Raw genomic sequence first — 57,671 nt, 5'->3', positions numbered from 1 at the left:
TCCAATACCACTTTTCTAAACTCCACTTCAGAGCCCTCTGCCTGCAATGCAATATTGCCGCTACTTACCGTGCAATTGGTTCCATGGTTTACAAAAACGTCGTTAACCCATACTTTCACCTGATCACCCAAACATTCGATAACCATTTTATTCCATTCGCCTACAGGTTTCTCAACATCCTGAACCAATCTTTTTATTCTTCTAAGCTTATCGCCATTAACGCCCCAGTTTTCTTTGGGACCACGTCTTGTTTCCATATCAGGAACAGTAATGTCTTCCTGGATACACCAAAAATCACCGGCCATAGTATGCTGCATTTGTACTTCTATTGATTTTGGGAACATATCGTAAAGTGCCCTCGGTGTAGAAGCATGTACAAGTACACCACAATTGCCTGGTTTGGCGGCAAAACGATATTGTACTTCCAAACGGTAATTTTTATAAGTAGCATCGGTAATCAGGTGACCTCCTGGAGTTCCCAAACTTACCAATAAACCGTTACGAATGATAAAAGGCATCCGGGCGTTTGAATCTTTATCCATTTCAGGAACATCTGCATGCCATCCGGTTAGGTCTTTGCCATTAAACAAGCTCTTTGATTGAGCAAATGAGGCAGCTGAGCTTAAAATTAAAGCTAGTGCCAGAAGTGATTTGGTTAGGTTTCTTTTCATCTTTATTGTAATACTAATATAGAAATACTTTTAGCAACTCGCTTTTTTTTCTATTTTGTGTTTTCCAAATAAAATAAGAAAGTATGACCATCCTAATCGTCCTATTGTGTATCCTATTTCTGATTGTTTTAGTTTCAGCATTTAAGGTCAATGCATTTGTTGCATTTCTAATTGTATCTATACTTGCCGGTATTTTACTGGGCATTCCACTTAATAAAGTTACAGCCTCCGTAGAAAAGGGAATTGGAGATGTTTTAGGCTCTTTGGTAGTAATCATTACTGTGGGGGCTATGTTGGGTAAACTTGTGGCCCAAAGTGGCGCAGCGCAAAGAATTGCATCCTCTATGATGAATTTTTGCGGAGAGAAATATATACAATGGGGAGTAGTTACTACGGGGTTCCTAATCGGTATTCCATTGTTTTACGGGATAGGTTTTGTGTTAATGGTTCCGTTGATTTTTTCTATTGTTTACAAGTATAAGTTGCCTGTTATTTACATCGGTTTGCCTATGCTTGCTGCTTTATCTGTTACTCACGGATTTTTACCACCGCATCCTTCGCCTTCTGCACTTGTTATTCAGTTTAAGGCCAATATGGGTTTAACGTTGTTGTACGGATTAATTGTAGCTGTGCCTGCCATTATTATAGGTGGACCATTGTTTTCGAGAACGCTTAAAGCTATTCCATCAAAACCATTGGCATCTTTTGTTCCTGCCGATATGCCTGAAGAAGAATTGCCGGGCACATTTAATAGCTTTTTTACGGCCTTACTGCCTGTTTTACTTTTAATAGGCGCTACAGTATTCACATTTTCAGAAAATCAGAATCCAGCTGTGTCCAATTTCTTTGCTTTTGCGGGAAGTCCGACAATTGCCATGCTTATTGCATTGTTTGTTGCAACATTTTCGCTAGGTATTTTTCAGGGCAAGAAAATGGGGGATATCATGAATATCTATGGCGAAGCGATTAAAGATGTTGCCATGATATTGTTAATTATCGGTGGATCTGGCGCATTAAAGCAAGTTTTGGTAGATAGTGGGGTAAGCGGACAAATAGCAGTCCTTTTAAAAGATATGGATATGCAGCCTTTATTTTTAGGCTGGTTAATTGCCGCAATTATTCGTTTTTGTGTGGGTTCTGCAACAGTAGCAGGCTTGACAACTGCGGGGATTATTTTACCTTTGATGGTATCGTCTAATACAGATCCTAACTTAATGGTTTTGGCAGTTGGTGCAGGCAGTTTAATGTTTTCGCACGTAAACGATTCCGGATTCTGGATGTTTAAAGAGTACTTTAACTTAAGTATGAAGGATACCTTTAAATCGTGGGCCGTAATGGAATCAATAGTAGGTGTTGTTGGATTGGTAGGCGTACTTTTATTAAATCAAATTATTTAAATATAGATATGGGAACTTTTAATGCAGATGAACAGTTTGAAAAATTAGGATTAACATTGCCTCCGGCGCCAACACCTTTGGGTGTTTATAAACCTTTTTTGATTGATGGAAAGTATCTTTATTTATCAGGACATGGGCCTGTTAGAGATGATAAAAGTTTGATAATCGGACGTGTGGGTGTTGAATTTGATAAAGAAGAAGGTAAACTTGCTGCAAGACAAGTAGGGTTAACCATGTTATCAACCATAAAAACAAATTTAGGCAGCTTAAACCGTGTAAAAAGAGTAATCAAAGTTTTAGGGATGGTAAATTGCACGCCAGATTTCGAAAGGCATCCCTTTGTAATTAACGGTTGCAGCGAACTTTTTGCCCAGGTTTGGGGAGAAGAAAATGGCATTGGCACCAGAAGTGCGGTAGGTTTTGGGTCGTTGCCTGACAACATCCCTGTAGAGATTGAAGCTTTATTCGAACTTCATGAATAACCCTAAAAAACTAACAAACCGGTATTGGTTTGAGATTGATAATGTGAGTGAACTTGATTCACCGGCATTGGTCTTTTACCCTGATCGTATTGCAGATAACATCACTCAGTTAAAAGCCAGCATTGATTCGGTTAGCAGATTGCGACCTCATGTAAAGACTCATAAATCCAGTGAGGTTACCTTGTTGATGATAAATGCCGGAATAGCTAAGTTTAAATGTGCTACAATTGCAGAGGCAGAGATGTTAGCCCTTTGCGGTGCTGAGGATGTTTTGCTGGCCTATCAGCCTGTTGGCCCAAAAGTTAAAAGATACGTATCGCTTATAAAAGCTTTTCCGCTAACACGATTTTCGTGTTTGGTCGATAATGAGCAATCATTAAATGAACTTTCGGAAGCTGCTGTTGAATCGGGATTGGAAATAAATTTGTTTCTGGATCTGAACTTAGGGATGAACCGAACGGGCATTTTACCCAACGAAAAGGCGCTGGCACTTTACCAGAAAATGAATGTTTCCGGCGGAATAAATGCTATAGGTTTGCATGGTTATGATGGTCATATCCATGATGTTTCATTATCGCAAAGAAGGGAGAAGTGGCAGGTTGGCTGGAATTTACTTAAAAACTTAAAAGATAGCATTGTAGCTAAAGGTTTGCCTGTGCCGGTTATTGTAGGTGGTGGTACGCCTACTTATCCTTTTTACGCGGAACAACCCGAAGTAGAATGTAGTCCGGGTACATTTATTCTGTGGGATAAAGGATACCAAAACTCTTTTGAAGAGCAGGAGTATTTAATTGCAGCGGTTCTTATAAGTCGCGTAATTTCTTTGCCGGATGAAACCAAAATAAGTCTGGATTTAGGACATAAAGCTGTAGCTGCAGAAAATGAACTTACTAAAAGAGTTTCATTTTTGAATGCTCCGGATGCCAAAATAATAAGTCAGAGCGAAGAGCATTTGGTATTGGAAATGACTAAAGGACATGGTTTTAAAATAGGGGATGTTTTGTATGGTTTGCCAATCCATATTTGTCCAACTGTTGCCTTATATGACCATGCAGCGACGGTTATAGATTATAAAATTACCGGCGAATGGGCCATTGTTTCAAGAAATAGAAAGATTAATATATAACCTATGTTTACAATTGATGCGCATTTGGATTTAAGCATGAATGCTTTGGAGTGGAATCGTGATTTGACTTTGCCTGTTTCTTCGATCAATGCGAGGGAGGAGGGATTAACTGATAAGCCGGATAGGGCAAAAGCAGTTGTCTCGTTACCCGAACTTAGAAAAGGTAAAATCGGACTTGTTGTAGCCACCCAGATTGCCCGATATGTAGCACCAGGGAATAAGTTGCCCGGATGGCACTCCCCGGCACAGGCATGGGCGCAAACCCAAGGTCAGCTTGCATGGTATAAAGCAATGGAGGAGGCAGGGGAGATGGTGCAGATTACTGATCTGGCAGGTTTAGAAAAGCACCTTGCTTTATGGGCTGCTGATACCTTGGATGCTCAAAAACCAATTGGCTATATTTTAAGTCTCGAAGGTGCTGATTCCATAGTAACCATTGGGCATTTAGAAAAAGCGCATCAAAATGGTTTAAGAGCCGTTGGTCCAGCTCATTATGGTCCTGGAAGATATGCTCAGGGTACTGATGCAACTGGATTTATGGGGCCTAATGGTCATGAGTTGCTTAAGGAAATGGAGCGGTTGAATATTATTTTAGATGCTACACACTTATGTGATGATAGTTTTTGGGAGGCTCTYGATTATTTTAGCGGCCATGTTTGGGCTTCACATAACAATTGCAGGGCGCTTGTGAACCATAACCGTCAGTTTAGTGATGATCAGATCAAGGCGCTAATAGAACGGGGTGCAGTTATTGGCGGTGCTTTAGATGCCTGGATGATGGTGCCTAACTGGGTGCGTGGTAAGTCTACCCCAAAGCAAATGAATTGCAATCTGGATGTGATGATTGATCACATAGATCATATTTGCCAGTTAGCTGGAAATACGCATCATGTTGGAATTGGTTCTGATCTTGATGGTGCATTTGGGAAGGAACAGTGTCCTTATGATTTGGAAACTATTGCTGATCTTCAAAAGATACCTGCCTTGTTTAAGGTCAGAGGATATTCGGACCTGGATATTGAAAATCTGATGAGTGGAAACTGGTTAAGGTTTTTGCGAAAAGCATGGTAATTGGGGTCTATAACATCTTAGTCTATACGTTAACATTAAAAAGACTTTTTAAAGTCGTTTTAATGTTAAAGGTCGGCCAGACTCGTTTCAAAGTCGTTCAAGAGTTGTCTGAAAGTCGTTTATTTATTTAAGCGCCCAATACCCTACGGCCAGCCAGAYCAGGCCTTTTATCAGGAAAAACAAAAATCCCCAAACGCCGACTTTTTTCAGCCATTTTAGAATTGCAGCTTTTTTTTCTGATGGGGTTCTACTAGTCATAAGATATCAATTCATAACGCTGTTTATCTTCAGACAAATATATCTTATTTGAAATAATTGTAAATAAAATTGAATGTAATTTTAATGTTTGAATGTATTAGTTTAAACACATCAGTTTGAACGCGCCCGTCATCCTGAATTTATTTCAGCCCCCCTCAAGAGAAAGAAAGCCTTGCTTGTGCGAGGTCCTGAAATAAATTCAGGATGACGGGTGCTCTTCAGCATAACGAGTGATGAAAAGCTTTTACCCTCTTGGTCTGATTATTCTTTCAATACCCGGATCTCTTCTTTCCMTTTTGTTTTCGTAATGCCTGTTGTCGCGTCTTCTGTCATTACCTCTTTCTCTGTATTGTCTTCTGCCATTATCATAGTGTCTATCTTCACGATATCTTTCAGTGTAATGTCTTCTATTCCCTTTCCAGTTATCATGTCTGCCATATTTAACCCTATACGCATTGTGGTTATGATATGGTCTTGGCGAATTAATTACGTATTTTCTTCCAGAGTATAAGTTGTAACCCCTGTATCTATGTGGCAGTGAACGAGAATGAACCCACCTGTTTCCGTTTAGGTAAATAAACTGCCTGGTTGGTACATAGTAATAACTCTCAATGTCGGGCATGTAATAGTAGTCTACATAATCATAGCCTCTTGGTCCCCATTGCGGCTGTGAGCCTATGTTAACACTAATGTTTACTTGCGCCTTTGCAGGTGCTGTTGCAGCTATTATTGATGCAAATCCAAGCATCGCCAATAAAAATAGTTTTTTCATAGAATTGATTTATTATTTGTGTGTGATGTATTAAAACCAAAGTTTGTGCCATAAGTATAATTCTGGCTACAAATCTGTGTTAATAACGCATAAATGGTTATGTTTGTATCTTAAATACATGTTGAATAAAGTTAATTATTGCATATAAATGAGTACGAAAACTGCAGTTTCTCCATCAGAATTCGAATTGGTATCTGGTTTAGAAATCCACGTACAATTAAACACACAAACAAAAATATTCTCGTCGGATAGTGCTTCTTTCGGAGCAAAACCTAATGAGCATATCTCTGCTGTTTCGCTGGCATTACCAGGCGCTTTGCCTAAATTGAATAAAGAGGTGGTTGCTAAAGCCGTTAGAATGGGCCTGGCCTTAAATTGCACAATTAACCAGCTCAATTTTTTTGATAGAAAGAATTATTTCTATGCCGATTTGCCTAAAGGATATCAGATTACTCAGGATAACAAGCCCATCTGTCAGAATGGTTATCTGAATGTAACGCTAAGCAATGGTGAAGAAAAACGCATCGGAATTAACAGGATACACCTGGAAGAGGATGCCGGTAAAAGTATGCATGATCAGAATGATCAATACTCTTATGTAGATCTAAACAGGGCAGGGGTTCCATTAATAGAGATTGTTACAGAACCTGATATCAGAAGTTCAGAAGAAGCATCTGCGCTGTTAACAGAGATGAGGAAATTGGTTCGTCATTTAAATGTGAGTGATGGCAATATGGAAGAAGGAAGTTTGCGTTGTGATGCAAATATCTCTATCCGTGAGGTTGGTGCAACAGAATTTGGAACGCGCTGCGAGGTAAAAAACCTAAACTCCATAAGAAACGTGCGCAGGGCAATGGATTTTGAGTTTAACAGGCAAAAAGAGGTTGTAGCCACCGGAGGAAGGATTGTACAGAGCACATTGAACTTTGATGCTGAAGAAGGTACAACATCGCCAATGCGGAGCAAGGAAGAAGCCAATGATTACAGGTATTTTCCGGATCCGGATTTGCCGCCCGTACATATTTCTGATGAGTGGCTGGAGCAGATAAAGGCCACAATGCCTGAACTACCCTCGGAGATCTCTAAAAGACTGGTAAAAGATTATGGAGTTAACGCATCTGAAGCTACATTACTTGCTGAAGATATTGACTTGCTTACCTATTTTAATTCGGCATTGCCTATAATTAAAAATACAAAGAGCCTGGTGAACTGGCTTACCGGATCTATCAGAGCTTTGTTAAGTGAACAAGAGATCACAATATCAGGCTTTAAAGTTAGTCCTGTGCAACTCGCAGACGTAATTAACCTGGTAGATAATAAAAAGATCACCCAACAAATTGCATTGCAACAGCTGTTGCCTTTAATCGTTAATAATGCGGGTGCCGATGTAAATAAACTGGCTACTGAACATAGCTTGCTAATTGAAGAAAATAGTGATGAACTGGCTGGTTTTGTGGATCAGGTTCTATCGAAATACGAAGCACAGGTACAAGCCTATAAAAAAGGAAAAAAAGGCGTGCTTGGGCTTTTTGTAGGTGAGGTAATGAAACTTGCCAGGGGAAAAGCAKATCCCCAAAAAATAAATGAATTGTTACAAGAGAAATTAAAATAGTAAATATTATGATGAAACGTATTGGGTATGTATTGGTGTTGTGTGTGGCTTTTGCAGCATGTAAGGATAAAAGTAAGTTTGTAATTAACGGAGAGTTTAAAAACGCTGCTCCAAAAAGCAAAGTTTACTTATTTGGTTTGCAAAAAGACAATGCTTTGCCATTAGATTCAACTGTGTTTTCTGAAAAAGGAGAATTTAAATTTACCCATTCAACCCCTGGGGCAGATTTCTTTAGGATTTCTGCGGGCAATAACGAATATATGATTATTGCAAAGAATGGCGATGAAATTAAAATTACTGCTGATTTGGCCGACAAATCATTGGCTTATACTACATCTGGTGCTGCTGAGGCTGATAAGTTACAGGAATTGAACACCACCAAGCATGAGTATATGACTAAAATTGCTGCTATACAAACTCAGTTTGATGAAGCAGTATCGGCCCAGCCAGATAAGAGAGAAGCTATTATGGAGCAAATGAGACCTCAATATACTGCTGAAATTGAAGGGCTTAATAAAGCGGTGTTGAAATTTGCTGAGGAGAATACGGAATCGTTAGCAGGTTTTTATGCCATAAACTTGTTAAATCCTTCGGAATTTGAGAAAGAAATGGTGGCTTACTCTGATAAAATCAAAAGTAAGTTTAATGATAATGCCGCAGTAACTGAATTTTTAAAGAGAATGGCTAGCTTAAAGGCTGTTCAAATTGGTCAGGCTGCACCAGAATTTACCATAACCGGTATCGATGGAAAGCCAGTTAAGTTGTCTGATTTTAAAGGAAAATATGTATTGCTTGATTTCTGGGCATCGTGGTGTATGCCATGCAGACAGGAAAATCCGAATGTGGTTAAAGCCTACAATACTTATAAAGACAAGAATTTTACCATATTGGGTATTTCTTTAGATAAAGACCCGGCAGCATGGAAAAAAGCAATTGCTGATGATAAACTAACCTGGAACCATGCCAGCGAATTAAGCGATTTTGAAGGTTCTACAGTTAGATTGTATCAAATAGAGGCTATTCCAAGCTCATTTATCATAGATCCAAAAGGAACAATAGTTGCAAAGAATCTTCGCGGAGAGGAGCTTGATGCATTTTTAAATAAAACTTTACGCTAACCCTAAATTCATGTTAATATACATGATGGTATTAACAATTTGTTAACATGAGTTTAACGGTATATTATAATTGATTACCTAATTTCGTAACAAATAATTAAAGCTATGAGCACCGTAAAACAGAAGATACTTATTGTTGATGACGAACCAGATATTTTAGAGTTAATTGAGTATAACTTAAAGAAAGAGGGATATCAGGTATTCTTAGCCAATAATGGTCAGGAAGGCATTACGATTGCAAAGAAGGTACATCCTGATTTAATTATCCTGGATATCATGATGCCAAAGATGGATGGTATTGAGGCATGCAGGTTAATGAGGGCTATTCCTGAGTTTAAAAATACTTTTATGGTGTTTTTAACAGCACGAAGTGAAGAGTATTCAGAAATAGCGGGATTTAATGTTGGTGCAGATGATTATATAGCTAAACCAATTAAGCCTCGTGCACTAGTAAGTCGTATTAATGCGATTCTAAGAAGAAATGCAAGCGGAGACGAGGTTTCTGATAATAAGGTTGAAATAGGTGATTTGGTAATTGACAGAGAAGCGTACCTTGTTTTTCAGAGTGGTAAAAAAGTCATTTTAGCTAAAAAAGAGTTTGAATTACTTTATTTATTAGCTTCAAAACCAGGTAAGGTATATACCAGAGAATCTATTCTAAAGAATATTTGGGAAGATTCTGTAGTGGTTACAAACCGTACAATTGATGTACACATTCGCAAGTTACGCGAGAAGTTAGGTGAAACTTATGTTGCTACTGTAAAAGGAGTGGGGTATAAATTCGAACTTTCTTAGTACTTTTGCATTCTGGAAGATCATTGGGCTTTTTGCTACCTGTAGCGAATTAGCTCATTGATATCTTTACAGGCTGGAATGCACTAGTTACTTCTGAAAAACACACTGAATTGAAATATCCTTCATTTAAAGACATTATCCTATTCGAAAACGATGATTATATCGTTGTAAATAAACCACCTTTTGTTGCCTCTTTAGATGAGCGCGGCGGTTCTGGTGAAGTAAATATCTTACGCCTTGCTAAACAATATAGTGCCGATGCACAGGTTTGCCATCGCCTTGATAAAGAAACTTCGGGTGCAATTATTATTGCAAAAACGCCTGAGGCTTACCGTTCTGTAGCCATGCAATTTGAAAAGCGTAAGGTAAATAAAGTATACCACGCTGTTGTTGATGGGCAGTTTACTTTTAAAGACTTGTTCATAGACCTTCCTATTCTAAATGATGGAAATAAGAGTGTAACTATAGACCGTAAGGAAGGTAAACGTGCAGAAACGTATTTTAATTCCATTAAAAACTACAGACATTATACTCTGGTAGAGTGTAAACCAATAACTGGTAGGATGCATCAGATTCGGATACATTTAGCTACCCAGCGTGCTGCAATTGTTGGAGATCATATGTATAAGGGTAAACCGGTATACCTATCGGCCATGAAAAAAGGATACCGCATTGCAAAGGATGATGAGGAACAACCCATCATGAAACGTTTTGCTTTACATGCCCGCCATTTGGTATTTAAAGGCCTTGATGATAAGGATATTGTAATCGACGCACCCTATCCAAAAGATTTTGCTACATTAATTAAATTGCTGGATAAATTTGACGCTTAAAAGGTAAATTATGTATATACGGCTGGTGAATTATATAGATTCGATTAACCATTACCGGAAAACTAAAATTTCTAACCGTAATTTCCTGGTTATTGCTGCACTGATTGTTGGCATTCTGGCCGGTCTTGCTGCCGCACTTCTAAAAACCTTAACTCACCATATAGAAGATTTTCTGCAGACGGGTTTTCACTGGCAGTACAAGTATTATCTGTATTTCTTTTTTCCTTTTATAGGGATACTTCTTTCGGTAATGTATGTGCGAAGGTTCATCAGAAAAGGAAAATTTGAAACCGGGCTAACACCTCTTTTGTATACAATTTCGAAAAAATCCAGTAAAGTAGAACCTCATAATATCTATTCGCAAATTATTACAGCAGCATTAACTGTTGGTTTTGGGGGTTCTACGGGTTTGGAAGCTCCAATTGTGACCAGTGGAGGGGGTATTGGTTCTATTGTAGGCAGATTTTTAGGTTTATCATACCGTGAAACCACAATGTTGCTGGCGTGTGGTGCAGCAGCCGGAATATCTGCTGCATTTAATAGTCCAATTGCGGGTATTGTATTTGCCATAGAAATACTGCTTCCAGAGTTTACAATCCCTGCTTTTATACCTTTATTGCTTGCTTCGGCCACTGCTGCGGTAGTAGCAAGGTTCTTTTTTAACGAACAGCTTTTCTTTCTGGTTACAGAAGGATGGAAGATGAATGCACTTGTATATTATGTATTGCTTGCGGTTTTAATTGGTCTTTTCTCTATCTATTTTGCCAAAGCAAATTCGGTTATTAAGTCCTTCTTTTACAAGATTAATCATCCATATAAACGTGTAGTTGTTGGCGGTTTGATGCTAGGTATAATGGTTTTCCTGTTTCCAACATTATATGGGGAGGGTTATATTACCATTAAAAATTTGCTTGGCGGAAATTATACCAATGTAATGACCAACAGTATATTTTCAGAATATAGTAATTTGCCATGGCTGGTTATCCTTTTTACAGCAATAACTATTTTTGCTAAATCTTGCGCTACCCTTATTACTTTAGGTGCCGGTGGGAATGGGGGTATTTTTGCGCCGAGCTTGGTTATTGGTGGTTTAATTGGTTTTGTGGTTGCATTTTCTGCAAATACTCTGGGAATAGCAAACCTGAATGTTGCCAATTTCATTGTGGCGGGCATGGCGGCTTCATTAAGCGCTATTATGCATGCACCGCTTACAGGGATATTTTTGATTGCCGAGATTACCGGTGGTTATGTTTTAATGGTTCCGTTGATGATTACATCCGCAATCTCTTATTTGATCAATCGCAGTGCAAATAAATACTCTATCTATACCAAGCCTTTGGCAGAGAAAGGGGAACTGTTGTCGCATGAAGACAAAGACACTACCGTTCTTAATATGATGAAACTTAAATATCTTGTAGAACGAGATTACCTTGTTTTAAATGAAGATGATTTGGTCTCAGTAAGAATGCCTGAAATTCTACTTTCTAAAAGAAATTTGTTTCCGGTTGTAAGTGCAGACAGGAGCTTTAAGGGTTTGGTGTTTGTTGAAGATGTTTTGAAGAGGAATGTTGCCGATGAAGATAACCTTTCTGTAAATGATCTGATGCAGGCTGCTCCAGATATTGTACTGGTTACGGATTCACTAAAGAAGGTACTGGGGAAAATGGAAAAGGAAAATGCATGGCTATTACCTGTATTGGATGAAAGTGGAGCTTACCTTGGGTTTGTATCCAAAACGGCAATTTTTAATAAGTACAGGGCTTTGCTAAGCAGGCAAGCTGATTATATGGAATAAAAAAAAGCTCCTGATCAGGAGCTTTTTTTTATTCTGCGGATCTTTTTAATCCGAATTTCTCGATCTTACTATATAAGTGACTGCGTTGGATATCTATATCATCGGCAGTTTTAGATACATTCCAGTTGTTCTTTTCCAATTTAAACTTGATGAATTCTTTTTCAGCATAGTCTTTGTAATCCTGAAAGTTGTTGAATTTATCATAAGCCAAGGCTGGAGAAGGAGCTGTATGGGCAGATCCATTGGGAGTCCCACCTGCTGCACCTATATTCGTTCCTCCACTAGGATTTGCAAATACAGTTACATCATGATCTGTAATGGTTTTATCGCTTAAAATAATCAGACGTTCGATCATGTTGTGTAATTCCCTAACATTACCTGTCCACGGCAGACTTTGTAATGCTGTCATGGCGCTATCGCTGATCTTTTTAACAGGCATGCCATATTCTTTACAAATTTCTTCAAGGAAGCTTTGCGCGATCTCCGGGATATCATCGATGCGCTCACTTAGATGTGGAACATGGATGTTTATAACGTTTAGGCGGTGGTATAAGTCCATGCGGAAATTGCCATCTTCGATTTCTTTTAAAAGATTTTTATTGGTAGCTGCCAGTACACGCACATTCACTTCAAGTTCTTTTTCGCCACCTACACGAGTGATTTTGTGTTCCTGTAATGCGCGTAAAACTTTTGCCTGAGCCGAAAGGCTCATGTCGCCAATTTCATCTAAAAACAGCGTTCCCCCATTGGCAAGTTCAAATTTACCTATACGCTGTTTTACAGCAGAGGTAAATGAACCTTTTTCGTGGCCAAATAATTCACTCTCTATCAGTTCGGATGGAATAGCTGCGCAGTTAACCTCGATAAGAGGGCTGTCGGCACGATTCGATTTTTCGTGTAACCAACGTGCAACCAATTCTTTACCACTACCATTCGCTCCGGTTATTAATACCCTGGCTTCTGTAGGGGCAACACGCTCTATAGTTTCTTTAATTTTGTTTATATTCTCTGAACTACCTAGAATATCTCTTGTTTTGCTAACTTTTCTTTTTAATACTTTGGTTTCAGTAACTAAAGTACCTCTGTCCAGTGCATTTCTAACTGTAATCAGTAGCCTGTTTAAATCCGGTGGTTTTGAAATGAAATCAAATGCACCTTTTTTACTGGCTTCTATTGCGGTTTCGACCGTTCCATGTCCTGAAATCATAATGAATGGAAGGTCCGGGCTATATGCAAGTGCTTGTTCCAACACCTCCATTCCATCCATTTTATTCATCTTGATATCACATAGGACAAGGTCGTATTTCTTCTTTTTGATGAGCTCTAATCCATCTACACCATTGTCAATATCCTCAACTTCATAGTTCTCGTATTCTAAGATTTCACGTAAAGTACTTCTTATCGCTCTCTCATCATCAATTATTAACAATTTTGCCATAGGGTATGCTAAATCTTCTTATTATCCAGTGCTAATATATTATTTTTCAGTTTAATAATGTGTTTTTTTAAAGTTATGAAACTGATATATCATTTAAAAAACAAAATGCAAGCCTGTAAGCCGGGTTCTGTAACCTGATTGCTCAGGTTTTCTATCATTAATCCAGTATAAATGTTGCCATTTATCTCTAACGACCTACCCACTAACATCGGACGAGCAGCCCTACATGCGTTAGCCTATTTGGTCTTTCAACTCCCGGGGTTTACCAGTTCTCCGATCACCCGGAAAAATCGTGAGCTCTTACCTCACGTTTTCAACCTTACCTGTGCTTAAAAGCCATCGGCGGTATGCTTTCTGCGGCACTTTCCATAATTCGGGTGTTCATCCCCAAACCTCTTCCCGTTAGGAAGCGAGATGCTCTGTGTTGCCCGGACTTTCCTCTCCGATATAATCGCAGCGATAGAACGGCTTGCATTTGCGGCAAAGATACAAAATAAGGAATGTATAAATTAAGGTTGTTTACTTTGTCACGTAAATCTTTTTACTGTTTCCTTTGATCGATTTTATTTTGCCAAATAACCTTTTTGCATCAAAAGAATTAAAATAGGTGATTTTTACATTCCCTATTGATTTAACCTTTTCAGCGGGATCGTTAATGTCAAAGGCATTGTTGTATTTAATCTGAATGGCACCAATGGATTTAATTGTTCCAGATTTATCGTGGACATCAAAAGCGTTATTGTATTTAATTTGAATGTTACCGATGGATTTTATTTTTCCTCTGGGATCATGAATATCAAAATTATCATTATAATCAATTTTGATTCCGCCTATCCATTTTATTTTTCCCGATTTTTCATCGTCAAACCGGTCGTAATATTCAATTTTCTGATTGGCAATGAATTTAGAATGTTCGTTATCGGTATATTCTGAATTACTTGTGTAATCTGCAAGTGCTCCTTCGGCCTCATCGATATAAGATATGTCGCCAGTGGAATTTAAACCAATGATGATCATGTTGTTTATAGTTAGTTCGATAGATCTGATTCCATTTTCTCTATCAGAGATTCTAAAATGTGCGCTTGTTAAGGTTTGTGAGCTGGAAATCTGGCTGTGGCACAGCAATAAGCCAAGCACGAACAGGAGTTTGCGTTTCATAGTGGTTTTTCATTAAGTGTGTAACCTAAAGTAAGTAAATCTTATCAATCAGGGGAGAAGAAAATCTTATATTTATGGAAACGACTTGTTCCGTGCATCTTTTTAACAAAGATGAATACACAGAAAATGAAAAGAATTATAACAAAGAATTTCAGTCCAAAATTAATACTAACTATTTTAATGTTGCTGGGCCTTTCAGTTTATGCCAATGCAGCTGATGTAATAAAGCTTATAGTTAAGGAAGATCGTGCAAGTTGTACAGGTGTAGCGCCGCAAACTTGTTTTCAGGTTAAATATAAAAACAGTAAAGGTTGGGAGCTGTTTTACAGCAATATTTCTGGTTTTAATTATAAACCCGGATATCGTTATGTAATTCTGGTAACCCGTACTAAAAGGGCCAATGTTCCTGCCGATGCATCAATTTATACTTATAAACTAAAGAAAGTATTAAAGAAACAAAAGATGCCGGTTAAAACTGGTGAATGGGATTTTGTTGTTAAACATAAATGGAAACTGATTCAGATGAATGGCGTCGCTCTGGAACAATCGCCGGCTTATGTAGTATTTGATAAAGAAAAGGGAAGAGTTAATGGTTTTGCAGGATGTAATTCTTTCTTTGGAGCTTATGAAAAAGGCGATGGTAAACTTACGTTTAAACAAATGGGCAGTACTTTGAGGGCTTGTGTAGATGAAGATAGAAATAGGCTCGAAAGTGAGTTTTTAAAGCTGATAAGCGATAAAACATTGAAATACGATGTTGCTGAACAAACCTTAAATTTTTATGAGAACCACCGCTTGGTTTTAATGTTCGGGATGGCTCCTTTAGATAAGAAATAGGATAAAAAAAACCGGCATCTGATGAAGATGCCGGTTTTTTTTATCCTATTTTAGTGACGTCTTCTATTTGGTACTTCTTTATTCCTTCAGGCATTTCCCATTGCACTATGGCGCCCTTAGTGTAGCCAAGGATTGCTACGCCTATTGGAGAGAGAATGGAAAGGGTATTGTGTTTTCTTCGTGCCTTTGCAGGTGCAACAAGTTTGTATATGAATTCTTTTCCTAATTCCATTTCCTTCACTTTTACATTGGTATCAACCGTAACCACATCAGCTGGTAGTTCATTTCTTAAAACCTGCCTTGCATGTTTTAGTTCCAATTCAAGTTTTGCTTCGTTATACCTGCTTAACTTTCTTCTTCTTAAATGATCTTTAAGGAGGTCGTAAATTCCGGTTGATAGTATGATAGGGGTTTCGTTTATTTTTATTGATTCAGTATTCATGTTTTTTTGTATTGAGTAAATGACTTAATAATTTGATTTGTATGAATAGCCTCAGCCAGTATTAATCGACTGAGGCAATGCCATCGAAGTCTTTATTGTTGTACCAGCTTGTTAAAAAGGTAAATGTACCCGCCGAAAGTAAAACCAACAGTGGTTTAAGTAGTAAAATAGCCAATAGCAAAACTATCAACAGCGCTAAAAGCAGCATTATATGAATGGCCCTAAAAAAGCATTTAGTGCTTATTAATTTCATTTTAGAAAGCAAGAAGGTGAAAGGAAAGAATTAAATGTCTGGACCCCTGACCCCAAGAAAAGGGAGGGGTTTATTTAATAAAGTCTTTACTGCTTTTAAGAAAAGAATCTCCTAAACCGTACTGTAAGGAAAGAAAGCGTAAAAACATGGCAATAGCAGTTCGCAATAATGTTGCAAGCTGAATACCCAGTGTTTTATAAAATTGCTTAAAGAAATCCATTGGTTTAAAGATAGCCCAAATGCTTTGATATAAAAACTATACCTGCTTAGAATTGCGATTATTGCACTATTATGCCATATCTGTACGCTGATTATTAAAATCGGATGTCTTAATTTAATTGATTTATTGTTTCTTTGCTAGATAAGAGGAAATCCTTTTAGCTAGAGACCCTTATGAAGAAAAATACAAAGGCATGTGATCTGCAAAGCTGCTTAATGTGCAGATTGGTTTTAAAGGAATGGAAATTACCTATTGAGAATCATCGCAAGAACTTTTTGGTGAAAAAAGGGGAGGTGATAATTAAAGAAGGAGATCCGGTTAATGGTATTTATTTCGTTAATAAAGGCAAAGTTAAAATACACAAAACCTGGGGAGATAAGGAACTGATAGTTCGTTTTGCCAGTAATGGTGCAATTATTGGTCATCGCGGTCTAAGTACCAAAAGTGCCATTTTTCCTATATCTGCTACTGCACTTGAGGCCACATCGGTATGTTTTATTGATTTGGATTTCTTTATGTCGACCCTTAAGATAAATTCAGACCTTACTTTTCAATTGATGATGTTTTACGCTGATGAACTACAGGAATCGGAACGGAGAATGCGGAATTTAGCCCACATGTCTGTTAAAGGTCGTTTGGCTTTATCTATTATCCAACTTAAAGATCAATTTGGCGTAAATGACAGAGGGCATATTGATATAGAACTAAGCAGGCAGGATCTTGCTGCTTTTACAGGGACCACATATGAAACAGTTTTTCGAATGATGAATGAGCTTGTTAGAGAAGATTTGATTTCGATAACAGGAAAAGCAATAAGTGTTAAAGATCCCAGAGGTTTGAAAGCATTAACACTTATTGCATAATTCTTATACTTTAAAACTTATATCCTAAGCCCACTCCAACATTCCACTTTCCATCTTTTGTACTTGTTTTTGCGGTATAAAGCATCGGCATCTGTAAGGCAATGTGTTTATAAATTGCCGTTACACCACAGCCTAAAGAAGGTATAATAATTGCATTTTTGGGTGCATTTCCGGGCGATTTGTCTTCTTTGATTTTTAAACTGGGAAGTAAACCTATTAATAAACTGAAGGGTTTGCTGGTGTATTTAATTGCAGGGCCTGTACAGTTTATTGCGGCCCCATGATCAATATAACTTAATACCACTACTCCCTCAAACAGGGTAGGTTTAATTTGTGTTGTTTGAGCTTTTCCTTTAAAATTCAGCATGCAAAGTGCCAGTCCGCCATAAATGGCAAGTTGTAATTGTGTTTTCATGAAATGATAATTTAAATGTGAAACCTAAATTGTTTGTAGTGATTCTTTTTGAATCGGAATAATATCTGTTTTAAAGGCTCCGCAAACAGCGCAACCGTAATCTGCTTTTAAATCTGAGAAGGGGGTTCCAGGTGGTACTCCATTTGCCTCATCTCCCCATGTTTCATCATATATAGTTAAGCAGTGACTGCACTGGTGCGCAATGACGTACTCAATTTCTGTAACCAATTCTGTTTCGTAATAATTATCTGCAGAAGCACTTTCTGACAAAGTCTGGAGCTGATAATAATTGTCGCAAAGTTTTACCAATGCTTCAGCTAATGATGCTCTGTCAAGGTTGTCTTTATAAAGAGTGAAATTCTTCGAATTGGGATTAAAATCAGTGGTATGAAGAATGTCGAATTTGCATTCATCCTCCAAGTCATTATTGGCACATTTCCTTATAATTACTGAGCCAAATAAGCCACTTTTTGGATTGGTTTTAATTGCAAAACAAAGTTTGAAAGTTCTGAGATCTACTTTGTTAAACTCATTGATAAGCTCCCGTTTAAGGTTAAGCCCATATTCACAAAGATCCTCACTTTGCCAGTTTAGTTCGTTGGATGCGTGACGTACGTTTATTCTGTTTTTATCCAGTACAGCATTCCAGAGTTTTTTGTCGCCTGTTTCTACACCTTTTATGATAATTGATTTCCAGGGAGTAGTGTACAGCTGGCCAATGCGGGTTTTTGCGCAAATAGCACAAAGATCTTTAAGAAATGAAACTGAAAACAATTCGTTTCTACGGTAAATCCCTAGCCAATATTTGTCGTTATATTTATTGAATCCCTCATAGTATGGTAATTGGAAATCGGGTAGCTTTAGCGGGGCAGAGAGGGGTTGGTAAAAGATGCTTCCGGTTAATTTTACCTTGTTTTCCAGTAGCAGTCCGTCAATATTAATTTGATCATAAAATAAATCTTTATTGCTGAATATTGCGTCTTCAACCAATTTGCTAAGGGTGCCAATGTCCTCAGAATAAATTAAAGATGACCAGCAGTAAATGATATTGGTTCTGGGAAAACGTATGTATAAATACCAATAATTGCCAATCTCTGAAGATATAAAGTTTAAATTTCCAGTGAAAAAGGGAATTAAGGTCTGACTGTTGTCTGCCAGATTGATTTTTAATCTTGGGGTATAGTCAAAAGCATCTAAAACATCTCTGTAAACCCCTTCGCGGAGCCAATTCGAATTGTTAAATATGTCTTCAGTTACATAAGAGCTAATGATGTTTGGCTGTTTATCAGCATCTATTTCAAACTCAGTGTCGGATATAAAAAAGCCATGCTCAATGTCTTCTAACTTATCTTCATCCACAGAAAAATAAAGCTGCTGTCTGGTGCCAAATCTTACGTTTTCGACTGCTGATTCTTCGAGAATAGTGAGGATTTGTAAAAGATCACCAATAGAAACAATGCCTCCCGGAAGATTTACTTTAATTTGATGTTTTTTTATTTCCTTGTTTTCCATATCAGTTCGTTTTTTCTAATACTTCTTCCTTTAATGCTTCCTGAAGGATAAGCTTAACCTCTGGTTTACAAGAACCACACCCCATTCCTGCCCCTGTTGATTCACATAATTCCTTAAAATCTGAACACCCTGAGGTTATTTTTTTTAGGAGGTTTCCTGCTCCAACGTTGTTACAGCTGCATACCAGTTTGCCTGATACCGGTTCTGTTTTTTTACCACTTCTAAGCAGTTGTAATCTCTTATCACTTAATTCTATTTTGTTGGCTATTAGTTCCCTGAACTCAAGGAACTCGGTTTTATCCCCAATTAAGATTGTTCCAACAAGTCTGTCCTGATGGATGATACATTTTTTATAATACCGTTTTGCCTTATCGATAAAAACAATCTCTTCATAGTTTTGGTCATCAGGGCATTCTGATAGTCCAATACTGCAAAGGTCAAATCCGTGGATCTTTATGATGTTCATGAAGAGGCTGCCTTTGTAATAGCTGCTGATATCTCCGTTGTGAAATTTGGCAACTACCTCTGCTTGCTGCTCAGCAGCGGCCGTTATTCCATATAATGTGCCTTCAAATTCGGCAATCTCGCCTATGGCGTAAATGGAAGGATCGTTGGTTTGTAAACGCTCGTTTACAAGTACACCACGTTTACAATCTAATCCTGTTTCTTTTGCCAGTTCAATATTGGGAGTAGTGCCAATAGCCAGTATAATTGCATCACAATTTATCCTGCGGCCGCTTTTTAGCTCAATGCCTGTTAGTTTGGAACGGCCGTAATAAAGCTGTACTTCATCATTGTAATAAATATCACAGCCCTGATCTACCATTTCCTCATGCAGCATCTGGCTTCCCAGCGGATCCAGTTGTCTGTTCAAAAATCTGGATACCCTATGAATGATGGTTATTTTTACGCCTATTTCACGTAGTGATGCAGCCATTTCCAGGCCAAGCAGGCCGCCACCAACAACTACTACATGAGCGTTTTTAGGAATATGTTTTTTGAAATTGTCTGCATCTGTACGACTCCGCATGGTAAATATGCCAGGTAAGGAAGGCGCATTTTTGGGAAGGGTAGAGCGACTTCCGGTAGCCATAATCAATACATCATACGATGTTCTTTTGCCGGTTGAATCTATTACGTATTTCTGTTCTCTGTTTACTTTTTCTACGCTGATGCCTCTTAACAGTCTGATACTATATTCGGGCTCTTCCTCATCATTCATTTTTACCAATTGTTCCCATTTTTGTTCTCCGCTTATATAATCAGGGAGCATTACACGATTGTAAAATGGAAAATTCTCTTTGCTAAAGACTGTGATTTGGTCTTCCTTGTTCATTTCCCTGTAAGATTTAACAAAGCCATAAGCGCCGGCACCAGCGCCTATAATTACTATTTTTTGGAAGTCTTTTTGGAACTTTTCAATATTTACAGCACAATATTTAAAATCAGGTTCTTTAGATAGGGGGTCTAGTATAGTACTGGTAACGTTGTTGGCTCTGTTTAAATCGCTGCCCAATATTTTTCCCCAATGCATAGGGAGAAATACTACGCCTTGTTTTATGGAGGCAGACAGCTTTGCCTTAACCTGCACTTCACCACGTCTGGATCGTACAACTATAACCTGATTATCTTCTATAGATAAGAATTCTGCATCTGTTGGATTGATTTCCATAAAAGCATCTTTAATATGCTGTTTAAGCTTGCTCACTTTGCCAGTTTTAGACATGGTATGCCAGTGATCACGAACTCTGCCTGTGGTTAGGATAAATGGAAAATCTTCGTCAGGAAGTTCGCTGTTCAGCTGATCGGAGGGGCTGTGTATAATCGCTTTCTTGGATCTTGTATGAAATGAATGATTTGTAAACAGACGTTTTGTGCCACTCTCGGTTCTTTTGTTGAATGGCCATTGCAGGGTATTGCTCTTGTCGATTTGTTTATAGTCGAGCCCATGTATATTAATGCTGGTTCTATAGGTGAGTTTTGCATGTTCTTTGTATATATCCTCCATGCTGTTGTACTCAAACCCATTATAGCCCATTTTTTTTGCAAAACGGCAGATGATTTCTGCATCAGGAAGTGCTTCTCCGGGTGCATCGATAACCTTATTCAGGTGACTTATCCTTCTTTCGGAATTGGTCATGGTGCCTTCTTTTTCTGTCTAGGCTGCTGCAGGTAAAATAACATCAGCATAAGCAAGCGTCTCTGCCTTATCAGTAATTTCCTGTATCACAACAAATTTTGCTCTTTTTAAAGCTTCTTCGGCAAACCGTGCATTGGGTAAACTTGTTAATGGGTTTGTGCAAAGTATMCAGATTGCTTTAAGCCGGCCATCATGCAGGGCCTCAAACATTTCTGTAGCGGTAAGCCCTGTTTTGCCGGAAATTGTTGTTCCTCCCCAGAATTTTTGCACTTCCTGACGATGTAGTTCATTTGATAGGTCGCGATGCGCAGGAAGAAGATTTGCAAGTCCACCTACTTCGCGACCACCCATTGCATTTGGTTGTCCGGTAAGTGAAAAGGGGCCAGAACCCGGCTTTCCAATGTGGCCTGTAATAAGATTCAGGTTAATTAGACTCAGATTCTTGTTAACACCAATTGAACTTTGATTAAGTCCCATTGTCCACATCGTTAAAAAGCCTTTGGCATCGCCTATATATGTTGCCGCAAGTTGTATCTCAGATTCCGTGACGCCGCAGATTTTGGCTGATTCTTCTAAAGTCCTTTCAAATACCTTCCGTTTGTAATCGGAAAAGCCTTCTGTGTGATTGCTTATAAAATTACTGTCTACATTGCCTGTTTCAATAAGTGCCCGGCCTATTGCATGGTTCAGTGTTACATCGGTTCCAGGATTGATTTGCAAGTGAAGATCGGCAAGACCGCAAGAGTCTGTCACTCTTGGGTCTGCTACAATAATTTTAATGTTTGGATTTGCGGCTTTATGGGCTTCAACTCTACGCCAAAGTATTGGGTGGCACCATGCGGGATTAGCACCGGTAACGAAAAAGCAGTCGGCAAGTTCAATATCGTCATAGCACACCGGAACACTATCTTCACCTAAAGCCATTTTATAAGCAGTAACAGCACTGCTCATGCAAAGACGAGAATTGGTGTCGATATTGTTACTGCCTATAAAACCTTTAATTAATTTATTGATAACATAGTATTCTTCGGTGAGGCATTGCCCAGACGCATAAAAAGCAACAGAATCGGGGCCATATTTATCAATAAAAGTCTTAAAAACAGCTGCTGTCCGATTCAGTGCATCTTCCCAGCTTACCCTTTGTAAGGGCATATTTTTATTATACCTCATTTGAGGATAAAGGAGACGATCGCTTTTATCGTTTACTGTGTACTGGAGGTTAAGTCCCTTACTGCAAAGCATGCCATGGTTTACCGGATGATCTTTGTCGCCCTGTACTGTAATGGTCTTGTTTTTTTCTAAAGTAACGTTTACGCCACAGCCAACACCACAATAGCAGCATGTACTTTTAAAAACTTTGTTTTTATCTCCAGACATACATGTTTTCTGTTAGGTAGAATTAAGCCTGTTGAAACTCTTGTTTTACTGTTTCCGTATTTTCGGATCTTTTTAATTGAAATCGGGTAATAAATACCAGCAGACCAATTACTGCTACCCCAATTCCTATGTAGTGAAAAGCGTCAGCGTAGGTGAGGTGCTCTGATTTAAAAAGAAAGCCTACCAGCATTGCACCTATATTTCCGCCTGCACCAACAATACCACTTACAGAGCCAATTGCATCTTTATTGATGAAAGGGACAATGCCATAAGTGCCACCATTGGCCATTTTTAGAAATAGTGCAAACAAAAGCATTGCTGCTATAGCTAAACCAAGAGTTTGTGATTGGGCAAATAAGCTAATCCCAATTCCTTCCAAAACTAACAATGCCCCTAGTAGTATTCCTTTTCCTCTAAGGCCATAAGATTTTCCAACTTTATCACTAACAAAGCCACCGAGTGCCCTTGCAAAAATGTTCATGCCACCAAATATGCTCGCCATGGCACCGGCCATAATCATTGATGCACCGAACTGATCTGTGAAAAATGTTGCAGCAACATTATCAACGGTTATCTCTATTCCAAAGCATGCAGCGTAAGCTAATGCCAGCACCCATGTTCTGTAATCTTTTAATGCGGCCATAAAAGAGCCTTTTTGAGTTTTTTTGACTTTAATGACCTGTAAATCATTAAAGTTTCCGGCAGGCGTATCTTTTGTGTACTTGTAGTAAATAAAAGCCATAACTAATAGAATTACCCCCGGAACGATCATAGCAACCCTCCATGAGTTGGCCTGACTTACAAAGCCCAGGCCTGCAAAACCAGCTGCAATAAGTGGCATAATCAGGTTTGTAACTCCACCACCAAGATTTCCCCAGCCGCCTGTAACAGCATTTGCAGTTCCTATTACATTTGGGGCAAACATCATTGAGGTGTGGAATTGTGTGATTACAAAAGAAGCACCTATAATCCCGATGACGAAGCGGAATAAAAGAAAACTTTCGTAGCTGTTACTTAACCCAATGCACATAACGGGTATTGAGCCCAGTGCAAGCAGAATTGTGTAGGATAACCTTGGTCCAAGGGTATCGCATAGTTTACCAATAATTAGCCTGGCAATAATTGTTGCAGAAACTGAGGCAATAATAATATTGCCGATCTGATCTTTACTTAAGTGTAGCTGTTCTCTTATCAGCGGCATGAGTGGGGCTACGCCAAACCATCCAAAAAAKCAGAAAAAGAAGGTTATCCAGGTAATATGAAAGGTTTTCATTTGAATACCTTTCGTTGAAAATATATTAAGTTTTTTTAGTGGTTTAAGTTCTTCAGTCATAATTCATGAGATTTAGGTTCCGGAATTTGTTTGATGTTGTGGTGGTTAACGGTTTACGGAAATTAATTTCATGAAGGTGCTGCACTAACAGAAAGAGTAAATACTTTTTGATACATTTGATAAGTTTTATTTAATCGATGAGACTATTTTACCCCGTCAGAAATCCGACCTTCTGATGGGGTTTTTTATATTTAATTTTGTAAGCCGATGTATACTAACCCATCTTCAACCTTAACCGGGTAGGTTTGTATGGCGCATTCATCTCCGCTTAAGCACTCTCCTGTAGAAAGTGAAAATGTTTTTTTATGAAAGGGGCAGGCAATTTTAGGGTCTTCACCTACAGAGCCGATCATGCCGCGGCTAAGTGCCATTTGCCTGCGGTGTGGGCATAGGTTTTGTGTGGCATACCATTCATTTCTGCGGGTAAAATAAAATAAGGCAATTTGTTCCTCGCCGCATTTAACACATACTCCTCCGTTTTGTACTGCGTCTTCAACGCGACATGCTTCAAACCAGTTTGTTGTTGTTTCTATCATGATTTCTGTTTTGTTAGTGTATAAATAGGTTTGTTGATTTAAATTATGCTGTTGTCCAGTTTGCAGCCTTTTTCTGGCCGCGCATTTCGTCAAATTTTACACTTGGATCTTTTTCTTCGGGCGCATTCACAAAATGATTGAACCTTTTTCTTATTTCCGGATCCTCAATTGCTGTTTTCCATTCACATTGATAGCTGTTTACAATGTTTTGCATTTCAATTTCCCATTGTTCTGCCATACCCAGGCTGTCGTTTACAACTACATTTCTCAGGTATTCAATTCCACCCTCCATTTTATTTAGCCACGGGGCAGTTCGTGTTAATGGATCGGCAGTGCGGATATAAAACATTAAGAACCTATCTATGTATTTGATGCATGTATCGCTGTCTACATCCGAAGCCAGAAGTAGTGCATGTTGAGGTTTGCTGCCGCCATTACCGCATACATATAGGTTCCATCCCTTTTCGGTTGCTATAATTCCAAAATCTTTGCTTTGTGCTTCTGCGCATTCGCGAATACATCCGCTAACAGCAGATTTTAGTTTATGTGGAGCCCTTAGGCCTCTGTAGCGTTCTTCTATTCTAATTGCATAGCTTACACTGTCGTGCAAACCAAAGCGACACCATGTGCTGCCAACACAACTTTTAACTGTTCGTAATGCTTTTCCGTACGCATGTCCGCTTTCGAAGCCAGCAGCAATTAATTCTTCCCATATTAATGGCAGGTCACTTAAATGGGCTCCGAACATATCTATCCGTTGTCCGCCGGTGATTTTTGTATACAAGCCATATTTTTCAGCAACTTCTCCAATAATTACAAGCTTCTCCGGTTTGATTTCCCCTCCCGGAATTCTTGGAACTACTGAATAGGTTCCTCCTTTTTGAATATTTGCTAAAAACCTGTCATTACTGTCCTGGGCGGTATCATTACCTCTTTTAAGAATCATATCATTCCAGATGCTTGCCAGAAGTGATGATACCAGCGGTTTGCATATTTCGCAGCCGTCGCCTTTGCCTACGTTGTCCAGTACTTGCTCATAATTTTTAAGGTTGTGTATTTTTATAAGATCATATAACTCTTGTCTGCTCAGTTGGAAGTGCTCGCATACTACATTTCTAACGTACTTGCCATTTTCTTTCATGGTGTGCAGCATTAAATCTTTCACCATTGGTATACATCCACCGCATCCTGTGCCAGCCTTAGTGCATTTTTTGATTGCATCTATCGATTCGCAACCCTCTGCAGAGACAGAATTACAAATGGTTCCTTTTGATACACCCTCGCAACTACAGATCAACGCGTCGTCCGGAAGTCCGGCTAACCCAGCATTCTCAGTTTGGGAGCTGCCACCGCGGGATCCTAATATCAGATCTTCGGGGTTAGGAGGGAGCGCTATTTTGTTGTTTACAGTTTGCAGTAGCATATTGTAAGCCTCTGCTTCGCCAATTAGTATTCCACCTAGTAAATATTTTCCATCGTTGCTGATATTGATGCGTTTGTAAATTCCTTTATGGGTGTCTTCAAATAGAATACTCCTTGAGTCTGGTTCTGTTGTAAACGGATCTCCAAAACTGGCTACATCTACGCCAATAAGTTTAAGTTTGGTGCTCATATCGAATCCGTTGAATGTTTTGTTGCCTTCGCATAGATTAGCCGCTACCACTTCGGCCATTTCGTATCCGGGAGCAATCAGTCCATAGATGTTATGGTTAAATAACGCACATTCCCCAATTGCAAAAACAGATGGATCACTGGTCTGCATTGATTCATTTACCAGAACTCCACCTCTGGTGCCAACTTCAATTCCGCAGAGTTTGGCCAGTTCATCTCTAGGGCGTATTCCGGCAGAAATTACAAGTATGTCTGTTTTTAATTMGCTGCCATCATTAAACTTTAGAGATTCAATACGGTTTTCGCCTTCTATGCTGCTTGTGCCTTTGTTTGTGTATATGGATAATCCTAGTGTAGCAAGTTTTGTTTGTAGCATCTGACTTCCGGCACTATCTATCTGCCTGGGCATTAGTCTTGGTGCAAATTCAATTACATTTGTTTCAGCAAGATTTAAATCTATTAATGCCTTCGCGGCTTCTAAGCCCAATAAGCCCCCGCCTAATACGGAGCCTGTTTTTGCATTTAAAGCATAATTTTTAATGAGCTCAAGATCTTCGATGGTGCGATAAACGAAAACACCTTCTTTATCAACACCAGGGATATCAGGTACAAAAGCCGATGACCCTGTTGCCAGAACCAGATAGTCGTAATTTAAAATAAGCCCTTTATTCGAATGTATGGTTTTGCTTTCTCTGTCAATTTCTTTTACCGGGTCGCCAAGATGAAGCGTAATGTTTTGTTCGTTGTACCAATTTTCATGAGATAAAGAAAGATCTTCTGCACTCTTTCCGTTAAAGTATTCGCTTAAATGAACTCTGTCGTATGCCCTTCTTGGTTCTTCTCCAAATACAATAATGTTAAAATTATCTGATTTAGAGGTTAATTTTTCGCAAAACTTATGTCCAACCATTCCATTTCCTATTACGATTACTGTTTTATGATTCATAATTTCGATTTTGTTGGGTTATTTATTTTATTTAACGGGTAATTGTGGTTTGTTTAATCAAATATATATAATAATTTGTATTATTTTTATAAATGTATGATTTATATCATGTTTATTTTGTTTTTTTAATATGTTTTTGGATTATTTTGTGTTTTATATTATTTTATCGATGATAATATTTTATTAAAATTGGTGTTTTTGATGTATTTATATTATTTATATCGTATATTTATGGTATTAAATCATTTTTTTAATATTTAATCTTGTTTTTATGGGTATTTCTTTGAAAAAAATAGATAAACCGATGTTTTTTGTTGTTGGTTCTGGTCCTGGTGATCCGGATTTGTTAACAATTAAAGGTTTTAAGGTTTTAGAAGCTGCAAAAGTTATCCTTTATGATAATTTGGCGTGCAAAGAGTTGTTAGATATAGCTTCTGATGATTGTGAAAGAATTTATGTTGGTAAAAAGCCATATGGACTTTGCACTTCACAGGAAACTATTCATCAACTGATAAAGCATTATGCATTTACAAGAGGAAATGTTGTTCGTTTAAAAGGAGGGGATCCTTTTATTTTTGGAAGAGGTTTTGAAGAAATCTTATTTGCGCGTGAGCACGGTATAGAATCTCATTATGTGCCGGGCATCAGTAGTATGCAAGCAAGTGGTTTAAATGATATTCCTTTAACCCATCGTGGAGTAAGCGAAAGTATCTGGATTATAACAGGTACAAAAAAAGATGGTTCTTTATCGTCTGATCTCCAATTAGCAGCTAAAAGTAAAGCTACAGTAGTTATATATATGGGAATGAAAAAGCTGACAGAAATATCAGCTTCTTATATTATGTCTGGCAGAGGGGCCGTTCCTGCAGCAATAATCCAGAATGCTTCAATGCCACATCAAAAACAAATTGTTTGTGAGGTTAAAGATTTGTCTCAGGCGGCAATGGATTCCGGGCTTTCCCATCCGGCAATTATAATAATTGGAGATGTAGTAAAAGCCGCGGAATTCGTTGCCGCTCAGGAAGCACATAAATATGCCTAGTTTTCTTTTACTTTATGAATCAATTGACGTCCTCTTACAAGTATTTTAATACGTTGACGCTTTAAGGATAGGTTAATTCCCGCTTCCTGATTTTCCTTGAGGTGTATTTTGTATGCGGTAAGTACATCTTTATAAGTGAGTAAGCCAATTACCCTGTTTTTTTCATTGGCAGATAATACCGGTAAAAACTCCTTATCGCATTTAGACATTAACTCTACGGCCCATGCAAGACTATCGTTGCTTTCTAATGCGGGAATATTTTGCTCCATGAGCTCGGCTATAGGGCCATTTGCATCGTGATTTTTGTTGTATATGCTTGACAGCGTGATTACACCTTTAAAGTTATCGTCATCATCTGTTACTATAAAGTGATTTTCTAATGGTGGGTTAAGGTCAAAGAATGACCTGATTTCACTTATACGATTTTTGGTGCTTATAACCATGCTATTTGCTCTTAGTACATCAACCACAGTCATTTTCCTCAATACATCCGGTTCATAAGAATCGGGGGTGTATATTCCTCTTCTTGCAATTTTCTCGGTCATAATTGTATTTTCCATAAAAAAGAAAGATATCAGGTATGATGCTGTACAAGCTCCTAGTAAAGGTAACAGTGCGTGAGATTGCATAGTAGCTTCAAGAGCGAAAGTTATGCTGGTTAGATAAGCTCTTGAAGCGCCTGCAAACATAGACGACATGCCCACTAAGGCAGCCATTGGAATGCTTATGCCTGAATTTGGAAACAGTAGAAGTGTAATTGAGCCAAGTATGGCTCCGGCTGCGCCACCGATCGTTAATAATGGTGCGAGTGTGCCTCCTGATGTGCCGCTACCAAGAGCAATTGCCCAGGAGAGAAATTTAAAGAAACAAAGACTCAGCATTAAAGCTAATGGTATTTTTCCTGATAAAACACTGGTGATATTATCGTAACCTACGCCTAGGGTATGGGGAGCAAAAAAGCCGATTATTCCAACTGCCAAACCGCCAATTGCAGGCCACCACATCCAGTGGATAGGTAATTTTTCAAAGGCATCTTCGATGTGATAGACGACTTTAGTTAGCCCAAGTGAAACAAAGCCTATTATTATGCCCATAAAGCTGTAAATGCCCAGAGCCATATTTGATGGTGAACTAAGTTCAGGCATAGGGAACACGGGGCCTGATTCAAATAGAAACTGGTGCGCGGCGGCACCTGTTATACAAGCGAGTGCTACAGGTAATATGGCTTTGGGTGAAAATTCAAATAGCAGGAGTTCAATGGCCAGAAAAATAGCTGCTATGGGTGTGCCAAATATTGCAGACATACCAGCAGTAGCTCCAGCGGCAAGAATGATTTTGCGCTCATTAGGTGTGATTTTAAATAACTGGCCTAATGTAGATCCTAAAGCACCACCGGTTGCTATTATAGGGCCTTCTGCCCCGAATGGCCCTCCCGTACCTATCGCAATAGCAGAAGAGATGGGCTTTAGAAGCGCAATTGAAGGTTTAATTTTACTTTGGTTAACAAGGATTTGTTCCATTGCCTCTGGAATACCGTGTCCTCTTATTGCTTTAGAGCCATATAGCGCCATTAATCCAACCAGAATGCCCCCAATTGCAGGAATAATAATTACCCATATCCCCAGATGATTGTTTGCAGGGCTGTTGAATTTTAAGTCGAAACTTCCGTAAAATGCAATGTTGGTTATAAGATCTATAAGAGAGATTAGAACTTTTGCAATTAGACAAATTGCAATAGCAACACCAATAGATAGTAAAGAAATCTGTAGTAAGCGTTTTTTCTTAAAGTAGCCCTTCTTTGTATCATTTACTGACTGGGTTAAATAATCTAAGGTGGGGGATATCGGAATCCCGTTTTTATGCAACGGTCTTTTCATTTAGCTGATGAATTTTTTAGTGTTAAACTCTGAGTGATTTTATTTATGGGCACAAAGGTAAGGTTAATTTATATGCTATAAAAGCTAATTATATTGTTTATGAAATATTTTATGTTTATTTAGTTGTTTATTTTGTATTTTAATATTGTTTAAACAATATTTATTATTTTGGATTTTATGCGTGGATTCTTCTTTTTTGATATTTATATAGTATTATTGCATATCAAATGCCCATATAAAAAATGAAGGAATCTCGTAATCTATGTGATCTTAAAAGCTGTTTTCTGTGTAAATTATGTTTGCCCGAATGGTTGCCGGCACTTCAAATTCAGAAAAAGAATTTTGAGGTAAAAAAAGGCGAGGTTATCTTCAAAGAAGGCGATCCGGTAAACGGGATTTATTTTGTATCTGCTGGAACTGTTAAGGTTCATAAAAGATGGGATAAGGAAAAGGAATTGATTATTCATTTTGCCGGCCCTGAAGATATTATCGGCCATTTGGGTCTCGGGAAAAAACCGTTATATCCAGTTTCGGCTACGGCATTAGAAAATACAGTAGTATGTTATCTGGGGAGAGATTTCTTTGAAACAACGCTAAGGGTAAATACTGATTTAACTTATAAGTTAATGCAGTTTTTTGCAAATGAATTGCAAGACTCTCATAGGGCAATGCGTGATCTGGCGCATATGTCGGTAAAAGCGAGAATAGCACAATCTATTCTGGCTCTGCTACATAAGTTTGGGGTTGATGAGAATGGTTTTATCGCTTTAGGTCTAAGCAGGCAAGATATTGCATCGTACTCAGGAACAACATATGAAACCTTATTTAAAGTAAGTAATGATTTTATAAAAGAGAAGATAATTGAGGTCTCGGGCAGAAACATTCTGGTATTAAATGAAAAGCGGCTTTCAGAGATGATTGGCGTTAACCATTAGCAGTACTAACGGTTAACATTAACCAGCTTCTAATATAAGTACCCAATCCAAAGCATCTCCGCTTGTTGGAGGTGTAAAAGTAAGCTGAGGCTTTTTGTCAATTTTAAATGCCATGCTAAATACACCATTTCTAGGATTAAACCATTTGGCCTTAAAGAATTGCTTTCCTTTCAGATGAGCCGTATTGACATTCAATTTGCGCCCGGTAGGAGTATAAATAAAAGCATAATGCCCATCATTTGCACGGGTGGCACTACAGTGTGCACCGTCTTTAGGGTTATCTCCTAAAATTAAACCCTGATCGGGAATACGGTCAAGCATTGATTGGGATTGGATTAGTTTTTTTACATAGCCCATCTGTTGTGAGCCCGGTAAATCCATTGCTTCTTTCCAGTAATGTCGGGCTAAATTGATTGGTTCGCGGCCGGGAGCGTAGAACTGCCATATGTCGTGGCAGCCATAAGTGTGTCCGAGTGCACCGGCAAATACCTGCCAGTATGCTAATTTTCGAATGTCGTCTGCTGTTGAGAATCCGTTCTTTTTCGCATCAAAACATACCGGATGGTCCTCATAAAGAGGTTCCCCATCAACCACTGGTTTTGTTGGCTTTAAATTGTAATCATAAGAGATCTTATCATAATTACTTCCATCCCTGCAATGTCCTGTCTGGAGCATATTAAAATCCAGCCACTCATCATTATGAAACCAGGTTGATGAACCGCCATTTTCTTTTGGTTGTGGATGAAAAGTCATTAACACTTTATCATTGCCTCCGGCACCTTCAGCAATGCCTTCCGCTAAAGCGCGCCAAATGGCCACATCTTTTTCACCGCGAGGATTACGGTCGCCACCCAATATCCATATAATGTTAGGTTGGCTCTTATATCTGTTGCCAAGAAACTTTCCATATTCCTTTGCGTTTTGAACATTGAAAATTTCAGGGCCTTTTCCCCAGGTACTTTTAAAAACTTTATCGCCCCATAGCGGTAACAGGCCCATGTATAGATTTTTTTTGGCAGCCAATTGAACAAACGCATCAATATCCTTAAAATAGTCTTCATTAAGTTCAGAAACGTTATTGTTTTCCATGGGTTTATGGCCAAGTGCATTGGGCTCATTTATCCCATCCAGCTCGGCCAATATTACCGTTTGAAGTACTGTAAATCCTTTGGATCTGCGGTTATCCATATAGATCTCTGCGTCTTTAAGGGTTAATCTGTGTAATAACTCCCAGGCAGTATCTCCAAGATAGAAAAAAGGCTTACCATCAGCATAAACAAGGAATCTGCGGTTATCTGATACACGCAATTGCTGCATTTTTACATTTTTTCGATTTATTTTTTGACCATAACCTGCTGGAATATTCATTACAGTGAGTAATAATAAGAAGGGCCAGTATATTTTTTTCATATCCATATATTTAATCGAGTTATTGTAATCATATGAACAACTTTTGCATATATTTAATTAACTAAATATAACCAAATAATAAGAGTTAACATCCTGTTCATATTGGAACTCTACTTTTGAATATGCTTCAAGTTGGAAGAAAAGACGAGGAAATAGTTCGACAACTTAAGTTGGGCGATACTGCAGCTTACGATCTCTTGTATGAGATGTATTGGAAGAAGCTGTATGTCCATATATTAACCCGTATTAAAGACGAGGAAGCTGCTAAAGATATTGTCCAGAATGTTTTTATCAATATTTGGGAGCGAAAAGAAACAATCATAATTAATACCAGCCTTGAACAATTTTTGATGGGGGCTGCAAAATTCCAGGTACTCAATTATTTCAGATCAGAAAAAATAGAAGAACGTGTTTTTGATCATACCTTAAGGAAATTTGAAGATGCATCAGTTTCTATTAATGAACTATCGGACTATCTGGATCTGGAAAAGCTTATAGAGGTAGAAATAAAAGGTTTTCCGGAAAAAATGCGCCATGCATACCTGCTTAAACATGCTCATCATTCCACATCTGAAATAGCAGAAAAACTAAACCTTGCTGAGCAGACGGTTTCAAATCATATTTGTGAAGCAATGAGAAGGATCAGGAAGAGGTTAAGTGAAAAATTCCCCGAGCGACTGATTAATTAATACAAACTTAACAATTTCTCAAAGTAGATTCGAGTGTTTGAAGTTACTTATAAGAAAGAGCAGAAGTTTGGAATCAGAGCAGTTTAAAAAAATACTAGAACGTTATGTCAGCGGAATGGCAAGTGACGACAAAAAGCAAATCGTCGAGAATTGGTATGCTTCATACGATGATGAAGCTGCTATGCAAGAGTTTTCTGAATCTGGTAAAGAAGAAATCATTAAGGCTGAAATGGAAAATGCTATTTTAGCCAAGAGGGATAATTTTTCAAATACAAAAGTATCGTTATTTAAACATTACTATAAGTATGCTGCAGTATTGGCTTTAATTATACCCGCACTCTTTTTTGGCAGAAAATTCTTAAAGCCATCAAATGACTTTAAGAAATCTGTAGAAAACGAAGTATTTAGCGTAGTGGAGACTAAAAACGGAGAATACAAAAAGATAATCCTTGCAGATCAATCTGTCATTCAAATGAATCCCAGAACAAAACTGCGGATACCAGCTAAATACGTGCTGAATTCTTCAGGTGAGCCGGTTTATTCCGATAGGTCAATTTTTTTAGATGAAGGAGAAGCTTTTTTTGAAGTTACTAAGGATGCTAAACACCCATTTGTAGTTTATACCAAACAAATTAAAACACGTGTATTGGGTACTAAGTTTGCCGTGAGTACGCAACCGAAAGCCATAACCGAGGTAAGTGTTACTGAAGGAAAAGTGGAGGTGAGCGATAGTAAAAACGTGTTTGATCGTTTGCTCCCTGGCAAACGTTTACACTATAATTCGAAAACAAGTAAATGGAAAACAAGTGATTTTGCTACGCGTGAGCATAACGCATGGTTTGAACAGGTAACAGATCTGGACCATGCTTCGTTTGCAGAATTGGCAAAAGTTATGAAAATTAATTATGGTATAATTCTAAAAGGCAGCAGGACCGCTACTTCAAGTTACTTATATAATATACAAATACGGTCTGCACGTTCACTTGATCAGACTATGAAAATAATTTGTTCAGTACATCAAAATAAATATAGGAGGATAGGAAATGAAATAGTGATATACTAAAAATAAAAAACCGGATCTGAAGCAGATCCGGATTGATAAATTCAACAGGAAGTAGTTTGAGACCCTCTACCTGTTGGATCTTGTAGAATCTTATTTATCAATAAAATAACAAATATATGAAAAAACATTTACTGCTTTTGCAGAAGATTATGCGTTATACACTGCTTATCTACGCCTTTATAATCGCCAGTACGCAAATATTATTTGCAGACAATTCCAGTGGCCAGGTTTTAAATAAAAGAGTCAATATTACCTTTAAAAATGAAAATCTGCTTATTGCGATAGAAAAGCTGCAAATGAAAAGCGGAGTCGATTTTGCCTACGACCCGGCATACCTAAAACTTAAAAGATTCAGAACCCAGGAGAAAGATTTTAGTAACGAAAAAATAGAAGAAATTTTAAAATCTATTTTTGACGAAACGGGTCTTACTTTCCGCGAAGAGGTGAAAGGAACCATCACCTTAATTAAAAATGAAGATCCCGGTAAAATTACCGGTAAAATTGTTGACGAAAAAGGCGAGCCACTCCCTGGAGCGAGCATCAAAATTCTAGAACTAAATACAGGAGTGCAGAGTAAGGTTGATGGTACTTATAGTATTAATGTTGCACCGGGTGTTTACACACTTGTAGTTAGTTTTGTGTCTTACGGCTCATCTACACAGAGCAGGGTTGTGGTAAAACCCGGAGAAACAACAACACTAAATGTTTCACTTACTGCGCAAACAGGCACTTTAAATGAGGTATTGGTAGTTGGGTATGGCACACAGAAAAGAGAAAACCTTACGGGAGCTGTTGATCAGATCTCTTCGAAATCATTAGAGAACAGACCTGTGCCTAACCTTACACAAGGACTTCAAGGGCTGCTACCCAATCTGAACATCAAAATGATGGACGGAAAGCCAACGCAGTCACCGAGCTATAACATCAGGGGAACTACGTCTATTGGGCAGGGCGGAAGTGCATTGATTCTGATTGATGGTTTTGAAGGAGATCCAAGTTTGCTGAACCCAAATGATGTAGAAACAGTGTCTATTCTAAAGGATGCCGCCTCAGCAGCAATTTACGGTGCCAGGGGTGCGTTTGGTGTTGTGCTTATCACGACCAAAAGACCAGAAAAAGGCAGAACAACTGTGAACTTCTCTAGCAACTATGCTTTAAAGAACCCGTTACAAACGCCCKACTTTGTAACCGATGGATACACCTGGGCAAAAATGTTTGCCGAAGCATTTGTAAACKGAGATGGCTCTTTTCCTCAGAACGTTAATAAAACCCAGAAATTTTCTCAGGCTTACTTAGATGAGTTTAAAAGAAGAGCCGAATCGGGACAACCTTACAATGAAGTAGAGGTAAATCCAACAACAGGTGAGTATACTTATTACGGAAATACAGACTGGTATGGTCAATTGTACAAAAAAAATACAGTAGCTACAGAAAACAATTTGTCCATCAGTGGGAGTAGTGATAAAACCTCCTTTCTGGTTTCAGGTCGTTTTTTAGGGCAGGATGGACTTTTCAGGTATAACACTGATGACTACAACATGAAAAACATCCGTGCAAAGGGATCTGTACAGGTATTTCCATGGCTAACCATAGAAAACAATGCCGACTACTCTGTAATGAATTATCATAATCCTATTAACGTAGGAGAAGGCGGAGGAATCTGGAGGAACATTGCGGATGAGGGTCACCCGACTATGCCGATGTTTAACCCTGATGGTTCCATGACTTTTACTGCTGTATATACTGTAGGAGATTTCTATTATGGAAAGAACGGTATTGATACGAAAAGACAGGTTTTTAGGAATATCACCGGATTGAGATCCAATTTCTTTAATAATAAATTTAGGGTTAATGCTGATTTTACCTTCCGTAATACCAATAATGGTATTAACCAAAAACGCGTTCAGGTACCGTACAGTAATATAAAAGGGATTACTTCTTATGTAGGTACTACTACCAATGACCTTTTATTCGATAGAAGAGAAACACAATACCTGGCTGCAAATATCTATGGTGAGTTTGAAGACAAATTCGGCGACGATCATTATTTAAAAGTAATGGCCGGATATAACTATGAAGAATCTACCTACAAGAGACTCTCTACGCAGCGGAACGGGATCATTTTTGAAGATGCAACTGATTTAAATCTGGCACTCGGACAAGCAATTAATACATTAGGAGCTTATGAGCAATGGGCAATATTAGGTGGTTTTTCAAGATTGAACTATTCCTTTAAAGACCGTTACCTGTTAGAGGTAAATGCGCGCTATGATGGATCCTCAAAATTCCCTTCTGGTCAGCGTTACGGATTCTTCCCTTCGGTTTCAGCCGGATGGAGAGTTAATAAGGAATCTTTCTGGAATGTTTCAGATAAAATTATCTCAGACCTGAAAGTACGTGCATCTTATGGCTCATTGGGTAACGGAAATATAAATTCGTATGAATTTCAGGAGCTTTTTCTTGTCTCGCAGTCACCATTGGTACTGGGAGGTGTAAGGCCTCAAACCACTAAGCAACCTGGTGTGCTTCCAGACCAGATTACCTGGGAAACTTCTACTACCACCAACTTTGGTTTAGATCTGGCAATGTTGTCTAACCGTCTGACTTTCAGTGGCGACGCCTATGTTCGGAAAACTACTGATATGTTTACCGTAGGTTTAACAGCTCCTGCTGTTTTTGGAAATACTGTACCAAAAGGAAACTATGCAGATTTGACAACCAGAGGATGGGAAGCCTCAATATCATGGAACGACAGGATTGGTAATGCAGATAAACCTTTTAAATATAATGTTCGCTTAACCCTATCTGATAGCAAATCGAAGATTGATAAGTACAACAACCCCACTAAATTGCTTACAGATGTAGGAAATAACGGGACCGGTAAGGAGTATTACGAAGGCCAGACAATAGGAGAGATCTGGGGCTATGAAACAGAAGGTTTCTTTATAGATCAGGCTGATATTGATGCACATGCCAAGCAAAGCCCGCAAATGCGCGCCTCACCAACCAATATCTGGTATCCTGGCGACATCAAACTGAAAGATACCAATGGTGATGGTTTTGTGAATATTGGAGACAATACTGTGGACAAACCAGGCGATAGAAGAATTATAGGAAATTCTGCTCCAAGATATTTGTATAGCATAAGTCTTGGTGCCGACTGGAACAATTTCTTTTTCTCTACATTCTTCCAGGGTGTTGGTAAACAGCAATGGTACCCGAGTACAGAAACCGAAATGTTCTGGGGTCAGTACAACAGGCCATACAACAACATTCCTACTTTTCATGTGGGCAATATGTGGACACCTGAAAACACAAATGCTTATTTCCCAAGAACGATGTCGCGTGCGGCTTCCAGCAACACCAATAGGGAGCTTGGCGTAGCGCAAACTAAATACCTGCAGAATGTTGCTTATTTGAGGATGAAGAACCTTCAGATTGGTTACAATTTACCTGCAAAACTGATTTCACGTATTGGGGCGCGCTCAGCAAAAATATTTTTTTCAGGAGAGAACCTATTCACCTACTCGCCACTCTATAAAATTGTGAAAACCATAGATGTGGAGAACGCAGTACCCTCAGATCAGGATCTGAACTCAGGCAGTACCAACGGAGATGGTTACAACTATCCTTTGATGAAAAGCTATTCATTAGGCTTAAGCTTAGGGTTTTAACCGTTATTGATGAACATTATAAACAGATAATCATGAAAAAACAATATATATGGATACTACTGAGCTGCTTGTGTTTTACAGCCTGTAAGAAGCTTGATCAGGAACCTCAATCTACCCCAACAAATAAAGCTGTTTTTGGCAGTGAAAGTGGTCTGAAGCTCTATACCAACTCTTTTTATGCAATGGATTTCTTGCCTAAGAATTCCACCAGTCAGGATGCTGTTTCTGACTACCTGGCTGTAAAATCTGTTTCCGATTTTATAAGACCGGGGATATTCACTCCAAGCCAGAGTACGGGGTGGACATGGACAGACCTTAGAAACATCAATTACTTTATTGAAAATTGTAAAGATCCTTCTGTTCCTATTGATATTAGAAATAACTATCTGGGTATAGCCAGATATTTCAGGGCATATTTTTATATGGAGAAAGTGAAGAGATTTGGTGACGTACCATGGATTGGCAAACCGCTGAACATCAATGACCCTGCATTATACGCCGGTCGTGATAAAAGAACGCTGGTGATGGATTCTGTGCTAGCCGACCTTGATTTTGCCTGTGCTAACATCAAAGCAACTAACGATGCAACCCGCAGTACAGTTACCAAATGGGTGGCCTACGCTTATAAGTCCAGAATCTGTCTATTCGAAGGAACTTTCAGAAAATACCATACTGAACTTGGCCTGCAGTCTAGCGCATCTGCATGGCTTGAAAACGCTGCATCAACCGCAAAAGAGATTATGGATAAAGGAGGGTATTCAATCAACACAGCCGGAGGCCCGGGTGTTTCCTATCGTCAGGTATTTACCAGCACAGTCCCTGTTGCAAGTGAAGTACTACAGGCCGCTGTAAGTGACCTTACTTTAAATGTATTGAATGAGGCAAACTGGTGGTGGACCAGCGGTACATATGGTGCCAAAGCAAGTTTTACCAGAACATTTATCAATACATATTTGAATCTGGATGGAACTCCCTTTACCAACGACCCTGCTTATACCACTATGCTGTTTAAGGATGAAGTGAAAAACAGAGACCTTAGATTGAAACAGACCATCCGCTCTGGAAATTATAAAAGAATAAGTGGAGGTGTACAAATTCCTGCGCCTCCGGTATTCTCGTATACTTTTACCGGTTATCAACCGATAAAATGGACATTGGATGACATGTATTATGATGCCGGAGCACTTAATATTAACTCGATTGCATTATTCCGTTATGCTGAAGTGCTGTTAAACTATGCGGAAGCCAAAGCAGAACTTGGTACACTTACTAACGAAGATTGGGCTGCAACCGTTGGAGTACTTAGGGCAAGAGGCGGGATAACAGGTGGATTATCAGCAAAGCCAATAATTGCGGATCCGTACCTTATTGCTAACTATTTTCCTGGAATTACTGATCCATCTATTTTGGAAGTAAGGCGAGAAAGGGGGATTGAGCTTAGTCTTGAAGGTCTTCGCTACAGTGATATCTTAAGATGGAAAAGAGGCCCGCTTATGGATCAGGAATGGGACGGTTTTTATGTTCCTGCTTTGGTTACACCTATGGATCTTAATGAAGATGGCATACTTGACGTAGCTTTCTATCAAGGTGCAAAACCAAAACCTGAAGTTGCAGGAGTTACGTATGTGGACGTTTCAGCAACAATTGGCGGTAAAACAAATTCCCAGTTGCTCAAAAATGGTACTTTTGGAGAGCTAATCTGGATGAATGAAATAGTGAGGAAGTGGGATGATAAAATGTATTATTATCCAATTCCTCAGGCAGATTTACAAAAGAACCCTGCTCTTGGACAGAATCCAGGTTGGCAAGGCAACTAATTAGATTATAAAACAAATTAAATAGACATGAAAATAAGACAAATCATTCTTTCTATATTTTTGGTAGTAATGAGCGTTAGCGCTTTTGCTCAAAAATTCACTATTGGATCTTTTAATATTCGTTATGACAATGCCGGAGATGAAGGTAACAGATGGTCGCAAAGGGCTCCTGTAGCTGCAAATCTCTTACGTTTTCACGAATTCGATATCTTCGGTATTCAGGAAGGATTAAAGAATCAGGTTGACGACCTAAGTAAATTGTTGCCAGAGTATGCACATTACGGTTTAGGTCGCGATGATGGTAAAGACGCTGGTGAGCACTCCTCTATCTTTTACCGTCAGGATAAATTTAAGTTACTTGATAAAGGTGATTTTTGGTTGTCTGAAACGCCTGACAAACCAGGAAAAGGATGGGATGCTACTTGCTGTAATCGTATTTGTACCTGGGTACATCTTCAGGATATAAGCAGTGGTAAAAAGTTTTACTACTTTAATGCGCACTTTGATCATCAAGGTAAAATTGCACGTGTAGAAAGTGGAAAGCTAATTGTAAAAAAGATCAGCGAAATAGCAGGTGATGCCCCAGCTGTTTTTACCGGAGATTTGAATGGCGGTCAAAAGAGCGAATGGTATTTAACATTGGCCAATTCAGGTATTTTAACTGATACCTATACGCAGGTTAAACATCCATATGCAAATAATTCATCGTTTAATGCCTGGGGCAAAAGCGTAGATGGTTATGAAATTATAGACCATGTATTTGTTACTAAGGGTTTTAAAGCCGACAAATGGGGGATTCTTACCGATACTTATCATGGTAAGTTTGTTTCAGATCATTTCCCAATTCTGGTAAATGTAACATTAGTAAAATAATCTATTAACCACTAAGAGGCCATAACATTTTATAATGGTATGGCCTCTTTTTTGTTGGGTATTTTACTATGGTAAAAGACAATACAAGCAGATTTAGTAACAGAGTTGAAGACTATGTTAAATATCGCCCGGGATATCCGGTAGAGATCATCAATTTCCTTCAGTCTAAGTTTGGTTTATCTCCGGATAAAATTATTGCAGATATTGGAGCTGGCACAGGAATTTCTGCTGAACTATTTCTTAATTCAGGATATGAGGTTTTTGCTGTTGAACCAAATACGGAGATGAGAGAGAAGGCTATTGAACTTCTTGGACATCTTCCAGCATTTCATGCAGTAGATGGGACCGCGGAAAACACGAAGTTAGAAACCGATAGTATTGATGCTGTAGTAGCTGGCCAGGCCTTTCACTGGTTTGACAGGGATGCGGCGCGAGCTGAGTTTAGCAGGATATTAAAACCAAAGGGTTTAGTTGTACTTATCTGGAACGAAAGAAAAACTACATCTGCCTTTGAGGTTGCATATGATGAACTGATCATTAAGCATGGAAAGGACTATGTGAAGGTAGATCACAGAAATATTGATGAAATCAAAATCGGAGAATTCTATGCTCCAGAGTCTTTTTCCTATCATCTTTTTCAGAACAAACAGGTTTTTGATTTTTATGGATTGCAGGGGAGATTATTTTCATCCTCTTATATGCCTGCCAGAGGAGAAAATGGTTACGAAGCAATGGTTACAGACTTGAAACAGCTTTTTGAGGACTATAAAGAAGATAATTCAATTACCATTAATTACGATACCAAAGTATATATCGGTAAGGTTTGAAGTAATCATGTGGACTTCGGGTGCTGTCTCTCTGATTCTGACTTGCTTCTGAGTTAACCTAACACCAAAGCCAGACTTTCTTATGTTAATCTTAACCTTAGAACGAACATGAACTTAAGATTAACTGAAGAGGAACCGAAGTAATATACAAGAGGATGAAAAGGCACTACAGAGGCAGGACAGAACCAGATATAAGCCATCATGAAATTTCTAAAGCAATGGGGAGAGCAATCTTGCTGCTTTTTCCAATAATTTCTTGTACACAGGGCGTGAATTCCAATAAACAGGATTAATTTTTAATGCATCTTTCAAATCCCGGTAAAAAATATCGCTTAATTCCGTGGCAATTGGAGTATCGTAAACAATTGCATTTACTTCAAAGTTAAGATCGAAGCTTCTGAAATCCATATTAGCAGTACCAACCATAGCTATCTTTTTATCTGTAACCATTGTTTTTGCATGTACAAAACCTTTTTGATATTGATATATTTCTACACCGGCACTTAGTAGCTCACTATAATAGGATCTGGCGGCAGAGTTTACAAGTATAGAATCTGATACTCCTGGTACTAAAAGTTTAACAGAGATTCCACTTAGAGAGGCAATAATCAATGCATCCAATAAGCTTTCGCCAGGAATAAAGTAAGGGCTTGTTATGAGTATTTCGCTGGTTGCAAGATTGATGGCCTGAATGATAGAGAACAAGATGGTTGGTGATTCGGAGTCGGGGCCACTGGCCGCAATCTGAACAACTTTATTATCGTTTACTGTTTGCAGAGGCTTGGGAGGAAAAAAATCTGTATTGGGCTGAAGCAATTCATCTGCACAGAAATTCCAGTCGCATAAGAATAGGTATTGCAGATATTGTGCTCCCGGACCATCAATTCGGAGATGTGTATCACGCCAATAAAGTTTCTCTGATCCATTGTTAATATATCGGTCGCTAACATTTATGCCACCTACGAAAGCAGTAACGCCATCAATTACAATTATTTTACGGTGGTTCCGGTAATTGAGACGGTTGGCAAAAAGCATAAAATGCACTTTTAAGAAAGGAAAGGCTTCTACACCGTTCTCTACCAATCTTGGAACTAGCTTTTTGCGGATGCTGCGGCTTCCGAAATCATCATAAATAAAACGAACTGTAACCCCTTCCTTCGCTTTTTCAATCAAAGCTTGTTCAATTGCGTGGCCTATTTCATCATCCTCATAGATATAGTATTCAATATGGATATGGTGTTTTGCACTTTTAATTGCATTTAATACTTCCGGAAATTTTTGCTCACCATTGATCAGTAGTTTTAAAGCATTTTTTGAAGTTAATGGACTCATAGAATCCTTTAATATCATAAATGCCAATTCCTTGTTGCCAAGAACAGCATTGCCATTTTCCTTAAAAGTGAGCTCTGAATACTGAAGTATGTCGTGCCTGAATTTATTTGCCAGATCATCGTTGCCATAAAGTTTTTTGCTATACATTTTTCTGTGTCGGTAATTGATACCGAAAAAGAAATAGAAGAGCATCCCAAAAAAAGGGACAAATATGGCAAACAACAAATATGCGAGGCTTTTGGTTGTGCTTCTGGTATCGTATATAATGCGCAGACAAACAAAGATTAAAAGAACAACGTAAATGATTTCTGAAATCAGCAGCCAGTCCATAATAGTGATAAGCAGTTAAAACGAATAGATATGTAGTAAGTTAATAATTCCTGACCAATAAATAGATGAATAAATTATATTTACGGTAACAACACACAAGAACCAAACCTAAGAACCAAATAATGAAAACATTAACTCTTTTGGCGTTATTTTCTTTTTCTATTGCTATGCATGCCAGTGCGCAATTAGAAAAAACTGCATTTCAGACAGGTAGTGCCTGGAAACCCGAAATAGATGTACGGTCTGATATTGCAATTGTTTACGGGGCAAATGACAGGCAGGGTATGACGTTTCAGGAGCGCGTAAACTCATGGAGAGACCATGGCTACCAAACACACTTTATGACAGGGATAGCATGGGGGGAGTATCAGGACTATTTTTTAGGTAAATGGGATGGTAAAAATCATCAGGATATTGGCCAGGTAGAAAGAAATGGAAATGTGATTTGGCATGGGGGAGGTGTGCCCTACATAGTGCCCGTACAGTCTTTTCTTGAATATATGAAAACGGCTATCATTAAAAAGGTAATTGACGCCGGCATAACTTCCATTTATTTAGAGGAACCGGAATTTTGGGCAAGAGCAGGATATAGCGAGGTGTTTAAACAAGAGTGGAAAAAGTACTATGGTTTTGACTGGAGGCCACAACATGAGTCGGCAGAGAATACCTATTTATCAAACAAACTAAAGTACCATTTGTATTATGAGGCAATTAAGGATGTTTCCTCGTATGCCAAATCGTATGGTAAAACGAAAGGGTTAGCTATAAAAGTTTACATCGCCACGCATTCACTGGTTAACTATTCGTCATGGCAAATAGTTAGTCCGGAGGCGAGTTTGGCTTCTTTGCCAGGGATTGATGGATACATTGCCCAGGTGTGGACAGGGACATCCCGTGAGCCAACATATTTTGATGGACAGAGGAAAGAACGGGTATTTGAAAATGCCTTTCTTGAATATGGTTCTATGGTTTCTATGACGGCACCTACTGGTAGAAAAATGTTCTTCCTTACAGATCCTATTGAAGATTGGCCACGCGATTGGAGTGATTATAAGCTTAATTATCAGGCCACATTTACAGCTAAGTTGTTGTATCCAATGGTTAATAACTATGAAGTAATGCCATGGCCGGAACGTATTTATACCAGACCTTACAAGTTGGCGAACAGCAAAGAGGCGGTGTTAATTCCTAAGTATTATTCTACTCAGATGCAGGTGATGGTTAATGCGTTAAATGATATGCCACTGTCAGAAAATAAGGTTACAGGCAAAAATGGTATTGGTGTTTTGATGGGCAATAGTCTAATGTTCCAACGCTTTCCTGATCATAAGGGATATGAAGATCCACAGTTTTCTAACTTTTATGGCCAAACATTGCCATTGCTAAAAAAAGGAGTACCTGTACAAACAGTGCACATGGAGAATCTTTCTTTTAAGGGGACGCTTAAAGACATAAAGGTATTAATAGTTAGTTACTCAAACATGAAGCCTGTTTCGGCTGAGGTACATAAGTACATTGCAGATTGGGTTAAAGGTGGTGGTGTTCTGTTCTATTGTGGACGCGATGATGATCCTTATCAATCAGTTATGGAATGGTGGAATACGAAGGGCAATCAATTTAAAGTCCCTTCAGATCATTTGTTTAGCTTAATGAATGTAAAGCCGATTAAGAATAAAAAGGTATCGGTAGGTAAAGGGGCAGTTTATTTGATTAAACAAAATCCTAAAGAGTTTGTGTTAAATGCCAATTCGGCAAATACTTATCTTGACCTTGTTAAACATGCTTATGAATTTGATGCAAAAGCAGGGGAGCTATCCTTTAAAAACAATCTTTACTTGCAAAGAGGTCCGTATGATATTGTTTCCGTAATGGACGAATCTTTAAGTAATGAGCCATATAAAATTAAAGGTCCTGTTATAGATCTTTTTGATCCAAATCTTCCTGTACTTTCAGAGAAGGTGATTAAACCAGGGGAACAAGCCCTTTTATACAATATACTGCGTGTAAAAGATAAAACTAAGGCTATGGTTTTAGCTACAGCATCAAGGATATATGATGAAGTAAGGAATGGAAGAGCATATTCATTTATATGTAAAAGCCCTGCAAAAACGGTAAACAGTATTCGTGTTTTACTTCCCGCTAAGCCTGTAAAGTGTGCTGTTTTAAGCAATAATGGTGAGGAAATAGCCGATGTAAATACTTCATGGGATGAAAGCTCAAATACCCTTTATCTGGGTTTTAATAATAGTCCGGATGGGATAAAAGTAAACCTTACCTGGTAATTGGCAACTAACGCGCGAATATTTCAAACAACCTGCGATAAGCATTGTTGTTAAAATAAAAAAATCATGATCACACCAGAAAACAACATACCTCTTGATGATTCTGAAAATTCAGAAGCAGAGGATCAGCAAAGTCAAAAAGACATTCATTCAAATGGTTTGGATGATACCTTTGAAGAAGAGAAAGTAGAACAGCCGGAAATAGAATTGTTCGAGCAAGCCTCTAAGGCTTCAGAAGCATCTTATACTTTAGAGCCTGAAAAGGGAATAGCGCCGAAAAAGGAAGGTAAATGATGAAAGTTTTAATTCTACTTGTTGTCCTTATCTGCAGCGCAATTGTTGGTAGGGGGCAGGTAGCATCTGTAAACTCTATAATGAAGGAGGTTGAAAAAAGCTATCATGCAGGCGAATATGAGGCTACATTAATCCAATTGGAGCAGGCACAAAAAATAGCAAGGAAAATAACCCCTGCTATTTTGTATTGGAGGATTTTAGCACAAAAAGCCTTATTGCCTGGGGTTAAAGATCCGGCATTTTATACCAATATGAAGAAGTTTGAAGAGCTGGAAATGCTAAGGGAAAATTGTAATTTTTACTTGAAAAGTTATGGGGAATTGCCAGCTCTTAGTGAACAACGTAATAAAGTATATGAGGTGCAGCGGAGTTTGAAAGGCTATCCAGTGGCAAAAGTAGAGTTCGATGAGATTATGCACCTGAAGAATGCGGTGAAGTCGAATCATTAAGAGACAGCGTTTACTTTATTGCCAATTCCTGTTCTTCGTGAAGGAGGATGCTATCTCTAATTGAATTCAGTAAAGTCAGGTCTACTTTGCAGTCCAAACTTTGTCTGCAATGCCTGCGATCCTCTTTATCAATTTCAATTGTTCCAATTCTTTCCTGACGGTCATCATAGATCTGATATTGTTTGTTTTTGATCGCTTTTATATTTAAAAAGCGACCGAAGGGCTTATTATCAGCAACTTCAATTCTAAACTGTTCCATAATATTTTGGTTTAATGTACCCCCTTTAACAAACCAAACAAAAGATTGTTCCTGAAAAATAGCTGTTTTTGCATTAATTTTGTTGCTTAACCTGTTTATAATGATTTCATTAACCCGAACCACTTCTGATAATCCAGATTTCAAGTCATTAGTACTGCTACTCGATAAAGAACTAGCCATCCGCGATGGCGATGATCATGCGTTTTATTCTCAGTATAACAAAATAGTAAATATCAAAAATGTTGTAATTGCTTATGATAATGGTAAGCCGGTTGGCTGTGGTGCTTTTAAGCCATTTGAAGCCAATGCAGTAGAGATAAAAAGAATGTATGTAAACGAAGATTCCAGAGGCAAGAGGATTGCGAGGCGGATTTTATCAGAACTTGAGTTGTGGGCAGTTGAAATAGGGTATGATAGTTTTGTTCTGGAAACGGGATTAAAGCAACCTGAAGCTATTTCATTATATAAAAATATGGGATATGAAATTATACCTAACTATGGCCAGTACCAGGGTGTAGAAAACAGTGTTTGTTTTCAAAAACAAGGCTAACCGCTTACTATTGGAGTCGGGTCTTTTTATATTCAGTAGGGGTCATTCCGTATTTGTTCTTAAAAATGGTGGAGAAATAAGTAGGTGAGGATATACCAACCATATAAGTGATTTCGGAAATGGAATACTCTTCGTTGTTTAAATAGTACTTAGCTTTTTTAAGTCGCCTGTTCAGAATGTAATCTGTTATACTACAGTTTAATAATGCTTTAATTTTACGGTACAGTTGAACTCTGGATATGCCTATTGCTTTGCTGATGTCATCAACGCTGAAATGCTCATTGCCTAGGTTGTGTTCTACAATGCCGGCAAAGTCATTTAGAAACTTTTTGTCAATCACATTCGTAATTGTTCTTTTAACGCCCGATGAGGAGATGTCGCTTGTATAATGCTCTTTTAAAATAACCCGGTTTTTGATCAGATTTTCTACATTTGCTTGCAAGTATTCGAAGTTAAATGGTTTCGTGATATACACATCTGCCATGCTCTGTATACCATTTACTTGCTGCTCTATGCTGCCTTGCGCAGTTAATAATATAATTGGAATGTGTGAGGTACGAATATCAGATTTGAGTTGCTGAGTCAGGTTTTTTCCGGATATACCTGGCACAACAACATCAGTAATGATCAGGTCTGGAATTTTTTCGTATGCTTCTGCCAATCCATTCGTACCTGTAGATGCTGTAAATATTTCATAGGTTCCCTCAAATTTATCCGTTAAATAATCCAGGAGATCCTGATTGTCCTCAATAATTAATATGGATTGATCTTTAATGTGCTCAAATGAACGATCTTTTTCTTTGATGGCCGCATGATCATGTTCTGTAGTGTATATTTTTATCTGATCATAAAGTTTTGCACTTTGCTGTTCCTGTGCAACTTTTTCTTCGGCAGTAAGGTGAGTGTCTCCTAATGGAAGTGCTATTCTAAATGTTGTTCCCTGCCACTTTTGGCTGTTTACAGAGATATCGCCTTTGTGTAAAAGAATCAATTCTTTTGAAAGAGATAACCCTAAACCCGAACCTCTACTGTAATTTACATCCGATTGATAGAACTGATCAAAAATATGTTTAAGCTCTATGTCAGTCATTCCCACTCCATTATCTTCTACATCAATATGAACAGTATCTTCAGTTTTGCTTATTGTAATGTATATTCTCCCGTTATCGCTGGTAAATTTTAAAGCATTGCTTAGTAGGTTAAATATCACTTTATCAAGGATGTTTACATCAAACCAAACTACTCCCGGACTTTCTTTAATCACTAGTCTCAAGTCTATATTTCGTTTTTCAGCACTGTGTTTAAAGCTATCCAGGATTTCTTTTATAAAATCTATTATGTTATTGGCAGTGGCATGCAGCTTGAATTTTTTATGCTCAATTTTCCGGTAGTCCATCAATTGATTTACTAACCGAAGTAGCCTATACACGTTTTTATTAATTAGCTTAAGATTATTACCTGCGGATGTTTTTATCCGTTCATTTTTAAGCAGATCTTCCAGAGGTGATAAGATCAGTGTTAGAGGTGTTCTGAATTCGTGAGATATATTGGTAAAAAAATTAAGTTTAGCTTCGGTTGCGGCCTGAGCTTTTTCCGACATTTCAATCAACTGATTGCGTTGGTTTAAGATCTCAGCATTCTTTAGCTCCAAACTTTTATTGATTTTTCTATTCTCCAGTAAGGCGTGAAAGGCTAATCCCCCGAACACAACCGCTAATACAAGGGTAATCACAATGAAATTCAATACCAATCTTTGGCTATTGTATACCTTGAATTGGTCTGCCAGTAAAGTCTGTTGCCGTTCAATATCATTTTGCTGACTGCTTATTCTTGCCCATTGAAGCTTCATTAATTGTACATTGCTGCTATCGATAACCACAGTTTGCAGAATATTCTCTTTAGAGAATGATTCTCTGTTCAGGATCCTCATGGCTATATTGATAGCTTCTTTACCTCCGGTAGGGTAAAGTACACTGGCAGTAAGCGTTTTGTTACTCACCAGGTTTAGCCCACCGCCATTGCCGGGCAAGGCATCAACACCAACAACTTGTATGCGTTTATTCAGATTAAGCTTTTGAAGTACCCTGCGGGTGCTTGTTGCCATTACATCATTATGCGCAAATATGGCATCAACATTTTTAAGTTTATCCTTGTTTTTAAGTAGTTGAACCTCTGTGTTTTCACCAAGCCAGTCGCCATAAAACTGCCCATTTACTTTAATTTGAGGATGCTTTTTAAGTGCGTCCATAAATCCCCTGTCACGCTCAATAGCAGGAGAGGAGCCGGGCAGTCCCATTACCTCTACAACATTTCCTGAACCTTTTAGACTGTTTGCCAGATATTCGCCGGCAATTTTACCAACCTGATAATTCTCTGCACCAACATAAGCAGTATAAAGTGGCGATGAAGTTTTACGATCGATAACGATTACTGGAATTCCCTTGTTATAGGTCTCTTCAACGATTTTAGTTAATGGAAGGGCTTCGTTTGGAGAAATAATAAGTAAATCAATACCCTCTTCAATCATTTGTTTTACCTGGTCTATCTGCTTGCTGCTGCTGTTATTGGCATCGGCATAACTTAATTTAGTTCCAGGACGCAGCGAAAGCTCGGTTTTCATCTCATCGAGCATTGTTTTTCGCCACAAGTCAGATCCAACACATTGCGAAAAGCCAATTTTATACTCAGGCGTTTCCTTTTTATCTGAGCATCCTATTAAAGGTAATATCAGCCCAAATACAACTACGATCAGCATTGTAATCTGGTACTTAAAAAGACTTTTAAAATCGACTGAATTGCTCATTTATTTGGTTGGTAACTAAGTACTAATCAATAAAGCTATAAATTATATAGCTCATTTAAAAATTTCGAACATGCAGCTGCAATAAGCAGTGTAACGAGAGTTAAAGAATTATGTAACCAGATTTAATGTAGGGGAAATTACTTCCTTTGTTTGTTTTTAATCGTTTGATTATCAGTGGTTTTGTTTGTGTTTGATTTTTTAAAGAATTTGATGTAAGAATCATAACACCTGCTTCTGATTTACCTCTAATTTGCAATCATTAACCATTTATAAATCGAACTTCATGAAAAAAAATTCAGTGCTTGCCTGGTCGGTAGTAGTAGCATTAGGCGGGTTTCTTTTTGGCTTTGATACCGCAGTGATATCAGGAGCCGAGAAATCAATTCAACAATATTGGAATCTTTCTGTATTTGAACATGGGCTAACCATTTCAATAGCCTTAATAGGTACTGTGATAGGCTCATTACTTGGCTCCAGACCATCTGATAAGTTCGGCCGCAAAAACACTTTGTATTTTGTTGCAGTAGTTTACTTGTTGTCATCATTAGGAACTGCATTGGCAGATAACTGGTATGTTTTTCTTGTATTCAGATTTATCGGAGGTTTGGGAGTCGGCACATCCTCAGTAACGGCTCCAATTTATATATCAGAAATTTCGCCGGCCGACAGACGTGGCCGTTTGGTAGGATTGTTCCAGTTTAACGTAGTACTTGGAATTCTGATCTCTTACCTTTCAAATTACCTGATTAGCCAGGGTGGAGAATCATCGTGGCGCTGGATGTTGGGTGTGCAAGCTGTACCATCTTTAGTTTTCCTGATCCTAATTAAGTTTATTCCCGAAAGTCCACGTTGGCTTATCCTTAAAAAAGGAGCTACTGAAAAGGCACTGGAAATATTAAGGATCATTAACCCGCTGAACTGTGAGGCTGAGTTAGCGGCAATTAAGGGATCAGAAAAGAAATTGGGAGAATCTTCAAAAAACAAGGAAAGTTTGTTCTCTGGTMAGTATTCGAAACCTGTGATATTTGCCGTGCTGTTTGCGTTTTTTAATCAGGTGTCGGGTATTAATGCCATTATCTATTATGCGCCCAGGATTTTTGAAATGGCCGGACTTGGTGCACATTCCTCGCTGTTATCAACAGTTGGAATTGGGCTGATTAATTTTGCATTTACCTTATTAGCATTAAATTTTATAGATAAAGTTGGTCGCCGTGTATTGATGTTAATCGGGTCTTTTGGCCTTATCGCTTCCTTATTTTTAGTGGCCTTTACATTTTATACCGAGCGCTTTAGTGGTATGGCTATTCCCATCTATATGATGGTGTTTATTGCTTTTTTTGCATTTTCTCAGGGAGCGGTTATTTGGGTGTTTATTTCAGAAATCTTCCCAAATCAGGTGAGGGCAAAAGGGCAAACCTTGGGCAGCTCTACGCACTGGGTAATGGCCGCTCTGGTTGCTTTTTACTTCCCTTATTTTGCCGAAACTTTTGGAGGTGCGGTAACTTTTAGCTTTTTCGGCACCATGATGGTTTTACAATTGTTATTTGTATGGCGCTTTATGCCTGAGACAAAAGGAAAATCATTGGAGAGCATCGGCGACAATATTGTTTTACATTAAATTTTAAACTATGAAACAAGAAATATCTTTAACGGCAGAAGCAGTGTGCTATGGAGAAATACTTTGGGACGTTTTGCCTGATGGTCCTCAGCCGGGTGGCGCACCTTTAAATGTTGCTTATCACCTCAATAAATTAGGTGTAGCATCTGGTTTGATTAGCAGAATTGGTGATGACAACAATGGGCATAAGCTGGAAGAACTGATGGGCAATTGGGGGATCAACAGGAGCTTCCTGCAAACCGACAAAGAGCACGCTACCAGTGAAGTGCTTGCCAGAATGAACAATGGGAATGAGGTGACTTATGAGATTGTTTTTCCGGTTGCCTGGGATTTTATTAATGAAGCAAATGAGTTAAAGGAACAAATAAAGCCAGCAAAATATTTCGTTTATGGTAGCCTGGCTTCCAGAAATGATACCTCCAGAAATACGCTTATCGAATTGTTGGATACTGATGCAATAAAAGTTTTTGATATCAATATTCGTCCGCCTTTTATTAATCATTCATTGTTAGAAATTCTATTAACTAAAGCAGACATTGTGAAGTTTAATGAGGCAGAGTTGAGTATGGTGCAGACTATGTTTAGCGGTTCATTTGAGGGAGAACCACAGATGGTTAAGTTTATCCAAAACCGTTTTAATGTCCCCGAAATCGTTGTTACTAAAGGAGAGTTTGGCGCTTCGTATTACAAGAATGATGAAGCACATCATATTTGGGGCAACGAGATAAAAGTAACGGATACGATTGGTAGTGGCGATTCTTTTCTGGCTGCTTTTATTGCCAGTCATTACCTTAAAGATCAACCTAAAGATATATTAATGAAAGCGATAGCCATGGGCGGGTTTATTGCAACCAAAAAAGGAGGCTGTCCTCAGTATGATATTGCCGAGTACATTCAGTTCAGAGATCAAATATTTAAACAGAAATAACCTAAACAACAACCAAATATTTAAACCATAACCAAATAAATCATGAGAAAATTTTTCTTGCTATGCAGCTTGCTGCTCATAGCGATAAGCGCGAGCTTTGGGCAAACCAGAGTCATTAGCGGAAAGGTAACTGATGGAGAATCAGTGCCTTTGGAGGCGGTGACAGTAGCAATTCCAGGTACTAAAACTACGGTTCTTACTGATCAGAACGGGAATTTCAAGATCAGCGCAGAGAACGGACAAGCGATAAAGTTTATTTATATGGGCGCAGATCCATATAGCTACACTATCACTGCAGACTCACAAAATATTCAGATCAAACTAAATGTTGCAAGTACCAGTTTGAATCAGGTAGTAGTAACCGGATATCAGAAAGAACGTAAGAAGGACATTACCGGGGCAGTAAATGTAGTAGACGTGAAAGGTATTAAAGATATACCAGTCGGGAATCCTGTTAAGTCTCTCCAGGGACGTGTGCCGGGTGTTTTTATMACTACAGATGGTTCTCCATCAGGCGGTGCTACTGTGAGGATTAGAGGCATCGGAACCTTAGGTAATAATGATCCACTTTATGTAATAGATGGTGTGCCATCGAAGAGAGGTTTGCAGGAATTAAATCCTAATGATATTGAATCTATTCAGGTTTTAAAAGACGCTTCTTCATCTACAATTTACGGTTCAAGAGCTGCGAACGGGGTAATCATTATCACTACTAAGAAAGCCAGGGCAGGATATTCAAAAATTGACGTAAATGTTTCTGCTTCTATTCAGAATTACGCTACCAAATTAAAAACCCTGGATGCAGAAGGCAGAGGCAGGGCTTACTGGCAGGCAGCCGTTAATGATAAAGCGGATCCGAATAAACATCAGATCTATCAGTTTGACTGGAATAATGATGTGAATAACCCAGTTTTAAATAAAGTTATTTATCCTGAGTTTATTGATAATGCTAAGACCATGAGGCCTGCCAATACAGATTGGTTTGATGCCATCTCACAAAATTCAATTATTCAATCGTATGATGTTGCCTTGAGCAATGGCAACGAAAAAGGAAATACCATGTTTTCTTTAGGCTATTACCAAAACAAGGGAATTGTAAAGTCTTCTAAAAACGACAAGTTTACTGCTAGGCTAAACACCGACTTTAATTTTTTAAATTCCAAGCTTAAAATAGGAGAAAATCTTACTGCCAGCTACATTAAAAATGCACTTACCCCGGTGAGTGATATTCTGTTTACATCGCTTGTACAGCAGCCAATTGTGCCGATACACACCATAGATGGTGGGTGGGGTGGGCCTGCCTCGGGTATGACCGACAGGCAAAACCCGGTGAGATTGATAGAAGATAACAGGCAAAATTCAAGCAGTTTCTATCGTATTATGGGAAATGTATATGCTGATTATAGTATTATTCCTGGATTAAACTTACGTACAAGCCTGGGGGTAGATTATAATGGAACTTACCAAAGGACATTGCGTAAATCATACATCTCCGGGTTTTTAGCAGATCCGTCTAATCAGGTCACTAATTCACAAAATTACGATGGTAACATAGTTTGGCAAAACACGCTGAACTACAAACTAACCAGTAATAAACATCAGGTGGAATTTTTGCTTGGTCATGAGCAGATTAAAAACATCAATCAATCATTCCTTGCCAGCAGACAGGGGCTAGCCTTAGAAACTATAGATTACGCTTATCTGGGTGCTGCAACAGGCAATACCTTAAATGAGGGAATAGGATCCGGAAATGCGCTGCTCTCTTATTTTGGAAAAGTAAATTATGTTTTTAATGACAGATATATTGTTTCAGCTACAATAAGGAGAGATGGTTCTTCGCGTTTCGGACAAGATAACCGTTATGGTACATTTCCTGCATTTTCTGCAGGATGGCGCGTTAGCGAGGAAGAGTTTATGAAAAAACTTCCATTTATTTCTGATTTAAAACTTAGATATGGCTGGGGTAAATCGGGTAATCAGGAAATTCCGAATAATGCTAACAGAGCGCTATATGCCGCTATTTATGGTATGGATCCGACATGGGATTTTGATGCAGGAAGTGCTTATGATATTACAGGCAGTGGTTCCGGACAATTGCCATCAGGTTTTACTTCAATACAAAGGGGGAACAATGCCCTGAAATGGGAATCTTTACAGGAATCTAATTTCGGTTTGGATTTTGGCTTGTTAAACAACAAAATCACAGGTTCATTTGACTATTTTATTAAAAATACCTCCGATATTTTAATTAAACCTGCTTATCTGGCTGTTTTGGGTGATGGGGGTAGTAAATACATCAATGGGGCTTCGATGCGTAACAAAGGATTTGATGCCTTACTGTCTTACGATAACAAATTTTCTGATGATTTTTCAATGAATCTGACGGGTAATTTTTCATTGTACCGAAACGAAGTTACTTATTTGCCAGAGGATGTTTTAGCTTCTTACCCGGGCAATGGAACCGATAAAACTGTTTTGAACAGACCAATTAATTCATTTTTTGGGTATATCGCCGATGGCTTGTTTCAAAATGCAGACGAAGTAAATTCTTCGGCAGCTCAACCTGGAAAAGGAATTGGCCGGATCAGGTATAAAGATTTAAACGGAGATAATGTTATAGATGATAAGGACAGAGATTTTATTGGTAATGCCAGCCCTAAATTTACTTATGGTTTAAACGCTTCCTTTACATACAAAGACTTTGATCTTAGCTTCTTTGTGCAGGCAATTAGCATCAAGGTAACAAATGAATTTAAAACTTATACTGATTTTTCATCCTTGTGGACAGGGACAAACTGGGGCCAGAGAACTCTTGATGCATGGACTCCGTCTAACCAATCCTCAACCATTCCTGCACTTACCTTAATTGATAATAATAACGAGGGCAGGTCATCAACCTATTTTATTGAAGATGGTTCTTACGTAAAACTAAGAAACTTACAGCTTGGCTATAACCTTAAGCGTGTGTTTAAATCGAAAATTCAGAATGCCCGCGTATTCATACAGGGAAGTAATTTATTTACGATCAAGAGTAAGTCGTTTACAGGTACCGATCCGGAAACTCCCAATTATGGATTTCCAGTACCTGTAATAGGAACTATTGGCCTGAACATTACATTGTAACCTAAAAATAACAGAACATGAAAAGATTATTATATACACTAGCGGTTCTTGGTGTCCTTCTTACGTCTTGTAAAAAGGTACTTGACGAACCAGCACAGGGAGTTGCTTCTGGTGAAGAACTGAATACTCCCGAAAATGTTGACAAGATGGTAATTGCAGCTTACTCATCTTTAGGAAACGACCATTATACCTCACCTTATTCAAGCATGTGGCCATACGGTAGCGTTAGAGGTGGAGATACTTATAAAGGAGGAGATGGACCAGGGGATTTGTCTGAATTCCATCTTTTTGAAACCTTTGTTACAAATAGGGTAGATAATGGTTTGTTGGATCAGTTGTGGTTTAGGCTTTATGTAGGTGTTGGAAGGGTTAATGACGCCTTAAAAAGAGTAAATGCTTTGTCTGATGCGGATTATCCTAAAAAAGCAGAAAGACAAGGAGAACTAAAGTTCCTGAGAGGCCATTACTACTTCCTGCTTAAAATCCTTTTTAAATATGTACCATTTATTGATGAAACACTTGTAAAAGAGGATTATCCAACAGTTTCTAACAGGGCATTAAGTAATGAAGAGTTGTGGGACAAGATTGCATCAGATTTTAAAGATGCAGCCGCTGTGCTTCCACCAGATCAAAGTGACAAAGGCCGGCCAAATAAATTTACTGCAAAGGCTTATTTAGCTAAAGCGCTTTTATATCAGGCGTACATTCAGGACGAAAGCAATACAGTAACTTCCATAAGCTCTGAAAAATTAACAGAGGTTAATGCTTTATGTGATGAGGTAATTGCATCCGGCAGATATCATTTAAGTGATGATTTTGCTAATAATTTTCTGTCTTCAACCGAAAATGGACCAGAGTCCGTGTTTGCTATTCAGTATTCGAAAGATGATGGAACACCTAAGGGGCGGCTTGACTATGGACACGCGCTTAATTACCCAATGAACCAGGATTATGGCTGCTGCGGATTTAATGTGCCTAGCCATGATTTGATTAACTCATTTAAAACTGATGCAAATGGTTTGCCAATGTTTGGCACCTACAACGATGTTGATGTTGCAGCGTCACTTGATTTTCAGACCAGCACTTTTGATCCTCGTTTAGATCATACTGTTGCTAAACCCGGAGCTCCTTTTAAGTATAAAACAGATTTTATATTTGAACGATTTTGGGCAAGGGCTCCTGCAGTTTATGATGCATTTGCAAGTTTAAAAGAGGCGGTATTGCCAGGTGATGCTTCTTTTCAGAAAATTCCGCCATTTATGTCGAGCTCTAAAAACTGGGAGATTATTCGTTATTCAGATGTACTTCTTTGGAAAGCTGAAGCGCTTATAGAACTTGGTAGACAAGATGAGGCTTACCCGTTGATAAATCAGGTAAGGGATCGTTCATCAAAAAGTAAAGCACTTCTTAAACTTGCTAACGGAAATCCAACCTCGAACTATAATGTTCAGCTATATCAGCCGGGCGTAAACTGTACATGGACTCAGGAATATGCCAGAAAGGCGCTTCGCTTTGAAAGAAGGATTGAGTTCGCAACTGAAGGCTATCATTTCTTCGATCTGGTACGCTGGGGCGTAGCGGCGCAAACCATGAACGCTTATTTTAACATAGAAAAATCAAGAGCCAACCATTTGGCTACCGCTAAATTTACAGCCGCAAGAGATGAGTATTTTCCAATTCCATTAAATCAGGTTAATTTTAGCAAAGGCTTATACCAACAAAATAAGGGTTGGTAATGGATTTAAAATATTATTATTACATAAACATACAATTTAACCTAAATAACTAAACGATGAAATCAATTTTAAAAGCCATACTTACCACGGGGCTAATGTTGTACTGCAGTATCTCAATTTTTGCAGCAGATATTTCTATTAAGATCACTAAGAAATACCTCAACTTACCTATATCTCAACGCCAGGATAGGGGAATAATGACATTTGAAATAGCGGGTAAACAAGAACGCTCATTTAAAATAAGATTGGCAACAGGGGAACCTGAGTACTGGGTTTTTAGCGACGTATCTGCTTATAAAGGAAAAACTATAAAAATAAGCTATGATGGTGATGCTACAGGACTTAGCAAAATCTATCAGGACGATAAGATTGCTGGTCAGGATTCTTTGTATCATGAGAAAAATCGCCCTCAGTTTCATTTTACTACAAGGAGGGGATGGGTTAATGATCCAAATGGATTGATATATTATGAAGGTGAATACCACTTGTTTTATCAGCACAATCCTTATGAGAGAGAATGGGAAAATATGTCGTGGGGGCATGCTGTGAGTAAAGATCTTGTACATTGGGAAGAGCTCGCGGTGGCTTTACATCCTGATAAGTTAGGTACTATGTTTTCTGGATCTGCTGTGATTGATTATGATAATACTGCAGGTTTTAATAAAGGAAAAATACCTGCAATGGTTGCTTTCTATACTGCCGACAATGCAGATAGAGAAATTCAATGTGTTGCTTACAGCGCTTACAGC

45 protein-coding genes, 1 other RNA gene and 2 pseudogenes (1 of these 48 running past the window's edge) are annotated in these 57,671 nt (G+C 38.5%); 28 read left to right on the top strand and 20 right to left on the bottom strand.

Annotation, left to right across the window (positions count from 1 at the left end; genetic code table 11):
* A protein-coding gene (locus AC1DDK_RS24120; RefSeq protein ID WP_172660426.1) for a 3-keto-disaccharide hydrolase crosses the window boundary here: on the bottom strand, window positions 1-671 show its 5' portion. Its footprint begins 28 nt before the window's first position; only the first 671 of its 699 coding nucleotides appear in the window; the start codon lies at window positions 669-671; the stop codon falls past the left edge of the window.
* A gap of 83 nt (window positions 672-754) precedes the next feature.
* Here AC1DDK_RS24120 and AC1DDK_RS24115 point away from each other — a divergent pair, with 83 nt between their 5' ends.
* Genes AC1DDK_RS24115 through AC1DDK_RS24100 form a run of 4 tightly spaced genes read left to right on the top strand, consistent with a single transcriptional unit; the run spans window position 755 to window position 4,747 of the window.
* The gene (locus AC1DDK_RS24115; RefSeq protein WP_172660425.1) at window positions 755-2,068 is read left to right on the top strand and encodes a gluconate:H+ symporter; all 1,314 of its coding nucleotides are present in this window, start codon (window positions 755-757) and stop codon (window positions 2,066-2,068) included.
* A gap of 8 nt (window positions 2,069-2,076) precedes the next feature.
* Window positions 2,077-2,550 carry a RidA family protein gene (locus AC1DDK_RS24110; RefSeq protein ID WP_048906113.1) on the top strand — a complete coding sequence of 158 codons (474 nt, stop codon included), beginning with the start codon at window positions 2,077-2,079 and terminating at the stop codon, window positions 2,548-2,550.
* Window positions 2,543-3,676 carry a D-TA family PLP-dependent enzyme gene (locus tag AC1DDK_RS24105; protein ID WP_337717972.1) on the top strand — a complete coding sequence of 378 codons (1,134 nt, stop codon included), beginning with the start codon at window positions 2,543-2,545 and terminating at the stop codon, window positions 3,674-3,676. Before AC1DDK_RS24110 ends, AC1DDK_RS24105 begins: the two co-directional genes overlap by 8 nt.
* Before the next feature lie 3 nt (window positions 3,677-3,679).
* Window positions 3,680-4,747: a dipeptidase gene (locus AC1DDK_RS24100; RefSeq protein ID WP_337717970.1), complete on the top strand. Its 1,068-nt coding sequence runs from the start codon at window positions 3,680-3,682 to the stop codon at window positions 4,745-4,747.
* A gap of 502 nt (window positions 4,748-5,249) precedes the next feature.
* Here AC1DDK_RS24100 and AC1DDK_RS24095 read toward each other — a convergent pair.
* On the bottom strand, window positions 5,250-5,777 hold the full coding sequence (locus AC1DDK_RS24095; protein WP_477634117.1) for a hypothetical protein: 528 nt from the start codon (window positions 5,775-5,777) through the stop codon (window positions 5,250-5,252).
* Between the two features lie 148 nt (window positions 5,778-5,925).
* Here AC1DDK_RS24095 and gatB point away from each other — a divergent pair, with 148 nt between their 5' ends.
* The 5 genes from gatB (at window position 5,926) to AC1DDK_RS24070 (ending at window position 11,930) form a co-directional block, all read left to right on the top strand.
* Window positions 5,926-7,389 carry an Asp-tRNA(Asn)/Glu-tRNA(Gln) amidotransferase subunit GatB gene (gene gatB / locus AC1DDK_RS24090; protein ID WP_477634116.1) on the top strand — a complete coding sequence of 488 codons (1,464 nt, stop codon included), beginning with the start codon at window positions 5,926-5,928 and terminating at the stop codon, window positions 7,387-7,389.
* A gap of 8 nt (window positions 7,390-7,397) precedes the next feature.
* Complete coding sequence (locus tag AC1DDK_RS24085) at window positions 7,398-8,507, top strand: TlpA disulfide reductase family protein (RefSeq protein ID WP_172660408.1); 1,110 nt, start codon at window positions 7,398-7,400, stop codon at window positions 8,505-8,507.
* A 105-nt stretch (window positions 8,508-8,612) separates the two neighbouring features.
* Window positions 8,613-9,302: a response regulator transcription factor gene (locus AC1DDK_RS24080; protein WP_048906107.1), complete on the top strand. Its 690-nt coding sequence runs from the start codon at window positions 8,613-8,615 to the stop codon at window positions 9,300-9,302.
* Between the two features lie 110 nt (window positions 9,303-9,412).
* A complete protein-coding gene (locus AC1DDK_RS24075; RefSeq protein ID WP_048906106.1) occupies window positions 9,413-10,135 on the top strand; it encodes an RluA family pseudouridine synthase in 723 nt (240 codons plus the stop codon).
* 10 nt (window positions 10,136-10,145) lie between these two features.
* Window positions 10,146-11,930 carry a chloride channel protein gene (locus AC1DDK_RS24070; protein ID WP_288884403.1) on the top strand — a complete coding sequence of 595 codons (1,785 nt, stop codon included), beginning with the start codon at window positions 10,146-10,148 and terminating at the stop codon, window positions 11,928-11,930.
* Between the two features lie 28 nt (window positions 11,931-11,958).
* On the opposite strand, the gene AC1DDK_RS24065 is transcribed toward AC1DDK_RS24070, so the two are convergent.
* The 3 genes from AC1DDK_RS24065 to AC1DDK_RS24055 form a co-directional block, all read right to left on the bottom strand.
* Window positions 11,959-13,368, bottom strand: coding sequence for a sigma-54-dependent transcriptional regulator (locus AC1DDK_RS24065; protein WP_337717964.1), 1,410 nt, complete (start codon window positions 13,366-13,368; stop codon window positions 11,959-11,961).
* A gap of 100 nt (window positions 13,369-13,468) precedes the next feature.
* Window positions 13,469-13,844: RNase P RNA component class A (rnpB, locus tag AC1DDK_RS24060), an RNA gene on the bottom strand.
* Window positions 13,845-13,887: 43 nt separating this feature from the next.
* Entirely contained in the window at window positions 13,888-14,526 is a 639-nt protein-coding gene (locus tag AC1DDK_RS24055) for a hypothetical protein (RefSeq protein ID WP_172660405.1), read from the bottom strand.
* A gap of 126 nt (window positions 14,527-14,652) precedes the next feature.
* Between AC1DDK_RS24055 and AC1DDK_RS24050 the strand changes: the two genes are divergently transcribed.
* The gene (locus tag AC1DDK_RS24050) at window positions 14,653-15,363 is read left to right on the top strand and encodes a DUF4377 domain-containing protein (RefSeq protein WP_172660404.1); all 711 of its coding nucleotides are present in this window, start codon (window positions 14,653-14,655) and stop codon (window positions 15,361-15,363) included.
* Window positions 15,364-15,403: 40 nt separating this feature from the next.
* Here AC1DDK_RS24050 and AC1DDK_RS24045 read toward each other — a convergent pair whose 3' ends face one another.
* From AC1DDK_RS24045 to AC1DDK_RS24035, 3 genes are all read right to left on the bottom strand, one after another.
* Window positions 15,404-15,805: a GreA/GreB family elongation factor gene (locus AC1DDK_RS24045; protein ID WP_337717962.1), complete on the bottom strand. Its 402-nt coding sequence runs from the start codon at window positions 15,803-15,805 to the stop codon at window positions 15,404-15,406.
* Window positions 15,806-15,866: 61 nt separating this feature from the next.
* Window positions 15,867-16,058, bottom strand: a complete 192-nt coding sequence (locus AC1DDK_RS24040) for a hypothetical protein (protein WP_172660402.1) — start codon at window positions 16,056-16,058, stop codon at window positions 15,867-15,869.
* A gap of 70 nt (window positions 16,059-16,128) precedes the next feature.
* Complete coding sequence (locus tag AC1DDK_RS24035) at window positions 16,129-16,278, bottom strand: hypothetical protein (RefSeq protein WP_172660401.1); 150 nt, start codon at window positions 16,276-16,278, stop codon at window positions 16,129-16,131.
* Between the two features lie 173 nt (window positions 16,279-16,451).
* On the opposite strand from AC1DDK_RS24035, the gene AC1DDK_RS24030 reads away from it, so the two are divergent.
* On the top strand, window positions 16,452-17,141 hold the full coding sequence (locus AC1DDK_RS24030; protein ID WP_172660400.1) for a Crp/Fnr family transcriptional regulator: 690 nt from the start codon (window positions 16,452-16,454) through the stop codon (window positions 17,139-17,141).
* 10 nt (window positions 17,142-17,151) lie between these two features.
* Here the strand turns inward: AC1DDK_RS24030 and AC1DDK_RS24025 are convergent, their stop codons facing one another.
* The 7 genes and pseudogenes from AC1DDK_RS24025 to nirB all read right to left on the bottom strand — a co-directional run bounded on the left by AC1DDK_RS24025 (window position 17,152) and on the right by nirB (window position 27,011).
* Window positions 17,152-17,556 (bottom strand): hypothetical protein, encoded by a 405-nt coding sequence (locus tag AC1DDK_RS24025; RefSeq protein WP_246269497.1) that lies wholly within the window; start codon window positions 17,554-17,556, stop codon window positions 17,152-17,154.
* A gap of 24 nt (window positions 17,557-17,580) precedes the next feature.
* The gene (locus AC1DDK_RS24020) at window positions 17,581-19,068 is read right to left on the bottom strand and encodes a rubredoxin (protein ID WP_172660399.1); all 1,488 of its coding nucleotides are present in this window, start codon (window positions 19,066-19,068) and stop codon (window positions 17,581-17,583) included.
* 1 nt (window position 19,069) lies between these two features.
* Window positions 19,070-19,255: a (2Fe-2S)-binding protein gene (locus AC1DDK_RS24015; RefSeq protein ID WP_477634122.1), complete on the bottom strand. Its 186-nt coding sequence runs from the start codon at window positions 19,253-19,255 to the stop codon at window positions 19,070-19,072.
* A gap of 78 nt (window positions 19,256-19,333) precedes the next feature.
* A pseudogene (locus AC1DDK_RS24010) lies at window positions 19,334-22,585 on the bottom strand (molybdopterin-dependent oxidoreductase); the annotation flags it as partial.
* Window positions 22,586-22,607: 22 nt separating this feature from the next.
* On the bottom strand, window positions 22,608-23,918 hold the full coding sequence (locus tag AC1DDK_RS24005) for a NarK family nitrate/nitrite MFS transporter (protein ID WP_477634115.1): 1,311 nt from the start codon (window positions 23,916-23,918) through the stop codon (window positions 22,608-22,610).
* A gap of 191 nt (window positions 23,919-24,109) precedes the next feature.
* The gene (nirD, locus tag AC1DDK_RS24000; protein WP_048906098.1) at window positions 24,110-24,454 is read right to left on the bottom strand and encodes a nitrite reductase small subunit NirD; all 345 of its coding nucleotides are present in this window, start codon (window positions 24,452-24,454) and stop codon (window positions 24,110-24,112) included.
* A 43-nt stretch (window positions 24,455-24,497) separates the two neighbouring features.
* Complete coding sequence (gene nirB / locus AC1DDK_RS23995; RefSeq protein ID WP_477634114.1) at window positions 24,498-27,011, bottom strand: nitrite reductase large subunit NirB; 2,514 nt, start codon at window positions 27,009-27,011, stop codon at window positions 24,498-24,500.
* 271 nt (window positions 27,012-27,282) lie between these two features.
* Here nirB and cobA point away from each other — a divergent pair, with 271 nt between their 5' ends.
* A complete protein-coding gene (gene cobA / locus AC1DDK_RS23990) occupies window positions 27,283-28,053 on the top strand; it encodes a uroporphyrinogen-III C-methyltransferase (protein WP_216854354.1) in 771 nt (256 codons plus the stop codon).
* Here cobA and AC1DDK_RS23985 read toward each other — a convergent pair.
* Window positions 28,050-29,930, bottom strand: a complete 1,881-nt coding sequence (locus AC1DDK_RS23985; RefSeq protein ID WP_288882833.1) for a chloride channel protein — start codon at window positions 29,928-29,930, stop codon at window positions 28,050-28,052. The genes cobA and AC1DDK_RS23985 overlap by 4 nt on opposite strands.
* A 242-nt stretch (window positions 29,931-30,172) precedes the next feature.
* Between AC1DDK_RS23985 and AC1DDK_RS23980 the strand changes: the two genes are divergently transcribed.
* A complete protein-coding gene (locus tag AC1DDK_RS23980) occupies window positions 30,173-30,865 on the top strand; it encodes a Crp/Fnr family transcriptional regulator (protein WP_288882831.1) in 693 nt (230 codons plus the stop codon).
* A gap of 18 nt (window positions 30,866-30,883) precedes the next feature.
* Here AC1DDK_RS23980 and AC1DDK_RS23975 read toward each other — a convergent pair whose 3' ends face one another.
* Window positions 30,884-32,275 carry a glycoside hydrolase family 140 protein gene (locus tag AC1DDK_RS23975; RefSeq protein WP_288882829.1) on the bottom strand — a complete coding sequence of 464 codons (1,392 nt, stop codon included), beginning with the start codon at window positions 32,273-32,275 and terminating at the stop codon, window positions 30,884-30,886.
* Window positions 32,276-32,397: 122 nt separating this feature from the next.
* Between AC1DDK_RS23975 and AC1DDK_RS23970 the strand changes: the two genes are divergently transcribed.
* The 6 genes from AC1DDK_RS23970 (at window position 32,398) to AC1DDK_RS23945 (ending at window position 41,218) form a co-directional block, all read left to right on the top strand.
* Window positions 32,398-32,964 (top strand): RNA polymerase sigma factor, encoded by a 567-nt coding sequence (locus AC1DDK_RS23970; RefSeq protein WP_172660392.1) that lies wholly within the window; start codon window positions 32,398-32,400, stop codon window positions 32,962-32,964.
* 37 nt (window positions 32,965-33,001) lie between these two features.
* Complete coding sequence (locus tag AC1DDK_RS23965; RefSeq protein WP_477634113.1) at window positions 33,002-34,027, top strand: FecR family protein; 1,026 nt, start codon at window positions 33,002-33,004, stop codon at window positions 34,025-34,027.
* A gap of 116 nt (window positions 34,028-34,143) precedes the next feature.
* On the top strand, window positions 34,144-37,701 hold the full coding sequence (locus tag AC1DDK_RS23960; protein ID WP_477634112.1) for a SusC/RagA family TonB-linked outer membrane protein: 3,558 nt from the start codon (window positions 34,144-34,146) through the stop codon (window positions 37,699-37,701).
* Between the two features lie 32 nt (window positions 37,702-37,733).
* Window positions 37,734-39,518, top strand: a complete 1,785-nt coding sequence (locus tag AC1DDK_RS23955) for a RagB/SusD family nutrient uptake outer membrane protein (protein ID WP_172660390.1) — start codon at window positions 37,734-37,736, stop codon at window positions 39,516-39,518.
* Between the two features lie 27 nt (window positions 39,519-39,545).
* A complete protein-coding gene (locus tag AC1DDK_RS23950; protein WP_172660389.1) occupies window positions 39,546-40,391 on the top strand; it encodes an endonuclease/exonuclease/phosphatase family protein in 846 nt (281 codons plus the stop codon).
* A gap of 68 nt (window positions 40,392-40,459) precedes the next feature.
* Window positions 40,460-41,218 (top strand): class I SAM-dependent methyltransferase, encoded by a 759-nt coding sequence (locus tag AC1DDK_RS23945; RefSeq protein WP_172660388.1) that lies wholly within the window; start codon window positions 40,460-40,462, stop codon window positions 41,216-41,218.
* Window positions 41,219-41,428: 210 nt separating this feature from the next.
* On the opposite strand, the gene cls is transcribed toward AC1DDK_RS23945, so the two are convergent.
* The gene (gene cls, locus AC1DDK_RS23940) at window positions 41,429-42,880 is read right to left on the bottom strand and encodes a cardiolipin synthase (RefSeq protein WP_172660387.1); all 1,452 of its coding nucleotides are present in this window, start codon (window positions 42,878-42,880) and stop codon (window positions 41,429-41,431) included.
* Between the two features lie 122 nt (window positions 42,881-43,002).
* Between cls and AC1DDK_RS23935 the strand changes: the two genes are divergently transcribed.
* From AC1DDK_RS23935 to AC1DDK_RS23925, 3 genes are all read left to right on the top strand, one after another.
* Complete coding sequence (locus tag AC1DDK_RS23935; RefSeq protein WP_288882824.1) at window positions 43,003-45,162, top strand: hypothetical protein; 2,160 nt, start codon at window positions 43,003-43,005, stop codon at window positions 45,160-45,162.
* A 66-nt stretch (window positions 45,163-45,228) separates the two neighbouring features.
* Window positions 45,229-45,456, top strand: coding sequence for a hypothetical protein (locus tag AC1DDK_RS23930; RefSeq protein ID WP_172660385.1), 228 nt, complete (start codon window positions 45,229-45,231; stop codon window positions 45,454-45,456).
* A complete protein-coding gene (locus AC1DDK_RS23925; RefSeq protein ID WP_288882823.1) occupies window positions 45,453-45,905 on the top strand; it encodes a hypothetical protein in 453 nt (150 codons plus the stop codon). The genes AC1DDK_RS23930 and AC1DDK_RS23925 overlap by 4 nt, the downstream gene beginning before the upstream one ends.
* A gap of 10 nt (window positions 45,906-45,915) precedes the next feature.
* Here AC1DDK_RS23925 and AC1DDK_RS23920 read toward each other — a convergent pair whose 3' ends face one another.
* Entirely contained in the window at window positions 45,916-46,164 is a 249-nt protein-coding gene (locus AC1DDK_RS23920; RefSeq protein ID WP_172660383.1) for a hypothetical protein, read from the bottom strand.
* Between the two features lie 100 nt (window positions 46,165-46,264).
* Here AC1DDK_RS23920 and AC1DDK_RS23915 point away from each other — a divergent pair, with 100 nt between their 5' ends.
* Window positions 46,265-46,714 carry a GNAT family N-acetyltransferase gene (locus tag AC1DDK_RS23915; protein ID WP_288882822.1) on the top strand — a complete coding sequence of 150 codons (450 nt, stop codon included), beginning with the start codon at window positions 46,265-46,267 and terminating at the stop codon, window positions 46,712-46,714.
* Window positions 46,715-46,721: 7 nt separating this feature from the next.
* Here the strand turns inward: AC1DDK_RS23915 and AC1DDK_RS23910 are convergent, their stop codons facing one another.
* Entirely contained in the window at window positions 46,722-49,517 is a 2,796-nt protein-coding gene (locus tag AC1DDK_RS23910) for a substrate-binding domain-containing protein (protein WP_288882821.1), read from the bottom strand.
* Window positions 49,518-49,800: 283 nt separating this feature from the next.
* Here AC1DDK_RS23910 and AC1DDK_RS23905 point away from each other — a divergent pair, with 283 nt between their 5' ends.
* The 5 genes and pseudogenes from AC1DDK_RS23905 to AC1DDK_RS23885 form a co-directional block, all read left to right on the top strand.
* Window positions 49,801-51,135: a sugar porter family MFS transporter gene (locus tag AC1DDK_RS23905; protein WP_477634111.1), complete on the top strand. Its 1,335-nt coding sequence runs from the start codon at window positions 49,801-49,803 to the stop codon at window positions 51,133-51,135.
* 10 nt (window positions 51,136-51,145) lie between these two features.
* The gene (locus AC1DDK_RS23900) at window positions 51,146-52,063 is read left to right on the top strand and encodes a carbohydrate kinase family protein (RefSeq protein WP_172660380.1); all 918 of its coding nucleotides are present in this window, start codon (window positions 51,146-51,148) and stop codon (window positions 52,061-52,063) included.
* Between the two features lie 42 nt (window positions 52,064-52,105).
* On the top strand, window positions 52,106-55,186 hold the full coding sequence (locus AC1DDK_RS23895; protein WP_337717956.1) for a SusC/RagA family TonB-linked outer membrane protein: 3,081 nt from the start codon (window positions 52,106-52,108) through the stop codon (window positions 55,184-55,186).
* Between the two features lie 17 nt (window positions 55,187-55,203).
* A complete protein-coding gene (locus tag AC1DDK_RS23890; RefSeq protein ID WP_172660378.1) occupies window positions 55,204-56,922 on the top strand; it encodes a RagB/SusD family nutrient uptake outer membrane protein in 1,719 nt (572 codons plus the stop codon).
* Window positions 56,923-56,978: 56 nt separating this feature from the next.
* Window positions 56,979-57,671, top strand: a pseudogene (locus tag AC1DDK_RS23885) (2,6-beta-D-fructofuranosidase); the annotation flags it as partial.

This window comes from Pedobacter sp. 05T44 (assembly GCF_056395985.1).
Note: the sequence above shows the minus strand (reverse complement) of the source record. Positions and strands in the feature narration are given on the sequence as shown.

Excerpts from the sequence above, each read along its gene's own strand:
- AC1DDK_RS24115 (WP_172660425.1), top strand. The coding sequence starts at position 755 with ATGACCATCCTAATCGTCCTATTGTGTATCCTATTTCTGATTGTTTTA.
- AC1DDK_RS24110 (WP_048906113.1), top strand. The coding sequence starts at position 2,077 with ATGGGAACTTTTAATGCAGATGAACAGTTTGAAAAATTAGGATTAACA.
- AC1DDK_RS24105 (WP_337717972.1), top strand. The coding sequence starts at position 2,543 with ATGAATAACCCTAAAAAACTAACAAACCGGTATTGGTTTGAGATTGAT.
- AC1DDK_RS24085 (WP_172660408.1), top strand. The coding sequence starts at position 7,398 with ATGATGAAACGTATTGGGTATGTATTGGTGTTGTGTGTGGCTTTTGCA.
- AC1DDK_RS24080 (WP_048906107.1), top strand. The coding sequence starts at position 8,613 with ATGAGCACCGTAAAACAGAAGATACTTATTGTTGATGACGAACCAGAT.
- AC1DDK_RS24070 (WP_288884403.1), top strand. The coding sequence starts at position 10,146 with ATGTATATACGGCTGGTGAATTATATAGATTCGATTAACCATTACCGG.
- AC1DDK_RS24065 (WP_337717964.1), bottom strand. The coding sequence starts at position 13,368 with ATGGCAAAATTGTTAATAATTGATGATGAGAGAGCGATAAGAAGTACT.
- AC1DDK_RS24055 (WP_172660405.1), bottom strand. The coding sequence starts at position 14,526 with ATGAAACGCAAACTCCTGTTCGTGCTTGGCTTATTGCTGTGCCACAGC.
- AC1DDK_RS24050 (WP_172660404.1), top strand. The coding sequence starts at position 14,653 with ATGAAAAGAATTATAACAAAGAATTTCAGTCCAAAATTAATACTAACT.
- AC1DDK_RS24045 (WP_337717962.1), bottom strand. The coding sequence starts at position 15,805 with ATGAATACTGAATCAATAAAAATAAACGAAACCCCTATCATACTATCA.
- AC1DDK_RS24040 (WP_172660402.1), bottom strand. The coding sequence starts at position 16,058 with ATGAAATTAATAAGCACTAAATGCTTTTTTAGGGCCATTCATATAATG.
- AC1DDK_RS24035 (WP_172660401.1), bottom strand. The coding sequence starts at position 16,278 with ATGGATTTCTTTAAGCAATTTTATAAAACACTGGGTATTCAGCTTGCA.
- AC1DDK_RS24030 (WP_172660400.1), top strand. The coding sequence starts at position 16,452 with ATGAAGAAAAATACAAAGGCATGTGATCTGCAAAGCTGCTTAATGTGC.
- AC1DDK_RS24025 (WP_246269497.1), bottom strand. The coding sequence starts at position 17,556 with ATGAAAACACAATTACAACTTGCCATTTATGGCGGACTGGCACTTTGC.
- AC1DDK_RS24020 (WP_172660399.1), bottom strand. The coding sequence starts at position 19,068 with ATGGAAAACAAGGAAATAAAAAAACATCAAATTAAAGTAAATCTTCCG.
- nirD (WP_048906098.1), bottom strand. The coding sequence starts at position 24,454 with ATGATAGAAACAACAACAAACTGGTTTGAAGCATGTCGCGTTGAAGAC.
- cobA (WP_216854354.1), top strand. The coding sequence starts at position 27,283 with ATGGGTATTTCTTTGAAAAAAATAGATAAACCGATGTTTTTTGTTGTT.
- AC1DDK_RS23985 (WP_288882833.1), bottom strand. The coding sequence starts at position 29,930 with ATGAAAAGACCGTTGCATAAAAACGGGATTCCGATATCCCCCACCTTA.
- AC1DDK_RS23980 (WP_288882831.1), top strand. The coding sequence starts at position 30,173 with ATGAAGGAATCTCGTAATCTATGTGATCTTAAAAGCTGTTTTCTGTGT.
- AC1DDK_RS23975 (WP_288882829.1), bottom strand. The coding sequence starts at position 32,275 with ATGAAAAAAATATACTGGCCCTTCTTATTATTACTCACTGTAATGAAT.
- AC1DDK_RS23970 (WP_172660392.1), top strand. The coding sequence starts at position 32,398 with ATGCTTCAAGTTGGAAGAAAAGACGAGGAAATAGTTCGACAACTTAAG.
- AC1DDK_RS23955 (WP_172660390.1), top strand. The coding sequence starts at position 37,734 with ATGAAAAAACAATATATATGGATACTACTGAGCTGCTTGTGTTTTACA.
- AC1DDK_RS23950 (WP_172660389.1), top strand. The coding sequence starts at position 39,546 with ATGAAAATAAGACAAATCATTCTTTCTATATTTTTGGTAGTAATGAGC.
- AC1DDK_RS23945 (WP_172660388.1), top strand. The coding sequence starts at position 40,460 with ATGGTAAAAGACAATACAAGCAGATTTAGTAACAGAGTTGAAGACTAT.
- cls (WP_172660387.1), bottom strand. The coding sequence starts at position 42,880 with ATGGACTGGCTGCTGATTTCAGAAATCATTTACGTTGTTCTTTTAATC.
- AC1DDK_RS23935 (WP_288882824.1), top strand. The coding sequence starts at position 43,003 with ATGAAAACATTAACTCTTTTGGCGTTATTTTCTTTTTCTATTGCTATG.
- AC1DDK_RS23930 (WP_172660385.1), top strand. The coding sequence starts at position 45,229 with ATGATCACACCAGAAAACAACATACCTCTTGATGATTCTGAAAATTCA.
- AC1DDK_RS23925 (WP_288882823.1), top strand. The coding sequence starts at position 45,453 with ATGATGAAAGTTTTAATTCTACTTGTTGTCCTTATCTGCAGCGCAATT.
- AC1DDK_RS23920 (WP_172660383.1), bottom strand. The coding sequence starts at position 46,164 with ATGGAACAGTTTAGAATTGAAGTTGCTGATAATAAGCCCTTCGGTCGC.
- AC1DDK_RS23915 (WP_288882822.1), top strand. The coding sequence starts at position 46,265 with ATGATTTCATTAACCCGAACCACTTCTGATAATCCAGATTTCAAGTCA.
- AC1DDK_RS23910 (WP_288882821.1), bottom strand. The coding sequence starts at position 49,517 with ATGAGCAATTCAGTCGATTTTAAAAGTCTTTTTAAGTACCAGATTACA.
- AC1DDK_RS23900 (WP_172660380.1), top strand. The coding sequence starts at position 51,146 with ATGAAACAAGAAATATCTTTAACGGCAGAAGCAGTGTGCTATGGAGAA.
- AC1DDK_RS23890 (WP_172660378.1), top strand. The coding sequence starts at position 55,204 with ATGAAAAGATTATTATATACACTAGCGGTTCTTGGTGTCCTTCTTACG.